Here is a 55,611-nt window from a genome sequence, read left to right on the forward strand (position 1 = left end):
TCCATTCCGACGATCGCGACCGTATCGCCGCGGTGGAAATTGCCCTCGATGCGGCGCACCCCGGCAGGCAACAGACTCTTTCCCGTCCCCAGCGCATTTTCAGCGCCTTCATCGACGAAAAGTTCGCCGGCCGGCTGGAGTTGCCCCGCTATCCACGTTTTACGCGCCGTGACCGGTGTGCCGGAAGGCGCGAACCAGGAAGAGCGGGCGCCCTCCTCGACGGCGCGCAAAGGATGGTCTGTTTTGCCGGATGCGATGATCATGGCGCAGCCGGCGCCGGTCGCGATCTTGCCCGCATCGATCTTTGTGCGCATACCGCCGCGGGAAAGCTCGGAAGCCGCGCCGCCTGCCATCGCTTCGATCTCCGGCGTGATTGCCGGAATGATATCCAGGAATCTTGCCTCCGGGTCGAGATGCGGCGGCGCCGTATAGAGCCCGTCGATATCCGAAAGGAGGATGAGAAGATCCGCGCTGGTCATGGTTGCGACGCGTGCGGCGAGACGGTCGTTGTCACCATAGCGGATTTCCGTCGTGGCGACCGTATCGTTTTCGTTGATGATCGGCACCGCACCGATCTTCAGGAGCTGGTTGATTGTTGCGCGGGCATTCAAGTATCGGCGGCGCTCTTCGGTGTCGCCCAGGGTCAGCAGGATCTGGCCTGCTACGATGCCATCCCGAGAAAGGCTTTCGGACCAGGCGCGAGCAAGCGCGATCTGGCCGACTGCCGCCGCTGCCTGGCTTTCCTCCAGCTTCAGCGCTCCTGCCGGCAGGTCGAGCACCGTCCGGCCCATCGCAATCGCGCCGGAGGAGACCACCAGAACGTCGATGCCTTTGCCTTTCAGCGCCGCGATATCCGCGCAGATTGCGTCGAGCCACTGCGCCCGGAGGCCGGTCTTCCGGTCCACCAGAAGAGCCGAGCCGATCTTGATGACAATGCGGCGGTGGCTTGCGAGAGGCCGGCGTGCTGCGGTCATTGACCACCCTCTTCATCGAAATCCTGGATGGGTACGGATCGGTCGGGAAGTGCCGTTTCGTTGCCCTCGCTTGCTTCGACGATCACGTCCCGCAGTGCACGCAGCACTTCGGTCATACCTTGGCCCGTGACAGCGGAGATCAGGAACGGCGTCTGGCCGCACGCCTTTTCCAACTCCTTCGCCTTCTTCTTCAATTCCTTGTCGTCGAGCACGTCGATTTGCGAAAGAGCCACGGTGACTGGCTTGTCGATCAGGCCGCCGCCATAGGCTTCGAGTTCGTGTTTCACCGTCTTGTAAGATTTACCGACCTTTTCTTCGACGGCGGAGACCAGATGCAGAAGCACCCGTGTGCGTTCGACGTGGCCGAGGAAGCGGTCGCCGATGCCAACACCCTCATGGGCACCTTCGATCAGGCCTGGAATGTCGGCGAGGATGAATTCCCGGCCGTCGATGGTGGCGACGCCGAGGTTGGGATGCAGCGTCGTAAACGGATAGTTGGCGATCTTCGGGCGAGCCCGGCTCACGGAGGCTAGGAATGTCGACTTTCCGGCGTTAGGCAGCCCGACCAGGCCTGCGTCGGCGATCAGTTTCAGCCGCAGCCAGATGGTCTTTTCCACCCCTTCCAGACCGGGATTGGCCCAGTTCGGCGCTTGGTTCGTCGAGGTTTTGAAATGGGTGTTGCCGAAACCGCCATTGCCGCCCTTGGCGAGCCGGAACCGCTGCCCCTCTTTCGTAAGATCGATAATCAGAGTTTCGTTGTCTTCCTCGAAAATCTGAGTTCCCACCGGGACTTTCAGCGTCACGTCCGCGCCATTGGCGCCGGTGCGGTTGCGCCCCATTCCGTGCGTACCGGTCTGCGCCTTGAAATGCTGCTGGAAACGGAAGTCGATCAGCGTGTTGAGGCCGTTCACGGCCTCCACCCACACATCGCCACCGCGTCCGCCGTCCCCGCCATCCGGTCCGCCGAACTCGATGAATTTTTCCCGCCGGAACGAGACTGCACCCCCGCCGCCGTCGCCGGAGCGTATGTAGACTTTTGCCTCGTCGAGAAATTTCATCTTACTGCCGTCTATCTTGTGTTAGTCGGAGCCTCGTTTCACGATGGGCATCCGGTGGGTTTCGATATCGCCGGTTGGGGCGGAGGTCAAAGATTATCATGAAGTTCGTGAGCTATAACATCCAATACGGGATCGGAATGGATGGCAGGTTTGATCTCGGCCGCATCGCAAAGAGCATTGAAGGCGCCGACATCATTGCGCTTCAGGAGGTGACGCGGGGTTTCGTAAAGAACAATCACGCCGATCTCGTCGCCTCCTTTGCCGAGCTTTTCTCCGACTACTTCCACGTCTACGCCGCGCCCTGCGACGTGTTGCTGGACATCTCCGTCGAGAACGGTCGCCGCATCGAACGCCGTTTTCAGTTCGGCAACATGATCCTGTCGCGCTGGCCGATCCTTGCCACGCGTCATCTGCTCCTGCCGCGCAGCCGTACCATCGACAAGCTCAACCTGCAGCGGGGCGCGCTGGAAGCCGTCATCGCTGCGCCCGATGGTCCGGTACGCGTCTATTCCGTACATCTCGATCACGTTTCTCCGGATGAGCGGCTGAGCCAGATCCGTTATCTGAAGGACCGGGTCCTCAATTTCGTCGCCGAAGGCGGGGGCTTGACCGGCGCGGCGGAAGAGGGTTTTCCGGACCCGCCCCTGCCGGAGGATTTCATTCTGATGGGCGACTTCAACATGGAGCCGGAATCGCCCGAATATATCGCCATGGTGGGGCGGCAGGATCGCTATTACAGCCGAAGCCTGCGCGCCAATGAGCCTGTCGACGTACTGGATCGCCTCGGGCTCCTGTCGCCGCAAAGTTTCACCTGGGCAAAGCCGCCTGGTGATGGGCCGGTCAAGATGCATTTGGATCATTGCTTCGTGAATTCTGGACTGGCGCCGCGGCTGAAAAATGCCTGGGTGGATCACAACGCGCTCGGATCAGACCACTTTCCGCTCTGGATTGAGGTCGATTGAGATCCGGCGGTTTTCCGCCGGATCTCCTGGTTTCGGGCTTCACGGTCGGCCAGGGCGGCGGAAATCCTCCGCCACCAGGATGGTCTCGATGTGAGGCACCATGCGGTTGCGCGACAGGCAGAAGATTTCGTCTGCATCGGCGATCCGGAAGCCCAGCTTCTTCTGGACGTGCAGCGATGCGAGGTTGTCCGCAAACGCTCCGGAATGGAGCGTTGCGTCAGGCATCCGCCGGAAAAACCGCTCCAGCACGGCCGCGGCAGCTTCGGTCATGTAGCCGCGGTCCCAGTAAAAGCGGTTCAGCCAGTATCCGAGATGCCATCCGCCGGTTCGCAGTTCGATGGCCACGACGCCGATATGGACATCGTCGCCCGTCGTGACGGCCAGCGTCCAGTCAGGCAGAATGCCCGATGTCTGCGGCACGAGCCAGTCCAGCGCATCCTGCCGATCATATGGCTGGGGTACGCGTGACAACATGCGGCTCACCTTGAAGTCGGAAAGCGATTCCGCGATGGCCGTTGCGTCCGCAATCCGGTGCGGCCGCAACAGCAGCCGCTCCGTCGTGATAACCGGGCAAGGTCCCGGCAATGTCGCCAGCGGAGCGGGCTTTTGAAGAACGGCGGCGTTCATCGCAGTTCTCCCCAGCTTCTCAACGACATCCAGGTTTTGCGGTCGAGCCGGAACCATTCGACGGCGACCATGCCGCCAAGGGCCATGCAATCGATCATGCCGGTCCCCTGAAACTGGAATCCACATTTCTGGATCACCCGCTTGGAGGCAATGTTGGTGACCCGGCAACGGGCATCGATGTAGTCGATGTGGTTGCGGGTGCGAAAGGCCATGTCGATCAGGATATGTGCGGCTTCCGTGGCATAACCTCTGTTCCAATGAGGCTCACCCAGCCAATAGCCGATCTCCAGCGTCCGTTCGTCCTGGTGGGGTTCCAATGCGCAGCAACCGAGGAAGGCGCCGTTATCACCTCGCGTAATGGCGTAGACGCATTTGCCGATCTCGCCGGCTTTCGTGCGTCGCACGAAATCGGCAGCGTCTTTTGCCGTATAGGGATGCGGCATACGCGACACCATGGTCGCGATATTCGCATTGTTGGCGAGATGGGCAAGTGCGTCGATGTCTTCTTCGTGGGGTGCGCGCAGAACCAGTCTCTGCGACAGTAAGACGGGGCAATCGCTTCTCGACCGATCAGGTCTTAACCGTTCCTCTGGCGGCCGGGATTGGCTCGCCCTCAATAGTTCGCCTTGCATGTTCAGTCCTCCTGCTGGGGGTAAAAGAAAAGGGAAGATGGTGGTGTCCCATCTTCCCTTTTTCTTACTGAACCTTGGACGTTCAGCCGGGTCGATGTGACACCGGCTGCTTGAAACGCTTACCGGCTTTATTCTGCTGCTTCGGCTTTCGGCATTACAGACACGTATACTCGGCCATTGGCCTTCGTACGGTAATTCACGTTGCCTGCCGTAAGTGCAAAAATGGTGTGGTCCTTGCCGAGGCCGACGTTCTGACCCGGATGCCACTGCGTGCCGCGCTGGCGTACGATAATGTTGCCCGGAATGACGGCTTCGCCGCCGAACTTCTTCACGCCAAGGCGCTTGGACTGAGAATCGCGACCGTTGCGCGACGAACCGCCAGCTTTTTTATGTGCCATTGGAGTTCTCCTTTACCCTTCGAAACCTGATTAACCGAGGATGTCCGTGATGCGGACGACCGTGTGATGCTGGCGATGGCCCCGAATCCGCTTGGAATTCTGGCGGCGACGCTTCTTGAAGGAAAGGACCTTCTTGCCACGGTTCTGCTCGACCACTTCGGCCTTGACCGTCGCACCCTTGACGAACGGGGCGCCGATCTTGGCATCGGCGCCTTCGCCGATGATCAGGACTTCGTTGAATTCTACAACTGCGCCAGCTTCGGCTTCCAGCTTTTCGATGGTAAGCACGTCATTGGCTGCTACGCGGTACTGCTTACCGCCGGTCTTGATGACTGCGAACATTTTTTATCCTTTCATGTTCGGTCCGGCTCTATCCCGATTAAGGATGGCCGTCTTTTTGTCAGTCGGTTCTAGCAGAGGTTCCAAAGAGAAATCTTTCGATCCGTCTGCCGGTGAGGTCTGGTCGGATGCCGGACGGCTTCCTCACAAACAAAGAGGCATGGAATCTTTTCCACGCCTGATCGGGTGCGGGCATACGCGAGAGACAAAAAACTGTCAAGATAAAAGCTTGGCTTCTCTTGATATTGGCCCCTTGCCAGTCCGAAGTTTCATCGCTATGAGACAGCCCGCGCTGACCAACGCGTCATCATGCTCAAGCGGAGAGGTGGCTGAGTGGTCGAAAGCACCGCACTCGAAATGCGGCATACGGGCAACCGTATCGTGGGTTCGAATCCCACCCTCTCCGCCATTTTCTACTTCGCCCGCCAATGAATAAGCTGCAGCTTGCAGTCGTTCGATGGTCGGGTCGAACTCTCGATACCACTCGCCTCGGCCTATGCAAAAGATATAGACGCGTATCCGATTGAAGGGTCCGGCGCCGCCTTTTGGGCTGCTTGCCGGCGATGCGCGTATGGCTTTCGATGCGATGGCCGCAAGTTTCAAGCCGAGACAGCAGCAGGTCCGCTTTCAAGGAGAGCCAGGTGAACCGTCGCACGCTGCTGCAACTGTTGTCGAGTGCCGCCATCACGCCCTTTCTCGGCAGTTCGAGCAGCGGTCCGGCACTTGCGGCCGCTCCATCACCCGGCCGCTTGGCCCTGAATATAAGCGGCATGTCCTATTGGGCCGCGGAACAGCCCTTTTCCAATCTTGCCCACAATGCGGCGCGCTGGCGGGTCCAGATCAAGGACGCGCCCTTCACCTGGGACACGCCGCTGCCTCCGATGACGGAAGACGGATACCCGACCGTAGTGCCAGAGGGGTCGGTGATGGATAGTTTCCTGATATTCACCGAGCATCGCAAGCACCTGCCTGTCGAGCTTTCGGTCCACTATGACGGGAAGGGCCGAATGACCTATGTCGGTGGCGGCGAACTCGAGGCCCGGTTTCCCGGACGCGACGATGTCAGGAATCTGAGGAAGCCGGACGCCTTTACCGGCCGTATATTGGAAACCGACCCTGCGGATCCGATTCGCAACATTAGGGTCTACGAGCGCGGCCCGATACCGAAAAGCAGGTTCAGAGAGCCGTTTCTGCAGAGGCTCAAGGGCATGTCCGCCCTGCGCTTCATGGACTGGATGGGCACCAACAATTCCAAGGTGCGGAGCTGGAACGACAGGCCGCGACCCGGACAATTCGGTCGCTCTGATCTCGGGGTTCCGCTCGAATACATGATCGAACTCTGTAATGAGGTGAAAATCGATCCCTGGTTCAACATGCCGCATCTTGCCGATGACGATTATGTTCAGCGCTTCGCCGAGCAGGTCCGCAAGGATCTCGATCCTAGTTTGAACGTGCATGTCGAATATTCCAATGAGGTCTGGAATACGATGTTCGATCAGGCGGACTATGCGGGAAAACAAGGGCTGGCGCTCGGCTTTTCGAACGACGGCTACCAAGCACAGCTTCGATATTATGCCCATCGCGCGACGCAGATCATCTCGAGATGGGAAGATGTGTTCGGTGCCGACAGGCATCGGATCATCGGCGTTTATTGCGCCCAGGCGGCGAACGATTGGACGAGCACGACCATAATGTCCTGGAAAGGGGTGGAGAAACACGCGGATGTGCTGGCCATCGCCCCCTATTTCGGCGGCGGACTTGGAGCGCCGGAGCAGGCGGACGAAGTCTCCACCTGGCCGCTCAGCCGGATCTTCTTCGAGTTGGCAAAGGAAATCGAGACGGAAAACAAGAGATCCATCGAAACTCAGGCGGAAATCGCGCGAGAGCATGGCGTGAAACTTTATGCCTATGAAGGGGGCCAGCACCTCGTCGGTTTCGGCGGCGCCGAAAACAACGAAAAGCTGACGGATCTGTTTATCGCCGCCAACAGGGATCCCCGTATGGGGGAGCTCTACATTCGGCATATCCAGAACTGGTGGGCGGCCGGCGGCGATCTGTACGCGGTTTTTGCCTCTATGGGCGAACCCAGCAAATGGGGAAGCTGGGGGCTGCTGGAGATCGAGGGTGCGAGCCATCCGAAATGGGAGGCCGTACAACGGCTCTTGGAGAATTGATTCGAGATCGTTGCCAACGACTGCGACAGATCAGGCTGCGACGGAGGAATAACGCTTGTTGGGAGCTGCAGTGCGACTGATCTCGTTGCTCCAGACGATTACCGCCAGGCAAAGCGCTGCGAGGATCAATGTGCGTGAATGGACGATGAGCGGAATGTCGATATCGCGAAGCAATCTCTGCGGTATGAAGAAGCCGAGCGCCAAAATGGCGTAAAGGCTCAATTTTGCAAAGCTGGCGCTATGGAGGACCATCATCATCCCGTAGCTCCAGAGCAGGATGACCGCGACATAGTCGTAGTCGTGCGCATAGAGAAACGTGAATGAAAGCACGAGCAGTGCGTGCAAGATGACCGTCTGGTCGAGATGGCGCCGGTACCTGAATAGAAGCGCCGTCCCCGCGAGGCACAGCAGGATCAGCCACAGGCGGTCCGGCTCGAGCCCGTGCGCGACGAGAAGGCTTTCCATGCCGACGACGAAGGGCGAGCCCGGTGCATTGATGGAAACGTGCGAATAGCCGCCAAGTGAGGTCAGCCAGCTTTCGAATGGTTTCAACGGGCCAAGGAGCAGTGCGCCGGGGAGGGTCATGAGGCCGGCGAGCGAGCCGCCTACCAGAACCATTCCGATATTCGCCGACATGAGCAGCCAGATGACGTAGAGAACGGAAAGCTGTGGTTTCAGGGTGGCAAAAGCAAGAAAAACGCCCGCCGTCACCCATCGGTCCTTTTGCCGGAAATGCCAGGATAACAACAGTGCAGCCATGACCGGCAATGTCATCTGTCCCTGGTACAAGCTGGTTGCAGTGTAGGGGTTGCCGATGATCAGAGCCAGCGCCAAGGCTTGTGCAATGGTCATGCTTCTGAAGCTCTTTATGTTCAGAAACCATTGGTTGGCGCAGTAGCACATGGCCGCAATGGCGCCCAAGCAGATCGCAATATGAAGGGCAAGGGCGATAGATTGCGGAAGAAGGCCAAACGCGACAATAATCGAGAGTGAGTGTGGCGGGTAGGAATAAGGCTGCGGGCTATTCATGAGCGCGAGCCACGGATCGCCGCCTTGAAGGAACAGGCCTCCCGCACGATAGAAAACCATGAAGTCGTCGCCGATTGGCCCGGCCTTCATCACGCCCTGTATCCCAACCGCGTAAAGCATCGCAAAAGCGAGCGCCAGAATCGCGATCGATATCAAGGGGTTGGAAATCTTGGCGAAGCGTCCTATCGCAATCATCAGATGATGCCCCAGGTTCAGAGGATCAGTGTCGCTTTCGCGCATTGATCATCTGATAACTGGGTAAGCCCCGTGAGGCGAGTAAGGCAATGAGATGAGGCTAAGCCTTATGGCGAAGGGGTAATCGGACTCAGATCCGGCCGCCCCGGACCCGCATCCTCCGGGTTGACGGGTCTTGGGAGTATCCACAAGGTGAGTTTCTTGGGATGCGCTAAACCTATATAGCATAGGCAACGGAACTTCTTTTTCGTCGCGGCATTTCCAGTTTCCGGCCGGCTAACGAGGCGATGGATGCAATCAGTCAGAGTAACCGACGAGATGTGGCAGCATCTGCTCTCGCTTCGCGAGGGCCTGATCGGGCCTCGCGTGCTTTCCCCGGATGCCGACGTCTCCTGTCTGCCCCTTTACGCCCCGATCGCCCGGCGGAGTGGGCAATTCGTCTTGGCACAAGTCGGCCAATCGCTCGATGGCCGAATCGCAACTCCGATGGGGGACGCCCAGGATGTTTCAGGATCCGACGGGATCGCCCATCTGCACCGTTGTCGCGCCCTGGTTGATGCCGTCGTCGTCGGCGTCGGAACGGTGGTGGCGGATGATCCGAGCCTTTCCGTTCGCGTCGCACCCGGAAAGAGTCCTGTGCGTGTCGTGGTGGATTGCAACGGACGCATGCCCCGCCGCGCCAAGATGCTGAACGACGGCGGGATGCCAGTTATCGTCATACAGGCGGACGACGTGGCACGCCGCAATGGCGGGCATGAGCTGATCTCATTGCCACGACAAGCGGATGGCAGCCTGTCGCCCCGCGATATTCTTGCGGCCCTCACCGAGCGAGACCTTACCTCCGTGCTGGTCGAAGGAGGGGCAAACACGATCTCGCGCTTCATCGACGCGCAATTGGTCGATCGGCTGCATGTTTCCGTCTCACCTATCATTATCGGCTCGGGGCCGGCAGGTATCCGGCTCACGCCAATCGATCGGCTTTCTCAGGCGCGCCGTCCTGAAGTTCAAGTGTACAACATCGGCACCGATATCGTTTTCGACTGCAATCTACGTGTCGAAGCCCAGCGGGCGGCGGCATTACCGGATTGCGAGGATATCCTGATGGCCGACACGGCATGAACATTCCCGCCGATCGATCATCGCGGTCCGGAATTCTGCCCAGTCATCGACCTCAGCTGCATCGAGCAGGCCATATTCGTGAACTGCGCGGATTATTCCATCGAGAAAGAGCCGTTGCAGCTCCGCGTCGGCCGCTGTCATGATCCAAGGCGATGCGGCAGTCTTGACCGAATAGCCTCTTTTTCGCAGGCATTCCGACAGTGTTTGCCACGCCGTCGGTCCGAGCGATAGGCCGAATCCCTTGTTACTCAACTGATGGGCATTGAAACTCTCCATGATCGCCTCATCGAGGGCATGTGTTGTCGACCAGTGCATCTCGCCGTCATAATTTAATGCGGCATAGAGGCAGGCGCCGACTTCAGAAATCTTTTCGACAAATGCCAGGATGTATCGTTCGGAACAGAGATCAAAAAGCGCCGACGCCGTCACCAGACCAACATCGGCAAGCGGCAGTGCTTCCAGATCGTTCAGATCTCCGCAGAGGAACTCCGCTTCGCCCAGGTGGCGGCGTCGGGCCTCATCCAGCAGTTGCGGATCGTGATCGAACAGCCTCCAGCGGCAGTTTCCGCCTATCTTGGGTGAAAGGGTGCGAAAAGTCGAACCGGTGCCGCATCCGATGTCGAGAATGCCGTCCCTGTTTGTGTTCCTGACGGCTTCGATCGCTCCGGCCAGCAAGGCCTGATCGCGGGAGCGGACGTCTACCGGCTCCCGCAAGGCAAGCCATGTCTTGCCGAAGCCGGTCACTGCACCGCCTCCAGATAGTCGGATATGACTGTGGCCGTGTCTTTCCAGGACGGCAAACTTGCGCCCGCAATCGCAGCGGCGTCCGCCATGGCAATGCGCGTCTCGGGTTCCTGCAACAGTCGGCGCAATGCGGCAGCAAAAGTCTCCGGATCATCCGGAGGTACAAGGAAGCCGGCGCTTTCCGGCACGACATCCGGAACCGCACCGGCTGCGCAGCCGACAATGGGCAGGCCTTGTGCGAGCGCTTCGGCAAAGACCATGCCATAGCCCTCATACCGGCTGGCGAGCGCAAAAATGTCGGCTTTGGCGAGCTCGCCGCGTACGTCGTCCAACTGGCCGGCAAAGTCGATCCGATCGCCCAGGCCCGACTGGGCGACCTGTCGTTCCAGTGCCACCGTGACGCCTGGATCGAGGGTCTTGCTTCCGACGATGCGGCAGATCCAAGGCAGGCCCTGGATCTTTTCGAGCGCGCAGATCAGCACGTCGTGGCCCTTGCGGCGGGTCAGGGTGCCGATGCTAAGGATCAGCGGCGGGTCGCCCCCACCGACTGCGAGGGGCGCTGGATCGACCCCCGGGGTGGCCACCGCGATCTTTTCGAATGGTACCTGGTAGTTCGCCGCGAGTTCCGCAGCGGTGGCGTGGGAGGTGACGATCACCCCATGCGTATGCGCAAGCGCGGCCGCCTCCCGTGCTTTCAACTCCTGTTGCCTCACCTCGCTGAGCCCCGTTTCCAGAGCCAAGGGGTGATGTACAAGGGCCAGTATCTTAAGCCTGCCAGCCTCTCGTGCCGCCCATTGGTCCATGACCCCGAAGGCAAGCCCATCGACAAGGACAAGGCTTCCGTCCCGACACGTGTCCGAAAGAAGCTGTCCTGCATCGGAGAGTTGGGCGCTGCCAGGATTTGGGAAACCCTCGCCAAGCGAAACCAGCTGAATATTCCAACCGCGTTCGGCAAGCGATGCGATGACGCGCCGGTCGTAGCCGTATCCGCCAGTGCGGGTTTCAATATCCCCAGGGTAAGCAAAGACGATATCTCGGTTCACAATTCCGCCTCATACCAGCCTCGAGCCATGTGGGATTCGTGTAGCATAACCCGCAGCTTGCGAATGCGCCCACCATCTCTCCCCAATCGACCTTTGCCGATCGCCGCGGCGATACGGTCGAAAATGTGCTTCGCGAGAAATTCCGTCGTCGTTATCCGGCCTGAGAATATCTCGAGCGTGTCCAGATTCTGATAGTTCAGCGGCGCGAGGACCTCTTTCAGAACATCAATGGCCAGTCCGATATCGACGGCCAGTCCATTTTCGTCGAGGTCTTCGGTAAAAAAGGCGGCATCGACCACGAAGGTGGCCCCGTGCAGGCCTTGTGCAGGCCCGAAAACCGGGCGGGGAAGGCTATGCGCGATCATGACGTGATCACGGACTTCGACGGCGAACATGAGATTTCCTCAAAAGCGAATGCGGTGGCAGAGTGTGGCGGGAGAGCCGATTATGCGTGCATAATCGTCAGCCAATGTCTGGAAGGCGGTTTCTCCCGAAATCAGGCAATCGAGTTTGCCGTCGGCAAGGAGCTGAAGGGTCTTCGCCATTCGCCGTCCAGCATTCCAGCGAGGGCGGTGGTCCGGCGGCAACGTACCGACCTGGGAGCTGACGATAGAAAGCCGCCGGGCGTGGAAAGCGCCGCCCAGGGGGATTTGCGCGGATTGCCCGCCATACCAGCTAGCCTCGACGATACGGGCTTCACAGCCGGCATGATCGAGGGCGGCGGCAAGCGCTACGTCGGAGGCGGACGCGTTGATCAATACATCGCAATCTTCAGGGACGGAATCCGGCAGGGTGAAGCGGACGCCCAAAATTCTCGCGGCTTCCAAACGGTCCTCGATTATGTCGCAAACCATCGTTTCGGTGCCGATGATCCGCGATGCCAGATAGGCAACCATCAGCCCGACAACGCCGGCGCCGAAGACGGCAACCCGATCACCCGGCTGGATCCTCGCGTCCCAAATGATATTGAGAGCGGTTTCCATATTGGCGGCAAGGACAGCCCGTTCGGGCGGAAGATCCTCCGGCAGGGTGTGGACGGAACCGGATGGTACGCGAAACCGATCCTGATGTGGATGAAGACAGAAGACAGGCCTTCCCACCAAAGAGTCAGGTCCCGCCTCCACGACACCCACGGCGGCGTATCCGTATTTGACGGGAAAAGGGAACCGGCCAGCCTGATGAGGCGCCCGCATGCGCTCATACTCGCTTTCCGGCACGCGTCCTTCGAAGACGAGGGATTCGGTACCGCGGCTGATGCCGCTGAAAAGCGTACGAACCGTGGCTTCGCCTCCCGCTTCCGCAGGAAGGGCTTCGGAACGCAGCATGCAGCGCCCTGGCCCTTCGAACCACAGCGCACGGCTCTCATTCGTCACGGCTGCTTCCTGAGCTGTCTCACGCCTTGTCAAACACCAGCCCCTTTCACTCCTACCAGTTCACACCTAGGGACTTAATCGATGGCGGCAAGGGAGCGTTTCCGCGAGAGGGTAAGCGCCGTATCACGTTTATTTGACAGGGCTTTCAAAATCCAGCCTTGGCGGTTCGTCGTAAATCTCCCCATCTTGCTCATGAGGAGCTTGTCATGAATTTTTCACATAGTCTTTCGGAGAAGGTGGGCGGCGTCACGCTTGTCCTCGACTTTTTGGGTTGGGAAACCTTCTTGAAGAGTCGTTGCGATGGCTGAGTGGACCGGTGCCCATCGTCCGGACGAAATGTTGGCCCGCAATGCCCGCCGCTCGCTGTTTATCGATGCCGCTGCGGCCACTTTGGCCGTCGGGGTGGTTCTTTTGGCAAGCATGTATTTTTTCGGCGACCGTCTGGGGCTTGATACTCCGGCGATCAGCACCGCCTTTGCCATTTATGCGGCAATCTCGGCGGTTTCACTTGGTAACCTCGAGGCGCATGGGCACAGTCGGTTCGGCTTCGCCAATGTCATTACGACGATCCGCGGCGCGGTCACGGCCGTTCTGGGTGGGTTGTTGCTGGCCTCAAGCGGGTTCGGCCATCATCCGGAGACGTTGTACCTTACCGGAGTGGTGGTTTCGATCGTCCTTGGCCTGGACGGGATAGACGGCTATTTCGCACGCAGAGGCCGCACGGTTTCGCCTTTCGGTGCGCGTTTCGACATGGAGATCGATGCTCTGCTCATCTTCTTCCTGTCTCTGGCCGCCTTCCTGTTGGACAAGGCCGGGGCCTGGGTGCTGCTGATCGGCCTGATGCGTTACGGCTATGTTGGCGCCCAGGTGCTCCTTCCTGGGCTTCGTGGGGATTTGCCGCCTTCCACCCGACGTCAAGCAATCTGCGTCGTGCAAGGAATAACGCTCTGCCTGCTCCTCTTTCCGGTGGTGGCGCCGCCAGTGTCCGGCCTGCTTGCTGCAGGGGCACTTGGCGCGCTCACCTACTCCTTCGGTGTCGATGTGGCGTTTCTGCTGAACAGGAACGGGCGCGGCCATGCGGGCTGATTTCGCGGCTTCCCTCGGGTTTGTCCGCTCGTTGCTCATCTACTACGGCCAGCCCTGGCGCCGTTCGGCGCTCCGACGCTTTTATGCAGACTTCATCAGGCCGGGCGACTTGGTGTTCGATATCGGTGCGCATGCCGGCAGCCGTAGCCGAACGTTGCTTTCGCTCCGCGCCAAAGTGGTCGCGCTCGAGCCGCAGCCGATATTTGCCGATTTCGTCCAAAGGACTTTTGCCGGCGAAGACCTTATCCTGCTGCGTAAGGCCGTAGGGAAGGAGGCGGGAAGCGTCGATCTGCATATTTCACGGATGCATCCCACCGTAACCAGCATTTCGTCCGCCTGGATTTCGAAGGTTGGCAAGACCGCAGGCTTTCGCAACGTCACCTGGGATCGGGTCGAGCGCGTCGAAATGACTACACTGGACGCATTGATCGCAGAGTTTGGCCTTCCGCGTTTCTGCAAAATCGACGTGGAGGGTGCAGAAGCCGATATCATAGCCGGCTTGCATCATCCGGTGCCGCTTGTCGCCTTCGAATATATTCCCGCCACCATGGAGATCGCCGAAGAGGCGATCGGCCATCTGCGGAGACTTGGGCCATATCTTTTCAATCGCGTCGAAGGAGAGCGACATCATTTCGTGCGTTGCGAATGGATGTCTGCCGACGACATGTTGATCGAGCTATCCCGGCTGACCAAAGATAATTCGTCCGGCGATATCTATGCACGGCTTGAAGGGGGATGATTCAGGCCCGCTTTTTGCCGAGCGCCGCTGAAATCAAGACAATGAGACCGGGCGTGGCTCCCGCCAGTGCCAGGAGGCCGTAGAGGATGCTGGCGGCAACTCCGTCCGAGGCCGTGTAACCGAAGAGGGGCCAAAGCGACGCTGCGGCCGTTTCACGGGCTCCCCATCCGGCGATCGTGGCCGGTATCAACATCGTCAACAGGCCCAGTGGAATGGCGGTCACGGCTGCAAGCGCCGGCAGCGGTGCGCCGACAGCTGCTGACGCGACCATAAACATGGCAATGTAGCTTCCGACGATCGCAATGCTCAACGCCGTCTGCAACAACCACGCTCGCTCCTGCAGGAAGACCTGGGCAAAGGCTGTATGGAGCTCTTTCGTGTATGGCGCGATCCTTCGTGGCGGATAGCGAAAAACAATGAGGACAGCCACCGCCCCAGCGGCGACGAACAATGCGAAACCTTGAAATGGAGTGCGCAGATTTTCCGGGATCATTCCGCCGTCGAGAAGGGGCCAGATCAAAATTCCGAATGCCGCAATGAGAAAGAATATGCCCTGACCGGCTACCCGCTCCAGGATTACCGCCTGGGCCGGAACCTTCCAACCCTCTTTTATTCCGGCGCGGTTACGGAAGGCTCGCAAGGTATCGCCTGCCACGCCGCCCGGAAGAAGCTGGTTGAGCAGCGTTCCCAGGTAATATTCGCCGATTGCCCGGCCTCGATCCAGGCCTTGCCCAAGCCTCGCCGCCGTAAAGCGCCAACGCAAAGCGGAAAGCACGATCTGAACCTGGACCAGAATGAGCCCTGCTATAACATGAACAAGGCTGGCCGATGACAGATCTGCTGCTATTCGTCGTGGATCGGAACGCCAGATCACGGCAACGAGAAGTGCCATAGCCGCTATAATGCCGATAAACTTCAATAGACGCATAGCGTGCAACAATGACGGAGAGAGGGACGCATGAATGAATACCGGCCTTTTCGCGCGCGAGGTCGCAACGTTCTTCCACAGTATCATACGCGTCCCGCTGTAAACCGGTTTTCCACTCTTCGGATCACGATTTCGTTGTTGTTGGTCGCTCTGATCCTGGCGCTTCCATCCAATCCGCAGTCCCTCGTGGACCTTTCTGACGTAAGATTTCCACTCGAAGTCGCGGGGCTTGCATTCCTGGCGTCAACGATGAGTGGCCGGTTTTTGGCCCTCCTGCGCTGGTCAGCCACTTTGCTCGCTGGCGCAATGCTGCTTCTCAAATTGGCGGACCTTGGCACCGGCATTGCCTTCCAGCGGCCGTTCAACCCGTATCTGGACGTCAAGATCCTAACCGACGGATGGAATCTCCTGAGCGGTGCGGTGGGGGCCAGGGAGGCCGTCGGAATCATCTGCGCCGGTCTGCTTGCTTGGCTTCTGGTTGTTGCCCTGCTCTACTGGTCGCTCGGCGGCTTCCGTAATCTTTCAAGCCAAACGCGGCGGCGATTAGCAATCGGAAGCGGCGTCCTTTTGCTCGTCGGCCTGACGCTGTTTGCTGTACAGGATGATAACCGCCGCAATCTCGGCGTCGACGCGCCGACCTTCCCCTACATCGTCAACCGGATCGACATGATAAGGGAGTCCAATGCCGACCTTGATCGTTTCGAGGCCGAACTGGGTCGTGATGCGGTTTCCTCCGGCCCGCATTTTGCGGCGTTGTCCGGCATGGACGTCGTGCTGGTCTTTATCGAATCCTACGGCCGTAGCGTCATCGAAGATCCGTCATATGCCCTCCGGATCCATGATCGCCTCGCTGCGGTCGAGCACGAGGTCCAAGCGTCGGGATTACAGGCGCGCAGCGGCTGGCTCACCTCGCCTACGGTCGGAGGTTTAAGCTGGCTCGCGCATGGCACCCTTCTTTCGGGGCTGTGGGTTGATAACCAGTCTCGTTATGACCGGATGATCACGAGCGAACGGCGAAGCCTCAACAGTCTTTTTCGCGCATCGGGTTGGCGAACTGCCGCAGTCATGCCGGCGATTACGCTCGACTGGCCGGAATCGGCCTATTTCGGCTATGACCGCGTTCATGCTGCCGCGGGCCTCGGCTACAAGGGAAAACCCTTCAATTGGGTGACGATGCCGGATCAATATACGCTGGCGGTCTTCGAGAAGCTGGAGCGATCACCCGGACATCGACCTCTCATGGCGGAGATTGCGCTGATCTCCAGTCATGCGCCCTGGACGCCAATTCCTTCACTGGTCGACTGGGACAAAGTAGGTGACGGGACCATCTTCAACGACCAGGCGGAGAGTGGCGATCCGGCCTCGGTCGTGTGGGCAGATCCCGAGCGGGTGCGTTCGCAATATGCAGCCTCGATCGACTATGCGCTTGAGACCCTCGGCTCCTATATGGCTCGATATGGAGAGAACACGCTTTTTATCCTGCTCGGAGATCATCAGCCCGCCTCGATCATCACCGGAGAGGGTGCGTCCCGCGACGTGCCTGTTCATCTCGTGACCGGCAACCCGGAGATCTTAAAACGCATCGACCCTTGGAAGTGGCAACCGGGCATGCTTCCCACGAAGGATACACCGGTTTATCGAATGGACGAATTTCGCCAGAAATTCGTCGAAAGTTTCGATTGATCGGGCAAGGTTTCAGGAATGCGCGCCAAGATAACTTTCCATCAACGCGGGATCGACTGCCAATTCGGCTGCGGGACCGGAACGCCGTACTTCACCGAGCTCCACCAGATAGCCTTCATCGGCAATTTCCAGGGCTGCGCGCGCGTTCTGCTCTACCAGCAGGATGGCCACTCCGGTTTTTCGTAGTTCCGAAACAATGTTCAGGATGTCGGCGACGATTCTGGGCGCGAGACCCAGGCTAGGCTCATCGAGCAGCAACAGGCGCGGGCGGCTCATCAGCGCGCGCGCCAGCGCCAGCATCTGACGCTCGCCACCCGATAGCGTACCAGCCAGCTGTTTGCGTCGCTCGGCAAGTCGAGGGAAGCGTGCATAAAGCTCTTCACGGGTTTCTCCCCGTTCAGAGGCGCTGCGCAGGAAGCCGCCGAGTTCAATATTGTCCTCGACGGTCATGGATGAAAAAAGCTCCCGCTTTTCCGGCACAAGGCATAGGCCTGCAGCGACGCGGGCCTCGACAGAGCGCGGCACCGGGACTCCATCATAGAGGATCGCACCGGTTGAGGGGATAACGCCCATGACCGCATTCAGCAGCGTCGTCTTGCCGGCACCATTCGCGCCGATCACGGTGACGATGCTGCCGGGCCGCATGGCAAGCGAAATGCCATGCAGAACCTCGGCATGTCCATACGAGACATGGATATCGGTCAATTCGAGCAGGTTCCGGCTCATGCCACGCCTCCGAGATAGGCGGCAACCACGGCTGGGTGCCTGCGGACGTCCGCCGGCCGGCCCTCGGCAATCAGTGTGCCGAAATCAAGGACGACGAGATGATCGACAAGGCCCATGACGAAGCCCATATCGTGTTCGACCAGGAGCACGCTGACGCCCTCCTGGCGCAATTTGTTCAGAAGCGTGGCAAGCTCCTGCTTTTCTCCGTGCCGCAGGCCAGCCGCGGGCTCGTCGAGCAGCAGTATCGTCGGATCGGCCGCAAGTGCACGAGCGATTTCGAGAATACGGATCTGGCCGAGGGCCAGATCGCCGGCTGGCCGGTCGCGGTATTGGCTAAGGCCGACGCGATCGAGCTGGTAGGCTGCTTCGGCGAGCAAAGTCGCCTCCTCCTCCCGGTCGAGCCGAAGGAAACTCCTGAACACCCCGGCGGAGCCACGCAGATGCGCTCCGAGGGCAACGTTTTCCAGAACCGACATATCCGGCAGGATCTTGGCGTGCTGGAAGGTTCGCGCGATGCCATGTTTGGCGATCTCGCGCGGACTGTTTCCGGTCAAAGGCTGGCCCTGGTAGGAGACGGAACCGCTGGTGAGGGAGGCGATGCCGGTGATCAAGTTGAAGGTCGTGCTTTTACCCGCGCCATTGGGGCCGATCAATCCGACAATCTGCCCGGCCTTTACCTCGAAACTTACGTCGCTGACCGCCACCAGCCCGCCAAAGGCCTTGCGGGCCCTGTCCACCTTGATGAGCGGCGAACCCGGCGGCGCAAGCGTGCGCTTTGCAAGTTTTCGTACCGAGGTGGGAATTGACCGCTGGCTTTTTGCGGGCATCAGGCGCGCTATCATGGGCCAGAGGCCATTGCGGGCAAGCTGCAGGATGGCGACAAGAAGGATGCCGAAAACGACCATTTCCACATTGATGCCGCTGCCGACGAGCTCCGGCATGACGCGCTGCAGGATCTCCTTGACGATCAGCACGAACGCCGAACCGAAGATCGCTCCCCAGATGTAGCCGGAGCCGCCGACCACGGCCATCAGCATGTATTCGATTCCCATGTTGAGGCCGAAAGGCGTGGAGTTCACCGAACGCTGCATGTGGGCATAAAGCCAGCCGGAAAGGGCTGCGACAATAGCGGCGAAAATGAAGACAATGAGCTTTGCGCGCTCGATGTTGACGCCGAACGCCTCGGCGGCCTGACCACCGCCACGCAAGGCACGAATTCCACGACCGATTCGCGAATTGAGGAGGTTCTGCGCGCCGATGGCGGTAAGGATCACAAAGATCCAGATGACGTAGAAAATCGACTGGCCGCTGAGAAGCGGATAGCCAGCTATATTTAGCGGCGGTATGCCGGTGATGCCATCGTAACGACCGAGCATTTCGATGCGCCCAAAGAGATAATAGATGGCGAGACCCCAGGCGATGGTGCCGAGCGGCAGGTAATGTCCCGAAAGGCGCACCGTCATCAGTCCCAGCGGAACGGCAACGGCGGCGCCTATCAATAGCGACACCGGTAGGGTCATCCATGGCGAGAAACCATGGGCGGTGGTCAGCACGGCGGTGGTATAGGCGCCGAACCCACAGAACGCCGCCTGGCCGAAGGAGGTCAGTCCGCCGACGCCGGTCAGCAGCACAAGGCCTATGGCGACTAGTGAAGCTAGCCCGACATTGTTGGCGAGCGTTATCCAGAATGGCGGAACCGGCAGCAGGGGAAGAACCGCGAGGACTGTGATGGCCGCGATGCCAGGCATGAGGTGCTTGTTGGCGATCATGGCTTACTCCTCCTCATGGTGGACGGCATCGATGGAGAGCCAGATCAGCACCGGAACGATCAGGCCGAACACGATGATTTCCTTGTAGTTGCTGGCAAAAAAGGACGCGAACGACTCGACCATGCCGACGCCGATTGCGGCAATGGCCGTGACCGGAAAGCTGCCCATGCCTCCGAGAATGGCGGCCACGAAGCCCTTGAGACCAATCAGGAAGCCGGTGTCGTAGTAGATCGTGGTGATCGGTCCCATCAAGACGCCCGATACGGCGGCGATCATTGCTGCCAGCACAAAAGCGGTGACGCCCGTCAACTGTGTGCGCACGCCGACGAGCCGGGCGCCGAGCCTGTTGACTGCCGTCGCCCGCAGCGCCTTCCCGAGCAATGTCTTTTCAAAGAAGAAATAGAGGGCGACCATGATCAGGATGGTCGTGAAATAGATCAGCACGCTCTGCGCCGTCACCAGCAGAGGCCCCATGGTAAAACTGCCGTCATGCAGCGGCGTAGCGCGCAAGCCTTCAGGGCCGAAGAAGATCAGCCCGAGACCTAGCATGGCGAGGTGAACGCCTACCGACGTGATCAGCAGCACCAGTACCGATGCATCCGCAAGCGGCCGGTAAGCTATACGGTAGACGTAAAGACCCATGGGCGCGATGATCAACACGGTCATCAGCGCGCGGATGACGGAGGGTAACTGCAGCGGCGCCAGATAAAGCACCGCGCCATAGATCAACAGAGGCAAGCCGAGATTGAGCGCAAAATTTCGGGCGAGCGCGTCGACCTTGAGATCGCGCCGCCATGACCAGAGGTCGAGCAGAAAGGCAGCTGCGCCGAAGCAAAGGAGCAGCTTCGGCGTTCCCGGCACATTGCCGGCATCCAGTGTGGCAAGCGTCAGTGCGCCATAGGCAACGAACTCGCCCTGGGGAATGAAGATCACGCGGGTGACCGAAAAGACCAGGACGATGGCAAGTCCCAGCAGCGCGTAAACCGCGCCGTTGGTCAGGCCGTCCTGGATCAGGAATGTCGCAATCGTCGCGTCCAAATGCATCCCTCACGCTTGTGCGATGGAATGGAGTTTTTAAGAAGGATCCGCCGAGGGCGGATAACATATTCGGCAAATACAGTTTGTTGCTGCTGACGGTTTCCAGCCCCTCATGCCGAATTGATCCGGTATCTGCTACGGCGGATCTGCGCCGCGAACGATGCCTTGCGAGAGCCTTCGCCTCGCAGGATCTCGTACGCCAGATACCGGATCAAGGCCGGATGACGAGGAGGACATGTGGCTTTCCCTGCGGTATCAACGAAGGAAAAGCCGTCACATGGGCCGTTCAGCGGTCAAATGGCCTACTTCTTCTCCGGCAGCAGCTGGAACTTTCCGTCCTTGGCGGTCAGCAGCACGGCGCCGCGCTGGTCGAGGCCATAATGATCTTCCGGCGTAAACTGGAACACGCCATGGGTCGCATTATAGGGACCGCTCGATTCTATGGCATCGCGCAGTGCTGCACGAAATTCCGAGGTGCCCGGCTTGGCCTTCTGCAGCGCGACTGGCACGGCCTTCTTGAGGATGACCATGGCATCCCAGACATGCGAGCCGAACTGTGTGCGGCTATTGGGGCCGAACTTGCCTTCATAGGCCTTGAGGTAGGCCAGGCCTTCCGCCTTGGTCGGCGAATCGTCGGGCTGGTCTTCCGCCACCATGACGGGGCCGGAAGAGAAGATCGTGTTTTCTACCGCCTTGCCGGCAATGCGCAGGAATTCGAAGGTCACGGCGCCCGAGACAACGTAGACCGGACCGGTGAATCCACGCTCGCGCACGCCGATCTGCGGCAGTGCCGCGCCGGTGCCGGAAGCGCCGATGAAGACGGCGTCGGGCTTGGCGGCAATCGCTTTCAGAACCTGACCGGAAACCGAAGTATCGGCACGGGCATAACGTTCGTCGGCCACGACTTCCAGACCGTATTCCTTGCCGGTGTTCTTGAGTTCTTCGACCCATTGCTGGCCGTAGGAATCCGCAAAGCCGATGAAGGATACGCGCTTGACGCCATCCTGCTTCATGCGCGTGAACATGCGCTTGGCGAGCACGCTCGAATACTGCGGTAGGACAAAGGTCCATTTCCCCTTGGCGACCGGTGGCGGCACCGGAGAAATGGCGAAATGCGGCACGCCCACTTCGGCGGCAACGCCGGCCGCACCGATCGCAGCCGGCGTCAGCGCCGAACCCATGATCACGTCGACCTTGTCGTCATTGGCAAACCGGCGGGCGTTGGTCGTAGCGATCGAAGGGTCGCCGGCATCGTCCAGCAAGATCACCTTGAGCTTTTCGCCGGCGATCTCCTTGGGCCAGAGCTCCACCGAATTTTTCAGCGGGATGCCGAGCGCTGCGCCGGGGCCAGTGGTGGGGATCGTGACGCCGATCGTTATGTCGGCCAGCGCGGGGGTGACGAATACGGGAAGGGACATGACGGCAATCGCCGCTATCCCAGCAAAAAACCGGTGTTTCATAAAATCCTCCCAGGACAAAGTGGGCGATCTCCTCCCGCCCGTCTGTTTGTTTACATGGAGATTGTTTCTTTGTAAACAATCTCCATGGCCGAACTCCTGGTTTGATTGGCTTTCAGCAGAAACTGCAGGGTCAGGTGACCAAGGCCCGCTGTTTGTATTCCGCGGTATCCCAAATACTGTTGGTCATGATGTCTTCCAAAACATCGACCGCCTTCAGAACATCGGTTTCCCCGATGTAAAGGGGCGTGAAGCCGAAGCGGATTGCATTGGGGGCCCGGAAATCGCCGATGACTCCGCGGGAGATCAGGGCCTGCATGATGGCGTAGCCCTCGGGATGGAGGAAGGATATCTGGCTGCCGCGTTTCTGTCCGTCCCGCGGCGAGGCGAGTTCCAGCGCGGGGCAGCGCCGTTCGACCTCCGTCACAAACAGGTCGCACAATCGGATCGATTGCCTGCGCACATCCTGCATATCGACATCCTCCCAGGCATCGAGCGCCGCATCGAGAGCGGCAAGACCGAGGATCGGCGGCGTGCCGACGCGCATCCGATCGATGCCGCCGCCCGGCCGGTAGCTGAGATCGAAAGCGAAGGGCTGTTCATGCCCGAGCCAGCCGGAAAGGGCTGGCCTTACCTTATCCGCATAGCGCGGCGCCACATAGATGAAAGCCGGAGCGCCCGGGCCACCATTCAGATATTTGTAGGTACAGCCGACAGCGAAGTCCGCTTCGGCTGCAGCCAGATCCACCGGCAGAGCGCCGGCGGAATGGGCGAGATCCCAGAGGGTCACGACGCCGAGAGAATGGGCCTTCCTCGTCAGCGCCTTCATATCGTGCAGCCGCCCGGTGCGATAATCCACCTCGGTCAGCATCAATACGGCGACTGTCTCGTCGATCGCAGTTTCCACCTCTTCGGGTTCGACGATCTTCAGCGTGTGTCCTTTGCCAAGTGAACCTAAAAGCCCGTGGGCCATGTAAAGATCGGAGGGAAAGTTCCCGCTGTCGGAGAGGATCACCTTGCGTTCCGGCACCAGTTCGAGGGCCGAGGCAAGCGCCTGATAGACCTTGATTGACAATGTGTCGCCCATGACGACCGTGCCTGGCGGGGCACCAATCAGCTTGCCGACGCGGTCGCCGATGCGGCGCGGCATCGTCATCCATCCTGCCTGGTTCCAGCCCTTGATGAGAAGCTGGCCCCATTCCTCCCTCATCAGCCTGTCGACGCGCTCCCTGGCCGACAGCGGCAGCGGGCCGAGGGAGTTGCCGTCCAGGTAGGTCGTCCCCTCCGGCAGATAGAAGAACGAGCGGGTTTTCGAAAAATCCGTCACGAGAAGCACCTTGCAGTTAGAGACAACGGCGACGATGAAGGTCAGACTAGAAGCTGGTGCCGGTCATGCAAGATGGATTCGCGCCCGGGTTGGCGGATTTCGGGCGCATTCCGATCTTGTTCAGCGCCCACGGCCGCATTAACCTTCCACCATCCTGCACCGGAAGGTTTGTTGATGATGATGGACACTGCTTCCAAGCCGGGACCCCGCCCGGAAGAGTCGGGTATTCTGGAATTCCTGAGGATTTGCGACGATTTCTATCCAGCGGATGCGGTCAATGCTCCGATCCAGCAGCAGCGCGACTGGTACGACGCACTTTGCGCCCGTTTCGACCAGCCCCTGCCGCAGGGCCTCACCTTTCGGGACGAGATGCTGTTCGTGCCGGTCCGCCACTATCGCCCGGCCAAGATAGGCACCGAGACCGTATTGCTCTATCTGCACGGCGGCGGCTTTGTGGTGGGATCGCTCGATAGCCATCATGCAATCTGCGCCGAGATTGCCGAACATGCCGGCGCCGAACTTGTTGCAGTGGACTACCGGTTGGCACCGGAACATCTCTGGCCGGCCCAGACGGACGACTGCTTCGGCGTGTTGAAACAGCTTCTTGGACAGGGAAACAGGATCGTCCTGATCGGCGACAGCGCCGGCGGCAACCTTGCGGCGAGCCTGGCTTTGCGGGCGCGCGACGAAGGGCTTCCCGGCGTTGTCGGCCAGGTGCTGATCTACCCCAGCCTCGGCGGAGACCTGGTTTCCGGCTCTTACCTGGAGATGGCGCAGGCGCCCGGGCTGACGACTGCGGACGTCGCCTACTACCGGGCGATCCTGAAAGCTCCGTCGGACGAGCCGGTGGCTCATCCGCTGCTGGCACATGATCTGGCTGGTCTGCCGCCCGCTTACATCACCGTCGCGCATTTCGATCCGCTTCGCGACGACGGATATCTTTACGCACAACGACTGAAGCGGGTGGGTGTGGAGGTCAGCTTACGCGAAGAGCCGCAGATGGTGCATGCCTGGCTGCGGGCCCGGCATATGAGCCAGGGCGCTCGCGAAGGTTTTCATGCGGTATGCGAAGCGGTTAAGCGATTGGCTACATGAGATCGCGCGGGATCGACTTCTCGAATATCTTTTCGAACACCTGTTTTTCGGCCTCATAGGCGGTCACGGATGCGCCGATCAGCCAGTCCCTGTCGGTGCAGGAAATCCGCGAAATCGAAATTGTCCGCACCGACCAGCCTGGCCGCTGCATATCGCATGTCCAGATAGCGGTGCCTTTCATGGAAAGCGGGTCATCCGGTGAGATCGACCACAGTTCCTCGCGAAGCTGGCGCGTCGAAAGCCCGGTGCCGGGACGTTCGGTAAGCCCGGTATCCTCATGAACGAGGTAGTCGGTGCGGTTGGCGGAGAGGTCGCGGGTTACGCTGCGCCTCGTAACGGGTGGCGTATGGGCGATATATTTCGGCAGGGGATCGGGATTGCCGGGCTGCTTCATTTCGAACGACTCGTGTTCACCAAGCATAGGCAGCGCGAGGCCGAGTGAGGCGATGTCGATGGTCAGTCCGGAGTTTACCGGAGGCGGGAGGATCGTAGGCCAGTAGGCCGTCGAGAGCGACAGCCGGATGCGGTGCCCTTTTCCAAAGCGGTAACCGCAAGCGTCAAGCGCCAGACGGATCGATACCGGCTCGCCCGGCGTCAGCGGTTTCGGTTCGGCATTGCCATCACGATGGGCGAGGTTGATGACACCGAAGGAGACCCGTGTCGCCGAGCCGTCCGGATGTATGTCGACCACGCGAGCGCAGAGGTTGGCAAGCTCCGCATCGGCACGAAGCGCAACGGTCAGAACCGGTTGGCCCAGATAGGCCTGCGGTTCGGAAAGCGGCATCGTCTCCAAGACGAGAGAGCCGGCATCGTCGACGCGCTGGTCCCCTGCAAGCTCCGCATCGGGCTTGAGGGTGAACCATTCACCGGAGGCCGTACCCGTATCGAGAGGCGACTTGAGATATATTTCATGCGCCGCGCTTGGGGTCGGCATGCCCTCCAACAGCGTACCGAATTGATCGACATAAAAGCAACGCATATCCGGCTTCGACCAGACCTCCTTGGAAATCCAGATCCCTGGATCCGAATCGCGGCGCAGCGCGGGCTTCGGCCCGTCGAGAAGATAGGCGCGCACCTGGGGAATGGTCTCGACGCCATTTTCCTCGCCGCGGAGCCAATGGTTCCAGAAGGCGATCGCTTCGCCAAGGAAATCGGCGCGCGGTTTCGGCCAGGCAAAATGTGGATATTTGTGCACCCAAGGCCCGATCAATGCCTTGGCCTTCTTGCCGAGACCCTCAACGGCCAGGAGCGGCGTGTTGCGATAACCATCTGCCCAGCCCGCGATCACCAGTACCGGGATTTCGATTGCCGAGTAATCTTCAGAGATCGAGCCGTGGCGCCAGAAGTCGTCTCGACGCTGATGTGTCAGCCATTCCTCCAGGAAAAAGGGTTCGTTTTCCAGCCGCTTCATCCACATCTCGCGCCAGCGCTCGCCGGCAAGTTCAGGGTCCGGCGGACGCGATTGATAGGCAAGCATGGTTGCGGCCCAGGAGAGCTGCGCCGATAGATGGCAGCCATTCTTGTAGTGGATGTCGTCATTGTATCGATCTGTCGTGGATGCGATCGAGATTACTGCCTTCAAGGCCGGCGGGCGGAGCGCTGCCACCTGCAGGCTGTTGAAGCCACCCCAGGAAATGCCCATCATCCCGACATTGCCGTTCGACCAGGGCTGTTCGGCGATCCAGGCGATCAGTTCGCAGGCATTCGCCAACTCAAGCTCGGTATATTCGCCGTCGATGACACCGTCCGACTCGCCTGAGCCGCGGATGTCGACGCGCACTCCGGCAATGCCCGCCGCAGCGAAGGCCGGATAGGTGGATTCGTCTCGGGCACTCGTTCCGTCGTGCTTGCGATAGGGCAGGAATTCAAAGACCGCAGGCACCGGGTCTGCTTCGGCGCCGTCGGGCATCCAGATGCGGGCAGCAAGCCGCGTCCCGTCCCCCAGCGTGATCCAATGGTTTTCGATGACGGTGAAAGAGCGCTCGGTCATGTCGCATGCACTTTCAAAAAAGACAGTCAGTTTCCGGCGCTCGCCATGCGTCTTGTGCTCAGAACCCGCTCAAGCCAACCGATCTCCATCTCCGGGACGGATTTCAGCAGCAGGTCGGTATAGTCGTCGAATGGCGGCGAAAGCGCTCGAGATTTGGGCCCGAAGCGCACCAGTCGGCCGCGATGCATGACGGCAACTGAATCGGCGATGGCCCTCACGATCGCAATGTCGTGGGTGATGAAGATATAGGAAAGCTGAGATTCCGTCTGCAGCTTCATCAGCAGTTTCAGGATACCCTCTGCAACCAACGGATCGAGCGCGGAAGTCGGCTCGTCACAGAGAATGAGTTCCGGCTTTGCGGCGAGCGCCCGAGCGATCGCCACACGCTGCTTCTGACCGCCTGAAAGTTCTGCCGGATAACGGTCGATGAAGCCGTTGCTCATCTCGATTTGCTCGAGCAGTTCCTTGACGCGCGCCGTCTTTGCCGCACCGCGCAGACCATAGTAAAAGGTCAGCGGCCGACCGATGATATCGCGCACTGTCTGGCGCGGGTTCATCGCCGTGTCGGCCATCTGATAGATAAGCTGGATGCGGCGAAGTTCATCGCGTGACCGGCTTTTGAGTGCAGGCGTCAGCGGCTTGTCTTCGAAAGTGATCCTTCCGTCGCTTGGCGGCAGGAGGCCGGTGATGACGCGCGCCAGCGTCGACTTTCCGGAGCCGGATTCGCCGACGATCGCCAGCGTCTGACCTTTGCAGAGATGCAGCGACACCCCGTGCAGCACCTTGAAGCCGTTCGAATATTGGGCGCTGACGTTATCAACCCTCAGCAGCGCCTGGCTCTGGTCGGGCGCCTCTTGCCGCGCCGTCTGGCGAACGTTCACCAGCGCACGGGTATAATCCTGTGTCGGTGCTTCGATGATCTGCTGCACCGAACCGTATTCGACCGTCTTCCCATATCGAAGTACCATGATGTCGTCGGAAATCTGGGCCACGACGGCGAGATCATGGGTGATGTAAAGCGCGGCGGTATTTGTCTCCTCGATCGCATGTTTGATTGCCGCCAGGACGTCGATCTGGGTTGTCACGTCGAGCGCGGTCGTCGGTTCGTCGAACACGATCAATTCCGGGTTCGGGCAGAGCGCCATCGCCGTCATGGCGCGCTGAAGCTGCCCGCCTGAAACCTGATGCGGAAAACGGTCTCCAAAAGTCTCCGGGTGCGGCAGGCCGAGGACGCGGAAGAGATAGAGGGCTCGCTTGCGGGCCTCGTCCTTGCTCATCAGTCCGTGCTTGACCGACGCCTCGATCACCTGATCGCCAAGGCGATGTGCCGGGTTGAAGGCTGCCGCGGCCGATTGGGCCACATAACAGACCTGAGCGCCGCGTACCTTGCGAATGCCGGCCTTGCCTAATGCCAGGATGTTCGTTCCGTTCAGCGAAACTTCGCCGCCGGTGATCTCGGCGCCGCCGCGGCCATAGGCGAGGGCGGAAAGGCCGATGGTCGATTTGCCGGCCCCGGATTCGCCGATCAGGCCGAGTACCTTGCCTTTCTGGAGGTCGAAGGACACCCCGTCGACGATGGTGATGCGCTTGGGCGGCTCGCCGGGCGGATAGCTGGTCGCCTCGATCTTGAGATTGCGGACGGACAGAAGTTCAGGCATCGCCGCGGCCTCCCTTGAGGCTGGAAGTTCGTTTGAGCAGCCAGTCGACCACGAGATTGACGCAGATGGCGAGCGCGGCGATTGCCGTCCCGGGCACCAGAGCCGCCGAAATGCCGAAGATGATGCCGTCCTTATTGTCCTTTACCATGCCGCCCCAGTCCGCCGCGGGAGGCTGGATGCCGAGCCCGAGGAAGGAGAGCGTGGAGAGGAAGAGAATGGAGAAGGCGAAGCGCAGACCGAATTCAGCGAGCAGCGGAGAAAGCGTATTGGGCAGGATTTCCCGGAAAATGATCCAGGTGGTGCCCTCGCCACGCAGTCTTGCTGCTTCCACGAACTCCATCACTGCTACGTCGAGCGCCACGGCACGGCCGAGTCGATAGACGCGGGTCGAATCGAGCACCGCCATCACGAGGATCAACACGATCAGATGCTGCGGCAGGACGGCGAGCACGACCAGCGCGAAGATCAATGTCGGGATCGACATCATCAGGTCGTTGAAGCGGGAAAAGACCGTATCGATCAACCCGCCCGAGACGGCGGCGATGAAGCTTAGCAGAATTCCGAGCGAGAAAGAAATGACCGTCGCGGCGAGAGCAACCGAAAGGGTGGTGCGGGCGCCGTAGATCAGTCGCGAGAGGATGTCGCGTCCGAGATTGTCGAGGCCGAAGAAGAATTGGGCGTCCGCCTCCTGCCAGACGCCACCGACCACCTCGGTCTCCCCATAGGGAGCGATCAACGGTGCAAAGGCGGCGCAGAAACAGGCGAGCGCGATGCCGATGATACCGACCCAGGCGGTGATAGGGATTTCTCTCAATCTCATCGCGGATGCCTCAGACGGGGATTGGCGATGATTGCAAGAATATCGGCCAGCATGTTCAGGAAGATGTAGACGGCGGCGAAAATCAACCCGCAAGCCTGGACGACCGGTATGTCGCGCACCGTCACCGCGTCGACCATGTACTGGCCCATCCCTGGATAGACGAAGACCACTTCCACCACGACGACGCCGACGACGAGGTAGGCGAGGTTGAGCGCCACGACGTTGATAATCGGTGCGAGAGCATTGGGGGCGGCATGTTTGACGATGGCCCGGAAAGCGGAAAGACCTTTGAGTTCCGCAGTCTCCATATAGGCGGAGGACATGACCGACAGAATTGCGGCGCGGGTCATCCGCATCATGTGGGCGAGAACGACCAGCACCAGCGTTGCAGTCGGTAGGGCGATCGCCTTGAGCCGCTCGATGAAGCCCATGCCCTCGTAGACGGTGGCGGGAAAGGTCGCGATACCGAAATTGACAGCGAAATAGAGGATCAGCAGGTAGCCGATAAAGAATTCCGGTAGCGAGATCGCCGCAAGGGATATGACATTGATGATCTTGTCCGGCATACGGTTGCGGAAGTGCACGGACAACATGCCGAGCCCGACGGCGAGCGGCACGGAGATTACCGCTGCAAAGCCGGCAAGGAACAATGAATTGCCGAGGCGATTGCCGACTTGTTCGGAGACGGAATTCCTGCTCGCCCAAGAGGTGCCGAAATCACCTTGAACCGCTCCGGCCAGCCATTCGAAATAGCGGGTGACGACGGGGCGATCGAGACCGAGTTCGGCGCGGATGTTTGCAACCGCCTGCGGCGTAGCCGACTGCCCAAGATAGGTCGTGGCGAAATCGCCAGGCAAAGCTTCGACGCCGCCGAAGATCAGCATCGAAACGGCGACGAGAAGCAGGAGAGAGAGCAGTATGCGCTCGATGACAAGAGCAAGAAGGGGAAACCGTTCTTGAAAACGCTGTCTGGGCAGGCTCTCTGTTTCGGTAGGATTGGACATCGGCAGAAGGCCTCGTTCTGAAACGGAAGGAGGATCGCGAGGCGCCCGCGATCCGTCAATCGGCATTCCGTCTTGAAGAACTAGGCGTCCAGCCAGACGCGGGTCGCGACATAGCCGTTCGACATGTCGTTGCCGATGTCGTGAACGTAGCCCTTCACCTTCTTGCTGGCGGCGTTCACGAAGTCGTTGAACATCGGCAGGATGAGGCCACCCTCGTCGCGCACCGTCATTGCCATGGTGCGGTACATGTCCTTGCGCTTCGTTTCGTCCAACTCGGAGCGGGCCTCGAGAAGGAGCTTGTCGAATTCCGGACGCTTGAATTTCGTGTCATTCCAGTCGGCGGTGGAAAGATAGGCCGTGGAATACATCTGGTCCTGGGTCGGACGTCCGCCCCAATAGGAGGTGGAGAAGGGCTGGACGTTCCAGACATTCGTCCAGTAACCGTCGCCGGGTTCGCGCTTCACCTCGACATTGATGCCGGCCTTCTTGGCGCTCTGCTGATAGAGCACCGCGGCGTCGACGGCTCCCGGGAAGGCAACCTCCGACGTACGCAGCAGAACAGAGCCGCTGTGCCCGGACTTCTTGTAGTGAAACGCCGCCTTGTCGGGGTCATAGGCGCGTTGTTCGATTCCCTCCGGGAAAAGGGCATAGGTGCTGTTGATCGGAAAATCGTTGCCGACCTTGCCGTAGCCACCGAGGACGGTCTTGACCATGCCTTCGCGGTCCATGGCGTATTTCAGCGCAAGCCGCAGATCGTTGTTGTCAAACGGCGCCTTGTCGCAATGCATGATGAAGACGTAATGGCCGCGGCCGGATGTGGAAAGAACCTCTACCGTAGGAGCGCGCTTCAAGAGCGCTACGGTCTTCGGGTCGACGCGGTTGATGTAATGAACCTGTCCAGAAGAGAGCGCGGCGATACGGGCCGTGGCGTCGTTCATCGCAATGATTTCGACGGAATCGACAAAGCCGCGATCGGAGCGCCAGTCGTCCTTGTTCTTTTCGAAGGTGGCCCGAACCCCCGGCTCAAAACTCGCTACCTTGTAAGGCCCGGTGCCGATCATGGCGTTCGGATCGTCGGTGCCGCCGTTCGGCTGAATGATCAGGTGATAGTCGGTCAGCAGCAGCGGGAGGTCGGCATTGCCTTCTGTCAGCGTGAGGACGAGATTGCCGCCGTCGGCCTTGATATCCTTGATGGATTTCATCACGCCCAGCGCACCGGATTCCGCCTTCTCGTCCGTATGCCGCTTGAGGGTGGCAATGACGTCGTCGACTGTCAGGGTCTTGCCGTTGTGGAACTTCACACCGGAGCGGATCTTGAAGGTCCAGGTGACGGCGTCGGGGGAGGGTTCCCAGCTTTCGGCCAGTGCAGCAACAGGTTTGCCGGTCAGGGGTTCGGATTCCACCAGCATGTCGCCCCAGCAGCGGCCGACGACGAACATAAACTGGGAAAGCGCCTTGGCGGGATCCTTGGAATCGGTCGCCGCAGCACCTTCCAAGCCAAGTTTGAGATGTCCGCCCTTTTTCGGTGTCTGAGCTTCGGCACTTGTAGCAAAGAGCTGGCTTGCCGCCGTGAGCGTCAGCCCGGCCGCCATGGCGCGGCCCATGAATTCGCGGCGGTTCATGCCCCCTGCCGTCACGCGACCGGCGAGATATTTGGTAAAGTCGCTCATTCCCCTGTTCCTTATCGTTGAGTTGAAAATGCCTTCTTCAGGCTCATCCTGCGGTTTCCTCTTCCGCTCGGATCTGCCCGTCATCGATTCTGGGAAATGCTCCGGTTGCCGCCGGTCTTTCCATCCTAATGATTAAGCGCGATAGCGGCCGATGTCTGCCGTTCGACCGCGTCGGATCCCTTTTGGTCCGCTGGCAAAGTCTTTCCATGGATTAAGGTTCGGATCGTTATGATGCGCTGCATTCCATGCGACATAAAGTGCCACCGATGCGACGGTTTGCGCCGCAATTCCAGAAATGCCGCAACCTGCGTTTGTTTGCACTCCGTTAGGAGTGCTCAGCCGCGCGCTATGGCGTGGAAGAATGTGCCGCTGACGAGGCCGCGGCGCCCGCCCGATGGCCCGATTTCCTTGCCTGTCCCATCGGCGATCATCGCAAGCGGCTTATCGGTTCCCGGCGAAACGACGCTCGCATAGTGGAACTCATGGCCGCGGGCCGTTTCGCCGGCCCGACCGATAGGACTGTCGGCACAGAGTTTTGCTTGCCGGTAGCCGAGGTTCATCTTGCGTCTCGCAAAGCTGGTGCGATGCGATAGAAGTCCGGTCATGGCATGGGTCACGCCGTCGGCATCCTCCAGCGTTTCGCCGAGCACCATATAGCCGCCGCACTCGCCGTGAACGGGCTTCGTCTCGGCAAACCGTGTGAGCCCGGCCTTGAAATGGCCGGCGGCGGCCAGTTTTCCGGCATGCAGTTCCGGATAACCTCCCGGCAACCAGCATATATCGCAGTCCGAGGAAGGCGCCTGGTCGGCAAGTGGCGAGAAGGGAACGAGTTCCGCTCCGGCCTCGCGCCAGCCGTGCAGGAGGTGCGGGTAAAGAAAGGTGAAGGCCGCATCCTGCGCCAGTGCGATGCGATGACCCGGAGGAGGCAAAGCCTTTTCCGGCGCTCCAGGCGGTATGTCGAAAGGCTTGGCCGCAGCGAAGATGGCGTCGAGATCGAGAGACGCTTCCATGGCATCGGCCAGGCGTTCGATATGCGCATCCATTTCCGGATGTTCGTTCGCCTGAACCAGCCCAAGATGCCGCTCGGGCAGGATCAGCGTCGGGTCGCGCAGGATGGTCCCAACGACCGGCAGCCCGATCGCCTCGATTGCCTCGCCGCTCAGTTTCTTGTGGCGCTCGCTGCCGGCGCGGTTCAGGATGCAGGCTGCGATCCGGACTTCGGGATCGTAATGGGCGAATCCATAGGCGATGACGGCAGCGGTCTGCGATTGGCCAGACACATCGAGGACCAGCAGGGTCGGCAGCCCGAAGAGCCGGGCGAGATCGGAAGCCGCACCCGAGCGGTTCGGCTCGCCGACGATGCCGTCGAACAGGCCCATAGCGCTTTCGATCAGAATGAGTTCCGCGTCCTCGGCTTGTTTTCGCGCCAGATGCCGCAAGAGGTCCGGCGCCATCGCCCAGCTGTCGAGGTTAAGGCCGGGCAGATGGGTCGCGGCCTCATGAAAACCGGGATCGATGTAGTCGGGTCCCGTCTTGATGCCGCGCACCTTTACGCCCCGCCGGGCAAAAGCCCGCAACAGGCCGATCGTGACGCTTGTTTTGCCGGAACCGGAGCGCGGCGCACCGATGATAAGTGCACGGGCCGTCATCGCGTGTTCCCCGGCGTCAGGATTTCCCGCATGGACACGATGCCGCCGATGACAATCAGCGCGGGGGCCGAAAAATTCTGTCGCAGAACCTCTTCTTCCACGGTGCCGAGCGTCGCGACCAGCGTTTTCTCTTCGGTCGTGGTGGCCGACATCACCACCGCCGCCGGCGTATCGGGCGAAAGACCACCCTCCATCAGCAGACGCGTGATATCACCGATCATCTTCAATCCCATATAGATGACAATCGGTTCGCCCAATCGGGCGAGCGCGACCCAATCCAGATCATCTTCCGTGCCTGCCGCGTGGCCCGTCGCAAGGGTGATAGATCGGCTGATCCCCCGCATGGTGGCGGGGATCCGCGCCGATGCGAGGGCCGCCAGTGCGGATGTCATGCCGGGAAGCACTCGGAAGGGAATACCTGCCTTGACGAGCGCTTCGGCTTCCTCACCGCCGCGGCCGAAAATAAACGGGTCTCCGCCCTTCAGCCTCAGAACGCGCTTGCCTGCCTGCGCCAGTTCGATCAGGGAGGAGGTTATGTTCTCCTGCGTTGCGGACGGTTTGCCGCCGCGTTTGCCGGCGAAAAGCAATTCCGCCTGCCTGCCAAGCGCAAGCACATCTTGCGAAACGAGCGCATCGTAGACGATGCAGTCTGCCTTGGAGAGCGCGTCCGCCACTTCCAGCGTCAAATAGCGGGGATGGCCCGGGCCTGCGCCAGCCAGCCAGACATGGCCTGGTTCGAAGTCCGGAGCTGCGACAATCTTCTCGATACTTTCATTCATAGGCAGACCTTTGGCCGGTGACGCATGACACCGGTCGATATATAGAAACGGCATGGAAGAGGATGGCAAGAACCTGCGCCGTGGCTGGACCACGGGAACCTGTGCGGCGGCGGCGAGCAAGGCTGCCTGCCTTGCCCTTCTTTCCGGCAGATTTCCGGACATAGTGGAAGTGACGCTGCCTGGCGGTCAACGCCCGAGCTTCACGCTGGCAATGGAAGAGCGGGGAGAGGGGTTCGCCAAAGCTGGCATCATCAAAGATGCGGGCGACGATCCGGACGTCACCCACGGTGCCCTGATCATGAGCACCGTGCGCCGTGGCGCTCCCGGCAGTGGCATCATCTTCAGGGCCGGCCGGGGTGTGGGAACGGTGACGCGTCCCGGCCTGCCGCTGCCGCCGGGTGAGCCGTCCATCAATCCCGTGCCGCGCAAGATGATCACGCAGGCGATTTCCGAGGTGGCGGGTGACGAGGTGGATTTCGAGGTCGAGATTTCCTGTGCGGATGGCGAGAAGATCGCCGAAAAGACGCTGAACGGCCGGCTCGGCATCATGGGCGGCATCTCGATCCTCGGTACAACCGGGATCGTCATTCCCTTTTCCTGTTCGTCCTGGATCCATTCCATCTGGCGCGGCATCGATGTGGCGCGAGCGGCCGGTCTCGATCATGTGGCCGGCGCGACCGGCAATACGTCCGAAAGGGCCGTTCAGGCCCATCACGGCCTGCCGGAGATTGCACTGATCGACATGGGCGATTTTGTCGGCGGAATGCTCAAATATCTGCGTGACCACCCGGTGCCGAAGGTCACCATTGCCGGCGGCGTCGCCAAGATGACAAAGCTCGCCCAAGGCATGCTCGACGTGCATTCGAAACGCGGCCTCGCCGATCTCGAAGCCTTGGCGAAAGTCGCTGCCGATGCTGGAGCAGATGCCGAGGTCGTCGCCCGTCTTGCTTCGGCCAATATCGTTGCGCATGCTTTTTCGATTGCCACGGAAAGCGGTCTTCCTCTGGGAAACCGCATCGCGGCACTTGCCTGGAATACCGCCGCCAAAGTCCTCCACAGTCCCGAAATCGCGCTGGAAATCCTGGTCTTCGATCGGGAGGGCCAGCTGGTCGGCCAGACCCAGTTTACACCGTCCGATCATTCGGAACCCTTGCCCGTCTGATCATTGCCCGACTCGAGCCAGCCAGGCCGAAAGCGACGAACATAGTCTGCATTGTAAAGTCGGCTTTCGGCGAATTCGGTCGCTCCCAATGCCTTGCCGATAAAGATCAAGGCCGTGCGTTCTGCAGGTTCGGCGGCGAGCTTGGCCTCGATGTCGGCAAGCGTCCCCCGAATGATGCGTTCTTCGGGCCAGGAGGCGCGCACAACGACCGCCACCGGGCACTCCGGCCCATAGAGAGGCGTCAGCTCCGTGACGACCCTGTCTAGGGCATGGACGGCGAGATGGATAGCCAGCGTTGCACCGGTGGCGCCAAACGCTGCCAATGTCTCGCCTGCGGGCATTTTCGAGGCACGGCCAGAGACCCGGGTCAGCACAAGGCTCTGCGCGACCTCCGGGATCGTCAGCTCGCGCTTGAGCGCTGCTGCTGCTGCCGCGAAGGATGGCACACCCGGGGTTAGCGTGTAGTCTATGCCGTGTTTTTCCAGACGGCGGATCTGTTCGGCAACTGCGCTCCAGACTGAAAGATCGCCGGAATGCAGCCGTGCCACGTCCTTGCCCGCCTTATGGGCGGCGACATATTCCGCTTCTATCTCATCCAGCGAAAGCGAACCCGTATCGACTACCCGCGCCTCCTTCGGGCAATAGTCCAGCAGTTCCTTCGGCATTATGGAACCGGCATACAGACACACGGGTGATCGCGCCAGGATATCGCGGCCGCGTACGGTAATGAGGTCCGCGGCACCTGGTCCGGCGCCGATGAAATGTACCGTCATGCCTTTTCCTTCGTTGCCGCCAGCGCACAGGTAGCGCCATTGGCGATCAGCCGCGGGACGAGGATCTCCGATCGATCCCCGGCGACGGCCAGGGCGGCCGCTTCGGAGAGGCTGGAGGCAAGCGTCTTTGCTAAGCTATGGCGGGATACCGTTCGGGTGCGTGGTTCGGCCTGCAGCAGTGCGTCGTCGTCCACGATATGCAACGGCAAGCGCAATGTCTCCGCAAGCTCGAGGATGCCGGGCTCCTCCCGCTTGATCTCGCCGGTCGCCAATGCGGCCACAGATTCCCGTGAAATCCGCGCCGCTGCGCAGGCGGCGTCAAGCGCCGACAGGATTTCCTCCGCGGTGCTACCTTTACGGCAACCCAATCCCGCTACGATCATCGCTCTTACCCCTGCTTTATCCATGTCCATTGCGTCACCGGCATCGCCGGTTTCCACCCGTGCATCGCCCCGATCGGAGCCACTCGTGAAACGTCAATCCGAATAAGATTGCCGCCAAGGCGCGCGTGGATGCCGAGAAGCACGGTTTCCATTTCAAGCGTCACTGCATTGGCGACGAGCCGCCCTCCCGGCTTCAGGGACCCGATAGCCGCGTCGAGCACGCCGGATTCACTGCCGCCACCGCCGATAAAGACTGCATCGGGCGCAGGCAGGCCGTTCAGGGCATCCGGCGCTTTCCTTTCAACAACGTGCAAGCCGGGTACGCCGAAGGCGGATGCGTTCCTTTCGGCCCGTGCCGCTCGCTCCGCATTTGCCTCGATCGCGATTGCCCTCATCGAAGGATCGGCCAGCATCCATTCAATGCTGATCGAGCCTGAGCCGGCGCCGATGTCCCATAAAAGTTCGCCGCGTCGTGGCGCCAGTGCCGAAAGCGTCAGGGCCCGGACCTCGCGCTTGGTGATCTGCCCGTCATGCTCAAACAGAGCATCGTCCAGGCCAAAGGCGCGCGGCAGGATACGGGCGTCAGCTTCGGCCGCTACCTCCACTGCTACGACATTGAGAACGTTGATATCCTGCCATGCAAATTCATTTGCGCGGGCCGATCGAACACGCTCCGTCTCCCCACCGAGCGCTTCAAGGACCGTCATCCGGGAGCGACCGAAACCGGCCTTCGTCAGCAGTGCGGCCAGCTCTGCCGGTCCCTTCTCGTCCGATGTCAGCGCAATAATTCGCCGGCCGGGATGCAGAAGCGGCCGGATAAGATCGAGCGGGCGTCCGTGCAGGGATACTGTTTCGATCTCCTGCAGCGGCCAGCCAAGCCGAGAGGCTACGAGAGAAAACGCCGAAGGCGCCGGGTAAGTCACAAACTCCTCTGCCGGAACATGACGCGACAGGGTGGCGCCGACGCCGAAGAGGAAGGGATCGCCAGAGGAAAGAACACAGACTTTTTGGCCCCGAAGCGTCACAACGTCGAGCATGGCGGCATCAAAAGGGGTAGGCCATGGGCGTGCCTCGCCTGATATCGCGGCGGCTGCCAATTCCAGATGCCGCCTTCCGCCGAAAACGACGGACGCGGAAGAAACCGCGGCGCGGGCGTCTTCGCCGAGACCTTTCAAGCCTTCTTCGCCGATGCCGACGATGGACAGCCAGCGGCTTTGGTTTAAAGCTCTTTCTGCTGATTCAGGAGGCATCTTGTTACACTCCATCCTCATTCTCGGCGGCACGGCGGAGGCCAGAAAACTGGCCGAGAGGCTTGCCGGCGATACGCGCTTCATCACGACGTTGTCGCTTGCCGGCCGCACGCGCGCACCGGCCGAGCAGCCCGTTCCCGTTCGAGTGGGCGGTTTCGGCGGGGCCGAGGGCCTGGCCGCCTTCATCCGGGAAAACGGCGTCACCATCCTCATCGACGCCACCCATCCCTACGCCGCGCAAATTTCGCGAAATGCGGCCGAGGCCGCCCGGTTTGCGAATATACCGCTCATCGCGCTGCGGCGGCCTGCCTGGACGCGAGATGCCGGTGACCGCTGGATCGAGGTCGACAGCATCACAGGCGCCGTCGGGGCGTTGGGTGAGACGTCCCGCAAGGTGTTCCTCACTCTCGGCCGACAGGAATTGTCGCCATTCGAAACCGCGCCGCAGCACCACTATCTGATCCGCAGCGTCGATCCGGTGGAGCCGCCGCTCGATGTGCCCCATGCGATTTACCTCACGTCGCGCGGTCCTTTTGCGGAGGCCGACGAGGCGCTGCTGCTTGCAGAGCACGGGATCGAGATGATTGTCGCAAAGAACAGCGGCGGACCGTCGAGCTACGGCAAGATCGCAGCCGCCAGAAAACTCGGTATCGAGGTGATCATGGTCCGCCGCCCGGTCCTGCCGGACGTGCCGTCCGTCGAGACGATCGAGGATATGCTTGCCTGGCTCGATCATGCCCCGGCACCTTTGAAAAAACGGGGCGAGTAGACGAGCGGGCGCCGCCCGTCCCGTTCAATCAACTTCGTTTCTGCGGTCCCGACGATCACGCAGGTGGCCATGTCGGCCATTCCGCTTTCGGCCTGCGACAGGGGAACGATCCGGATTGCTTCGTCCGGGCGACCGGCGGCGCGTCCGAAAATAACCGACACTTCGCCGGGCAAATGGCGGCGAAGAAGCGCAAATGCGTCTCCGAGTTGGTGCGGCCGTGCCTTGCTGACGGGGTTATAGAAGGCCATGACGAAGCCCGCTTCCGCTGCTGCGATCAGGCGCTTTTCGATCACATCCCAGGGCTTCAGGTTATTGGAAAGCGAGATGGCGCAGAAATCGTGACCGAGCGGTGCCCCGGCCTTGGCGGCGACCGCCAGCATGGCGGTTATGCCGGGCACCACCGAAAAATCGATGTCGCGCCATTCGGCTGGTCCTTCGTCGATCGCCTCACAGACTGCGGCCGCCATGGCAAAAACACCCGGGTCGCCGCCGGAAACGACGCAGACCTTGCCGCCTTTCGCCGCCATTTCGAGGGCGGCGCGCGCACGGGCAAGTTCTTCCCGGTTGTCGGATGCGTGCCGTCGTTGATCGGCCCGAAGGTCGAGGCGATCGATATAGGGAAAATATCCGAAAAAATCCTCCGCATCCGCAACGGCCGCAAGCGCCTCCGGTGTCACCTGATCTGGATTTCCGGGGCCGAGGCCCACGACGGTTAATCTTCCGCTCATCGGTCCGCTCCCGGTCGCGTCTTCCAGCCGGGTACGAGGACGATGGAAAAATAGGGGGCAGGGCTCTGGTCGCGATCTTCAAGTTTCTGAGCCGCGCCGTTCGACATGGTGCCGCGCTCGACGTAAAGCGCGCCTGACAGCTTGCCGACCGATGCCAGCGCCCGGCGGATCTTCGGAAGGTTGCGCCCGACCTTCATGATCACCGCGCCGTCCGTGTCCTTCAGTCTCTCAACCAGTTTGTCTTCCGGCAATGTGCCGGGCAGCACACTCAAAATGTCATCGCCCTGGACAAGCGGCAGGCCAGTCATCGACCAGCAGCCGGACATGGCCGTGACGCCGGCGATCACCTCCGCCTGATATCGGCCGCTGAGCCGCACATGCAGGTGCATGTAGGAACCGTAAAATAGCGGATCCCCTTCGCTCAGCACGGCGACGTTCTTGCCAGCGTCGAGATGCGCGGCGATCTCTTCCGCCGAGCGATCGAAGAAATCTGCGATGGGGCCGCGGTAGTCCGCCTCGTCCTTGTTCGTTTCCACTGTGACCGGGTAAACCAGCGGCAGCTCCAATGTACCGGAGCGGATATGGGCCTCAACGATGGCACGACCGTTGCCTGTGCTGCCCTTTTTGCAAAAGAAGGCAATTACATCTGCCTCGTTGATGGCGCGGACCGCTTTCAGCGTCAGGAGTTCCGGATCGCCTGGCCCGGTGCCGACGCCGGTCAGTCTGCCCTTGAGGATCGCCGCGTTCAAAGCCCTGCCCTCGCGAGAGCGTTGACGCAGGCCGCCGTCATTGCCGAGCCGCCCATGCGGCCCCGCACCACAGCAAAAGGAATGCCGAGCGTCGATTCCATCAACGCTTCCTTGGATTCGGCGGCGCCCACGAAACCGACAGGCATGCCGATGATCGCAGCCGGGCGCGGCGCACCGGCATCCAGCATTTCGAGGAGGCGGAAAAGCGCGGTCGGCGCATTGCCGATCGCCACCAATGCGCCATCCATCTCGTCCCATAAATCGAGGGCCGCGGCAGACCGGGTATTGCTGATCGTTTTCGCCAGCTCGATCGTCCGGCTGTCGCGGAGCGTGCAGATCACCTCATTATGCGCGGGCAGACGGGCTCGGGTGATGCCGTGCGCCACCATTTCCGCATCACAGTAAATCGGCTTGCCCGCGTGCAGCGCCCCACGCGCCCGGGTGACGAAGTCCTTTGAAAAGCGGAAATGACCGGCCGCCTCCACCAGCCCGCAGGCGTGGATCATGCGCACCGCAATCTCTGCCTGATCGGGGGAAAACGACGAAAGGTCGGCCTCTTCGCGGATGATCGCAAAGGACTTTTCATAGATGGCGTCGCCTTCGCGGATGTAATCGTAACTGTTCATGGTCGTCCTGATATGGCAGCTGCGGCGAGCCGATCGGCCCCGAGCCGGGCTAGGCAAGCGGCGGAATTTTCCCCGGCACGCTTTTCCGATCTGACGAGATCGGCAAGGCGGCGAAGCGTGGCTTTGGTATCGGCAATTGTGATGTCGGCAACGGGCAAATCGGTTGCTTTGCCTTGGGCGATCAATGAAAGGCCTGCAAAGGTGCCGCAAAGGGCAAGCGCCGCCGGTTCCGGGTGGGCGCAGCCTTTCGGGCAACCCGAGATGTGCAGCTTGAATGATCCATCCAGCAGGTCGGAGCAGCCACGTGCCGTTTCTTCAGCCACATCGCGAGTGGCGATACTAGCCGACCGGCAGGCGGGACTGCCGGGGCAGGCGGCTATGTGAGCGCGCGGATCGGCCGCCGACGTGATGAAGCCGTTTTCGGCAGCGAATACTGCGAGGGCTTCGCATGCCGGGCGCTGGCCGAAAAACAGCAGGGAATGATCCAGAGCCGGCTTCAGGAATCGGACCCCGAGCCGCTCGGCTTCTACACAAAGCGCAATGACATCCTCGGCTTTCGATTGGGCAAAGGCAGGTCCGATCCCCACAGCATGGAGGCTGTCGGCCAGCACAAACAGGTCGAATGGAGAGGTGGTCGGGAGCTCGCCGTTGTCCCGCAGGAGGTTCGCCGCCAAATCTCGCCCTCTGGCTCCGTTCCCCATGGAAGCAAGTTTTCCAAGCAGATCGAGCGCCGCTGAAACAGCCTCGGCTTCGTCGAGCGTGGCCAAGACGCCAGCGGATGCTTCCGAACCACCGAGGAGGAGCTTCCAGCTGATATCATCGCCCATCTTCACCGCCACCAGGCGGATATCGGCCAGAAGATGGGAAAGCCGCAGCTGGCCGTGCCCATCCACAACGACCGACATTTTGGGCGCCAGTCCTGCGATATCGCGTGCACCTAGCCGAATAGCATCCGCAATCGGGCGCGGATCGGCGATCTCGGTGTCGTCCAGGCCGGCAAGAGGCGGAGTCTCCACCGCCAGTCCCTCGCGCAGCGGCAGGTTCAAGGCCCGCACGTCTGCGTCGAGCAAAGGTGCGGATGCCTCACTCAGCCCCCGGATTTGCAAGTTACCGCGGGCGGAAATATCCAGAATGCCGTTGCCATGAATGCGGGCAAGCCGGCAGAGATCGACCAGTTGCAGAGGCGATATCGCATCGGTCAGCGCTACACGGGCCAGCAAACCGTCGCCGGTCATCATCGGCGCGGAAAGCGCAGGGCAGGCACCGCGCCGCATGTGCAAAGTCGTGGGGTGGAGCGAGGGAGCTGTCATGCCACCTCCCTTGCGAGCATTTCGAGCTCCGCGTCCACGGCGTTGCGGCGCGGATGCCAAAGGCCCCGGCGAAGCGCAGAGCGAAACCGCTCGCCCATGTGGCGCAAGCCCTCCGGGTTTTGGCTGATCAGGAAATCACGAACCTTTTTATCCCCGATATAGGCGTCATAAGTTGCTTCTATCAGCGACTGCGGGATGGCATGGGTCGTTTCCGCAAAACCAATCAGCCGGTCCACAGTCTCCACCAATTCGGCCGCGCCCCGGGGGCCGTGCCGCATCTGGCCGGCGATGAACCGCGGGTTGACGGCGCGGGCACGGACCACGCGGGTCACGGCTTCGGAAATCGAACGGGCTTTCGGCTTCTGCGGGTCCGTCGTGTCGAGGGCTATAATGTCCGCCTTGCCGCCGAGCGCGGCGACCGCCGCGGAGAAGCCGCCGATGAAGGCGACATCGGCGGAACCGTCAAGCAGGTCGCGGCCAGGATCGTCGCCGGTGTGAACGAGGAGGTCCGCCGATCCCAATTGTTCGGCAAACTTTCCAGGCATCTGAAATGCATCACCTTCGGCGCCGCCGAAAGCGTGGCTGGTGGCATCGAGATAGATGCGTCCAAGCTCCTCGCGTTCAGCCCAGGCGCCGTCGGCAAGCTTTTCCTCGATGCCGGAACCATAAGTGCCGGGCGCCGAACCGAATATGCGCGGCGGCACCCGGCCAAGTTTCCGGGCCTCTTCGGCGAGCGGATTGTCGCCGGGCGCTTCTTCACGTGCGGCGATTGCCCGCATGGCGGCGTCGAGCAAAGCGATCAGCGCCGGGAACATGTCACGAAAGAGCCCGGAAATCCTGAGCGTCACGTCGATGCGCGGGCGACCGAGTATCGCCGGCGGCAAAACTTCGATGCCGGTTACGCGGCCGGTCGCTGTGTCCTGCACCGGCTTTGCGCCCATCAGGGCGAGCACCTGTGCCACTTCCTCGCCGCCGCTTCTGAGCGATGCGCTGCCCCAGAGATCGAAGACGAGGCTTTTCGGCCAATCGCCATGATCCTGAAGATAGCGTCTCAGGATTTCTTCGGCGGCGCGTTTGCCAAGCTCGAAGGCGGTCGGTGTGGGTAGCGTGCGGGGATCGCTGGCGAAAAGGTTGCGCCCGGTCGGCATCACATCAAGGCGGCCGCGCGCCGGGGCGCCGGATGGGCCGGGGCGGATGTGTGTTCCGTCCAGCGCATCGAGCAAGGCCTGGCGTTCGGCCGCGGCGCTCCGTATCCGCAACAGATCGTCATCGCCAGGTGCGACCTGCCCGAACACGTGCTGTCCATCCTTGATCGCAAAATCCTTGAGATCGCAAAGAAAAGCATCGATCCGGGTAAGGGCAGTGTCGGGATCGTCGTCGCGGGAAACGCCAGCCTCCGAAGCCAATCCCGTCTCGCGGGCGGTCTCGACGATCAGCTTTGCCAGCCGGTCGCGACGCCGCCGGTCCAAACCGTCCGCCTGCGCATATTCGTCGACGAGCAGTTCGAGCTTCTTCTGCTCGTCGGAAAGCCCGGCGCCGGTCAGCACCGGGGGCAGATGACCGACGGTGACCGCGGAAATCCGCCGTTTGGCCACTGCCGCCTCGCCAGGATTGGAAACGATGAAAGGATAGATGATCGGCAGGCTGCCGGTCACAAGTTCGGGAAAACAATCTTTCGACAATGCCACCGTTTTGCCGGGCAGCCATTCAAGTGTGCCATGCGCGCCGACATGGACGACCGCGTGAGCGCCGATCTCGTCCCGCATCCACTGGCCGAAGGCGATCAACGCGTGGCGAGGCGGAAGCTCGGGGTCGTGATAATCGGCGCGGCGATCTTTATTGCGCCCGCGGTCCGGCGCGAGTGCCACGGTGATGTTGCCGAAATGCGCGGCGCGGAAGCGGTAGGCCCCGTCTTCCACATCCTCATCCGTTTCAGGCAAACCCCAGGCGGCTTCGGAGGCGGTTGGCGAGCGGTAGGCGGTAAGCCGATAGGCGCCGGATTTCCCGACCAGCCGGTTCAGCAGGTCCCGTGCCGTCTCCGGAATGCTCGAGACATAGTAGCCGGCTAGGGAGAGCTGGTGCAGCATCGACAGCACGCTTTGCGGCACGTCGAGGCCGACGGCATACCCCGTTCGCCCCGGCGCGCTCGGGTAGTCCGGCAGCAGGATGACGATCTTGCGTTCCGTCCGGGCCGTCATTTTCAGGCGCAGAAAGGCGGAAATGCGATCGGCCACCTGTTCGACCCGATCCGGTTCCGGCTGGTTCACAAGATTTGCGGAATTGTCGCCGGCCTTGAAGGAGATTGCCCCGGCGAGGATGCGGCCGTCCAGTTCAGGCAAGACGACATGCATCGCGAGGTCCGCCGGGTTCAGGCCGCGCCGGCCTTCCGCCCAGCCCTCCCGCCGGGTCGTGGCGATCACGACCTGGAAGACTGGAACGCCGGCACGGTCAAACAGCGTCTCGCCCTGCTCGTCGGCGCTGCTGGCGAAGGCTGTGGTTGCGATGATCGCGGCCGGCTCTTGTTCCGCTATTGCCTGTTCCACAAAAGCCACCGCATCTGCATCCTTCAAACCGCTGACGAAGATCGGAACCGGCGCGAAACCGCGTGCAGCCAGCGCTTCGAACAGTGCATCGATCGGTGCCGCATCGTTGGCGAGCAGCATGGAGCGGTAGAACAGGATCGGCAGGCGCGGCGAGCCCGTCGCGGCGCTCGTCAACAATTCAGTCGCCTCGACGATGCCTTGCCCCGGTTTGTAAAATCCAGCCTTCGGCACGGGTGCCGCTTGCGTCAGCGCCTCGGTGTCGCCGGTTGCAAGCGCAGCCAACCGTCGCGCCAGAAGCCGCATGTTCTCCCGCCCACCCTCGCGAAAACAGGCGAGGATGCCGGCAAGCGTCTCTTCTGAAACCGTCGAGGCAGCGGCCAATCGGTCGTCGCGGATGCTGCATTCGCCCGGCAGCAACGCCAGCGCGATCTTATCGCGTCGCGCAAGCCGGGAAAGCTCTTCCACCCCATAGGCCCAACGGTCATAGCCGCCGAGGATGCGCACGAGAATGAGACGGGCATGCGCCGCCGTCCTCTCTATCCATAGATCGACGGACATCGGGTGCCGAAGATCGGAAAGATTGGCCAGCCGCAAGCTCGGCTGATCTGGGTGCCAAGCCGCAGCAATACCGTTCAGGTCGCTCCCGGAAAAGGACAGCACCACCACATCGGCCGGCGACTGGTTAAGGTCGACCGGTTCGATCAGGTCGTCGAGCGACGACGATGTGGTGGCGAGGATATGCATCCTTTTCTTCAGCCTCTATGCGGCCAGCATTCTTTCGATCGCTTCGCGGTCGATTCCCTTTTCACCGATCACCACGAGGCGGCTCTGTCGCGTTTCGCCGGGTGCCCAAGCGCGATCGAAATAGTGGTTCACGCGCGATCCTACCGCCTGGACCTGCAGGCGCATCGGCTTATCCGCGACTTCCACGAAGCCTTTTATGCGCAGAACGTTTTCCGCTTCCGCCGTCGCGGAGATGCGCGCCGCAAGTCCGTCGGCATCGGAAATGGCCGGCAGATCGACGACGAAACTGTCGAAATCATCGTGGTCGTGATCAAGCTCGTCGTCGTGATGGGTCTTGCGGTTTTCAATGTCGTCCTCCACGGCAAGGCCGAGGCCGATCAGCACGGCCGGGTCGATCGCGCCATTAGCCGCGGTTACGATCTTTACGGCCCGCGGCAGATGCGCAGAGACGCGGTCCCTTGCTGCGGCAAGCCCGACCGAGTCCAAAAGGTCCGTCTTGGTCAGCACGATCATGTCGGCGCAGGCCACCTGGTCTTCGAAGACCTCCTCGACCGGATCGTCGTGGTCGATCGAGCCATCCGCCTGGCGCTGAGCCTCGAGCGCTTCGTGATCGTCGGCCACCCGGCCTTCGGCGAGTGCGAGGCCGTCCACCACTGCAATCACCCCATCCACGGTCACCCGAGCTTTGACGTCCGGCCACTGGAAGGCCTGGACGAGGGGCTTCGGCAGAGCGAGGCCGGAGGTTTCGATGAGGATATGATCGACGCGCGGCTCGCGGGAAAGAATCTGGTCGATCGCCGGCACGAAGTCGTCTGCCACCGTGCAGCAGATGCAGCCGTTGGCAAGCTCGATGATATTGTCTTCCGGGCAGGTCTCAATACCGCAGCCCTTCAGCACCTCTCCGTCGATGCCGACATCGCCGAATTCGTTGACGATGATCGCCAGCCGCTTGCCATCCAGCTTTTCGATCAGGTTACGGATCAACGTGGTCTTGCCGGCGCCGAGGAATCCGGTAACGACGGTGCACGGAATGCGGTCGAAATTGACGCTCATGAAGGCATGTCCTCGTGATGATGAAAGGGTGGGATGCGGGCCGTCATGCCCTTGCCGCGCAGGCAGGCGGGACGGCCACGAAGGGGAAGGAAGCCACGCTCGTCTTCTGCGAGCATCATTGCGCCGGCGACGATATCGTCGACGTTCTCCAACGTCAGATGACCGAAGACATAGGACCAGCCGGACCGATGGTTGAAGGCGGCACTCGGGCTTTTTTCGCAATTGGCAAGGCAGGTCACCGGCTTGACTGCCAGCGGCTTGCCGGCGCTAGCTTCCTTCAGCGCAGCGATCATTTTCAGGCCCGGCCGGATATCCGGATCTGCTTCGTCACGGCAGTTCGTGCAGACGAAGATTGTCACGCCGATGTCGTCGGGATCGTCTTTTCGCTCGTCACTCATCATTCAGCCGCGTTACCGCCGGGTTCAAACAATCGGGGTGCGGAGCAGAAAAGCAAAGCTCGTCTGCCATGAATGACACGGCTTCCTCCGGAGCACCCCGCCCGGCGAAGCTTACAAATCCAACGGCAGGTCTCCTGGCTCGCGGGTCGCCGCCATTTGCCTGCCTTCCCGGATTATCCAGTGGCTCGGTGGCAATGGCTCGCCGCCTACAGTTGCGGGGGCAGCCGCGGCATTGAGCATAAAGCTCGCACCGCATTCTCTCTTAGCCCCTCCCGTTGCCAGAAAAGGACCGTTCCTTTCAACTACGCCCGGTCGCGACACCATGTCAATGCGTCGCAAAGGCGATTGCGAGGCTGGCGAATTCGTCTATAGTGGCCAAGCCTATGGTGCCCGAAAGGGTTTGAGGGAATGCGGTGTGACGGATTGTCGTCAAACCCGCGGCTGCCCCCGCAACTGTAAGCGGAAAGTCTTCGTCCATGAAGCCACTGGAAAATCCGGGAAGGCGGGCGTTAGGCGTTCGATCCGCGAGCCAGGAGACCTGCCGAGGCTGAAGACGAAATGGAACGGCCCTCGGGTGGAGGGCGAAAGGACGATACGATGGTTACGAATTCCGCTTCGATGGCAACGAGCGTTTCTGCTTCGAAGATTATTCCGCTTAGCATGACGGCCCTGCTTGGCTTGTTCATCGTCGGTTTCGTCGGCTTCTCCCACATGGAAGTCGTTCACAATGCCGCCCACGATTCGCGCCATTCCTTCGCTTTCCCCTGTCACTGAGGGAAAACTTTCCATGTCATTGTTTCGTAACATCGTCTTCACGGCGGTGATCGCCGGGCTATTGTCCGGATTGCTGCTCACGATCATGCAGAGCCTTTCCACCGTGCCGCTGATCCTGCAGGCCGAGGTATTTGAAAATGCCGGCGGTGGGGCAGGCCATAGCCACGATGTTCCGGCAGCGGGAGCAGCTAGTCCTGCCGACCACCACCATGACGAAGCGGCCTGGGCTCCAGCCGATGGCCTCGAACGCTTCATTTATACCGCCGCTGCCAATGCATTGTCGGCAATTGGTTTCGGGCTCGTTCTGGTCGCGGCTTCAGAGGCTCTTGGCGGCTTCAGGGGTTGGCGCGGCGGCCTGATGTTCGGCATTGCCGGCTTCCTCGCCGTCAGTCTCGCACCCGGTCTCGGCCTGCCGCCGGAATTGCCGGGCATGCCCGCTGCGGAACTTGGGCCTCGACAAATCTGGTGGATATCCACCGCCGTCTGCACTGCGGCTGCGCTTGGTCTCCTGGCTTACACGCGCTCGGCGATTTTTGCTGCCCTGGCGATCGGTCTGCTGATTGCTCCCCACCTGATCGGCGCGCCGCTGCCGCCGTCTCACGAGACGGTCGTGCCGGTCGAATTACACGCTCGCTTCGTCAACGCGGTTTATGCCACGAATCTGGTGTTCTGGGCCCTGCTTGGGGCAGCTTGCGGCATGCTTCGCGAGCGTTTTCACGCAGGCGAGGAGGCTTCTGCCGCATCTGCGGCAAAGCTCGCTTCACGGTGAAACAGGTCGACGAAAGCATAGCCGAGCGCCATCGCGCCAAGATGGCGAACCGCAAGGCGGTTCAGGACAAGGAAGTCGCGGAGAAGACCCTGGAAAAGGGCCTTCTCATCGTTCACACCGGCCCGGGTAAAGGCAAGTCCACCGCCGCTTTCGGGCTGGCGCTGCGCATGCTCGGCAACAACCGCCGAGTCGGCGTGGTGCAGTTCATCAAGGGCGCTTGGTCGACGGGCGAGCAGCCGGCGCTGGCGGTCTTCGGTGATCGCGTTGTCTGGCACACGATGGGCGAAGGCTTTACCTGGGAGACGCAGGACCTGAAACGCGATATCGCCGCCGCCGAAAAGGCTTGGGAAAAGGCGCTCGAGCTCATGGCTGACGAGACGATCGGCTTGATTATCCTGGACGAACTCAATATCGCGCTGCGCTATGATTACCTCGATCTCGACAAGGTCATTACGGAGCTGCAGTCGCGACGGCCGGACCTGCATGTCGTCGTCACCGGCCGAAATGCCAAACCAGCATTGATCGAGGTAGCCGACATGGTGACCGAGATGACGCTGGTGAAGCATCATTTCAAGGCGGGCGTAAAGGCTCAGGCCGGCATCGAGTTCTAGGCGCATGGTTGCTCGATCACTGATGTTTCAGGGAACGGGTTCGGACGTCGGCAAGTCGTTGGTCGTGGCGGGCCTTGCCCGCGCCTTCACGCTCCGAGGTCTGAAGGTTCTGCCGTTCAAACCGCAGAACATGTCGAACAATGCGGCGGTAACGGCCGACGGTGGTGAAATCGGCCGGGCGCAGGCATTGCAGGCCCGTGCCGCCAAGGCGCCGCTCAGCGTCCACATGAATCCTGTCTTGCTGAAGCCGCAGAGCGAAGTTGGCGCGCAAGTGGTGGTGCAAGGCAGGGTCGAGGGCAATGCCAAGGCGGCCGAATACCAGGATCTGAAGCCGAAGCTGATGCCGCGCGTGCTGGAAAGTTTCGAGCGTCTCCGAAATCAGGCGGATCTCGTGCTGGTCGAGGGCGCCGGCAGCGCCTCGGAAATCAATCTGCGCCAGAACGATATTGCCAATATGGGCTTTGCCCGGGCAGCCGACGTGCCGGTGGTGCTGATCGGCGATATCGACCGCGGCGGCGTGATCGCCAGCTTGGCCGGTACGAAGCTTGTGCTCGAACCTGAAGATGCGGCGATGATCCGCGGCTTTATCGTCAATCGCTTTCGGGGCGATCCAACGCTGTTTGCCGACGGCATGCGGATGATTGCGGAACTGACACACTGGAGGTCGATTGGCCTTCTGCCGCACTTTGCCGATGCAGTCCGCCTGCCGGCGGAGGACGCGCTCGGTCTCGCCGGCTCCTATACCCGGAAGGCGGGGGCGAAGATCCGCATCGCCGTGCCGATCCTGCCTCACATATCGAACTTCGACGATCTCGATCCGCTGGACGCCGAACCGGATGTGGAAATCGTCCGCGTCCGGCCCGGCGAGGTCATTCCGGTGGATTGCGATCTCGTGCTGCTGGTCGGCTCCAAGGCAACGATATCCGATCTGGAGGCGCTAAAGGCGGCTGGTTTCGATATCGATATCGCCGCGCATGTGAGACGCGGCGGACGTGTGCTGGGTCTCTGCGGTGGTTATCAGATGTTAGGCAGCCGGATTTCTGATCCCGAGGGTATAGAAGGTCCACCGGGGGCGGTTGATGGACTTGGTTTGCTCGATATCGAAACAGTGCTGACCGGCGACAAGCGGCTGGAAGCAGTTTCCGGCAGCAGTTTCGACGGAGTATCATTAGTCGGCTATGAAATGCACGTGGGCCGGACGACCGGGCCGGATTGTGCGCAGCCGTTTTCGGTCGTCGGCGGCAAGGCCGACGGGGCGCTGTCTCGCGACGGACGAATCTGCGGCACCTATCTGCATGGCCTGTTTGCCGATGACCGGCAGCGCTCTGCCTGGCTTGAGCGGCTGGGTGGCGGGGCGTCCGGGCTGAACTACGAAGCAGGTGTGGACGAAGTGCTCGACCGCCTTGCTGCCCATATGGAAAAGCATCTCGATCTTGACGGATTGCTCAGACTTGCCAGATGATCCACGCCAGGACGCCGAAAAGGCTGATCAGCAAACCGTCCGCGACCCGGGCCAGTTTCAACGCGCGAACGATGTCCTCATGGGTAAGTTCCGTACGTCCGCCGGCGCCCATGAAACACGCCTCGATCATCTGGCCGCCATAACTCCGCGGCCCTGCGAGCGCTATCCCAAGCGCGCCGGCCATCGCCGCCTCAGGCCAGCCGGCATTCGGGGACCGGTGATGCCGGGCGTCCCGAAAGATAGCCTTCATCGCGTCTTTCGGCGAAGCATTGGGGATGAAGAATGCGGCAACGACGAAAAGCAGCGCACTCAGGCGCGAAGCGGGCAGGTTGATCACGTCGTCGAAGCGCGCCGCGGCCCAGCCGAACGCCTCGTGCCGCGGCGATCGGTGACCGATCATGCTGTCGGCGGTATTGGCGGCCTTGTAGGCCGCGCCACCGGCCAATCCACCGAGGCCCAGCCAGAATGCCGGCGCCACGACGCCGTCGGAAAAATTCTCCGCCAGGCTTTCGATTGCCGCGCGGCAGACGGCGGCTTCGTCGAGTTTCTCCGGATCTCGCCCGACGATCATGGAAACAGCCTTTCGTCCGGCGTTCAGTCCGCCGTACCTGATAGCGTCAGCGACGGCCGCGACATGCTGTTCGAGACTCTTCTGGGCGGGCAGGCTTGCGGCAACAACGGCAAGCAGGATCGACCCGAAGGGCAGGAAGAGAAGCCCATATTCGAGCGCCAATGCCACGACGATCACCGTGCCGAGCAGTACCAACAGGGTAAGAATGCCATTGCGCCTGCGCCTGGCAAAGTCATCTTCTTCCCGGTTCCAATTGGTGTCGAGCCGGGATATCAGCCCGCCTATCCAGGTAACCGGATGGCCGATGCGGCGAAACAGCCAGTCCGGATAACCAAAGATCCGCTCGATGATCAGGGCAAAAAATGCGAGAAAGAACATGCCGGTGATAAGGCCTGAGGTTGGCGATCCGATACAGCACGGCGGCAATCTTGCTCAGGCGCGAGCGTCGTTTCCCGATGCGCCCGAACCGTGGATCGATCTTTCCACCGGTATCAATCCGCATTCCTATCCGCATTCTCCCATTCCGGGCAATGCCTTGGCGCGACTGCCGGAGCCGTATTTGGCTGAACGGCTGAAGATACTGGCAGCGCGGGCATACGGAGCACCTTCTGCGATGCATGTTGCCGCTGGGCCGGGAACCCAGATCCTTCTGCCTGTCATTGCCGGCCTTGCTGCGGACTGGGGCGGAGGCAAGGCGGTGGTCCTCTCTCCTACCTATGCGGAACATGCTCGCGCCGCGCGGCTTGCAGGCCTTGAGGTGACCGAGACGGAGGATATGGAACGGCTGGCGGATGGCCGTCTGGCGATCATCGTCAATCCGAACAATCCCACCGGCCGGATTGTCCAGCGCGGCGATCTTTTGACTCTTGCGGCCGTGATGCGTGCCAAGCGCGGCCTTCTTGTCGTCGACGAGGCCTTCATGGATGTCTCTGAAGCGGAGAGCGTGGCGGGCGCAGTCGATGCAGGAGGCTTGGTCGTCCTGCGTTCCTTCGGCAAATTCTATGGCATGGCGGGGCTTCGGTTAGGCTTTGCCATCTCGCATCCCGAGACCGTCGTGAAAGTCGAGAGCCGCCTCGGCCCCTGGGCGGTCTCCGGTCCGGCGCTGCACATTGCCGGCGAAGCGCTTGCCGATGCCGACTGGCAGAAGGCGATGCGGGAAAAGCTGAAGGCGGATGCGGCGCGGCTCGATGCCGTGCTCGCAGAAGCGGGCATTTCCGTCGCGGGGGGTACCTCGCTCTTCCGCTTCATCCGCGACACGCGGGCGCAGGCGATCTTCCAGCATCTCGGCGAGCGCGGGATCATCATCCGACGGTTTGCGGAGCGCCCGGGGGATCTCAGAATCGGCCTGCCCGCTGCGGAAGATTGGCCACGCGTGGAGCAAGCGCTGCGAACTATCTAACCAGGGAGCCGAAGCTGTCGCGCCAGGCGGGCTGCGCATCCGGCACCGGTAACGCGGTTGCTTCGTAGACTCCGCGCGCCACTGCGCGCGCCGTTACCAGCGTCCCAAGATGGCATATCTCCAGAAAGTCTCCTGGGTCATTCAGGGACCTGGCGCCGGTCGCTGCAGAAAAGATCGTATCGCCATCGCCCGGCAGATGGGTCGGCAGGACGGCCCGGGCAAGCCCGTCATGCGCCATGATCGAGAGGCGGTGAGCCTCCGCCTTGCTCAGCCCCGCGTCGGTCACCACAACACCGATTGTCGTCGCAATCCTGTTACGACCCTTCATGCGCAGCCGATTGTCGAAGTTCTGCGGCAAGCCGAGCCCGCCGTATTCGCCATTCTCCTCGAAGGGAGCGGCCCAGAAATGCGGACCGTCGCCTACCGTCGCGGAACCCATAGCGTTGACCGCCATCAGTGCCGCAACGGTATGGCCGGCTGAAGTTCTGGCACTCGATGATCCGATTCCGCCCTTGAAGGTAGCGGTGGTGGCGCCGGTTCCTGCGCCCACCGTGCCAAGGGCGAAGGAACCCTTTGCCGCCGCCTCGAAAGCCTCGTACCCCATCTCTCGATAGGGCGAGTGAAGTCCCCAGTCCTTGTTGCCGCCGTTCAGGAGGTCCATCAGAATCGCCTGCGGCACGATCGGCACCCGGACCGGGCCGACGTCGAAACCACGACCTATCTTGCGGAGGCCCGCCTGGACGCCCCCTGCGGCATCGAGCCCGAAGGCCGAACCGCCGGAGAGCACAAAGGCATCGATCGCCTGCACCGTCATGGATGGATCGAGCAGCGCAGTATCCCGCCCGCCCGGCGCGCCGCCGAGCACCGAGCCGGAAGCGACTGCCGGTTCGTCGAAAACGATTACCGTCACGCCCGAACCCAGCACATGATCCGTAGCGTGGCCCACAGCCACGCCCTCGATGTCGGTGAGCAGGTTCAGCGGCTGAGACATCCGATCAGATGACGTCGAACTTGACGCCCTGCGCCAATGGCAATGTGCGGCCGTAGTTCAGCGTATTGGTGGCGCGGCGCATATAGGCCTTCCAGGCATCCGAACCGGATTCGCGACCGCCGCCGGTTTCCTTCTCTCCGCCGAATGCCCCGCCGATCTCGGCGCCCGAGGGACCGATATTGACATTGGCGATGCCGCAATCGGAGCCGTGCACGGATACGAAAGTTTCGGCCTCGCGCATGTCGTTGGTGAAGATCGAGGAGGAAAGGCCCTGCGGCACGTCATTGTGCAGCGAGAGCGCCTCATCGAAGCTCGAATACTTCATCACGTAAAGGATCGGAGCAAAAGTCTCTTCCTTCACCGGACCTGCCTGAGCAGGCATTTCCACGATTGCCGGGCGCACATAGTAGGCATCGGTCGAGCTTTCGGCATGGACGCGTTCGCCTCCGACCACTTTCCCGCCAGCGGCCTTAGCGGCCTCGAGCGCCTTCTGCATCTTGTCGAAAGCAGCCCGGTCGATCAGGGGGCCGACGAGGTTGCCGTTTTCCAGCGGATTTCCGATGGTGACCGACTGATAGGCTTTGACCAGGCGTGGTACCAGCGTGTCGTAGACGCTGTCATGGACGAACAGGCGGCGAAGCGTGGTGCAGCGTTGTCCGGCCGTTCCCATGGCAGCGAAAGCAACGCCCCGCAGCGTCAGGTCGAGATCCGCGGTGGGCGTCACGATGGCCGCGTTGTTGCCGCCGAGTTCCAGAATGGAACGGGCGAAGCGCTGCGCCAGGCGCGGCCCGACGGCGCGGCCCATGGCCGTCGATCCGGTCGCCGAAACCAGCGGCACCTTCTCGTGATCGACCAGGATCTCGCCGATCGCGCGCCCGCCGATCAGCAGCGTGGAGAGGTTCTTCGGTGCCGTATTGCCTTCTGCAACATAGCGGGCCAGCGCCTTTTCGAAGATCGCCTGGGTTGCAAGCGCGGTCAGCGGGGTTTTTTCCGAAGGTTTCCAGACGGTCGAATTGCCACAGACGATGGCGAGGGCCGCATTCCAGGACCAGACCGCGACCGGGAAATTGAACGCTGAGATGATGCCGATAGCCCCGAGTGGATGCCAGGTTTCCATCATGCGGTGATCGGCGCGTTCGGTGGCAATCGTGAGACCGTAGAGCTGGCGGGAGAGCCCGACCGCGAAGTCGCAGATATCGATCATTTCCTGCACTTCGCCAAGGCCCTCCGAGGTGATCTTGCCGACTTCCACCGACACCAGTCGGCCGAGCGCCGATTTGGCCGCACGCAGCTCCTCGCCGAGCAGCCGGATCAGCTCGCCTCGCTTTGGAGCAGGCACGGCCCGCCATTCCAGGAAGGCGGCATGGGCGGCTTCGATCGCCTTTCCGGCCTCCTCAGCCGAAATCTCCGGCAGCTTGCCGATCTCGGCGCCAGTGATCGGCGAGCGGACGACAAGCGTGCCGCCGGTATAGCTTTCGGCTTTTACGCCAAGATCGCTCAGAATGCTTTTCACCTCGGCGGCGAGATCAAGAGTGGCAAGGGTCATATCGGTCTCCGGAATTCAATGTCAGTCAATCTACAAATCGGCGATGGTTTGACAATCAGAACCGTTCGCCGGCGAAGTGGGCAATCTGTGCGCCTGCTTCATAGTAGGCTTCCTTGAGAGAGCGGAAGCCTGGCTCCGTCGTATCGGTCAGCGGCAGCGGCAGTTCGGCTTCTGAAATCTCGCCTAGTACATGCGCGGCGAGCACTTTTCCGAATGTCGTTCCGGGGGAAATGCCGCGGCCGTTATAGCCGGAAAAGCCGACGGCGTTGCGGCCGAACTTGTGGAAGCGCGGCAGCGCATTGTCGGTCATGCCGATCAGGCCGTACCATTCGGCCTGGAATTCCACCTCGCCGAGTTGTGGGAAGATACGTTTCAACGAACGTCGCGCCCAGGCCTTGTGGATGGCGGTACCGGTGCCGCGCAAAGCCCCGACCGAACCGAAGATCAGGCGCCCCGCCTGATCCATGCGGAAGGAAGAGAGTATTTCCTTGGTGTCCCAGCAGCCTTCGCGACCGGGGACGATCGAGTGGCGGAGGTTGTCGCCGAGGGGTTTGGTGGCGAGGTTGAAATAGGGCAGATGGACCTGTTCGCGGCGAACCTGTTCCCAAGGGCCGGTACTGTAGGCATCCGTGGCGACGATAATCCAGTCAGCCGTAACTTGTCCGTGAGCAGTCCTGATGAACTTCTTGCCATTCACTTCGCCGGTTTCGATCGCCGCGCTGCCTGTATGAAGTTTCGCGCCTGCCCTGACGGCGGCATGGGCCAATCCGCGGGCATAGGCAAGCGGCTGCAGCGTACCGGCGCGCATATCGAGCAGCGAACCTGAATAGGCCTTGCTGCCCGTGCGCCGTTCGGTTTCCATGGCGTCCAGCAAAGTGACCGGGGCGCCGCGTTTCTGCCATTGGCGGGCGCGCT

52 protein-coding genes, 1 tRNA gene and 2 riboswitches (2 of these 55 only partly in view) are annotated in these 55,611 nt (G+C 61.1%); of the genes, 15 read left to right on the forward strand and 38 right to left on the reverse strand.

Annotated features, from left to right (window positions below; all coding sequences use genetic code 11):
- Positions 1-974, reverse strand: partial view of a glutamate 5-kinase gene (proB, locus tag EDE05_RS15605; protein ID WP_132411090.1) — the 5' portion only. The gene continues 202 nt to the left of window position 1, outside the view; the window shows 974 of its 1,176 coding nt (coding positions 1-974); the start codon lies at positions 972-974; its stop codon lies beyond the left edge, outside the window.
- Positions 971-2,032 (reverse strand): GTPase ObgE, encoded by a 1,062-nt coding sequence (gene obgE / locus EDE05_RS15610; RefSeq protein ID WP_134101925.1) that lies wholly within the window; start codon positions 2,030-2,032, stop codon positions 971-973. Before obgE ends, proB begins: the two co-directional genes overlap by 4 nt.
- A 98-nt stretch (positions 2,033-2,130) precedes the next feature.
- Between obgE and EDE05_RS15615 the strand changes: the two genes are divergently transcribed.
- A complete protein-coding gene (locus EDE05_RS15615) occupies positions 2,131-2,994 on the forward strand; it encodes an endonuclease/exonuclease/phosphatase family protein (RefSeq protein WP_132411094.1) in 864 nt (287 codons plus the stop codon).
- A gap of 39 nt (positions 2,995-3,033) precedes the next feature.
- Here EDE05_RS15615 and EDE05_RS15620 read toward each other — a convergent pair whose 3' ends face one another.
- The 4 genes from EDE05_RS15620 to rplU all read right to left on the reverse strand — a co-directional run bounded on the left by EDE05_RS15620 (position 3,034) and on the right by rplU (position 4,993).
- Positions 3,034-3,621: a GNAT family N-acetyltransferase gene (locus tag EDE05_RS15620; RefSeq protein WP_132411096.1), complete on the reverse strand. Its 588-nt coding sequence runs from the start codon at positions 3,619-3,621 to the stop codon at positions 3,034-3,036.
- The gene (locus tag EDE05_RS15625) at positions 3,618-4,253 is read right to left on the reverse strand and encodes a GNAT family protein (RefSeq protein ID WP_105372154.1); all 636 of its coding nucleotides are present in this window, start codon (positions 4,251-4,253) and stop codon (positions 3,618-3,620) included. The genes EDE05_RS15620 and EDE05_RS15625 overlap by 4 nt, the downstream gene beginning before the upstream one ends.
- Before the next feature lie 128 nt (positions 4,254-4,381).
- Positions 4,382-4,651 carry a 50S ribosomal protein L27 gene (rpmA, locus tag EDE05_RS15630; protein ID WP_105372153.1) on the reverse strand — a complete coding sequence of 90 codons (270 nt, stop codon included), beginning with the start codon at positions 4,649-4,651 and terminating at the stop codon, positions 4,382-4,384.
- 30 nt (positions 4,652-4,681) lie between these two features.
- On the reverse strand, positions 4,682-4,993 hold the full coding sequence (gene rplU, locus EDE05_RS15635) for a 50S ribosomal protein L21 (protein WP_105372152.1): 312 nt from the start codon (positions 4,991-4,993) through the stop codon (positions 4,682-4,684).
- A gap of 316 nt (positions 4,994-5,309) precedes the next feature.
- On the opposite strand from rplU, the gene EDE05_RS15640 reads away from it, so the two are divergent.
- A tRNA-Ser gene (locus EDE05_RS15640) sits at positions 5,310-5,399 on the forward strand.
- A 232-nt stretch (positions 5,400-5,631) separates the two neighbouring features.
- Positions 5,632-7,164, forward strand: a complete 1,533-nt coding sequence (locus EDE05_RS15645) for a hypothetical protein (RefSeq protein ID WP_245505138.1) — start codon at positions 5,632-5,634, stop codon at positions 7,162-7,164.
- A gap of 30 nt (positions 7,165-7,194) precedes the next feature.
- Here EDE05_RS15645 and EDE05_RS15650 read toward each other — a convergent pair whose 3' ends face one another.
- Positions 7,195-8,433, reverse strand: a complete 1,239-nt coding sequence (locus EDE05_RS15650) for a glycosyltransferase family 87 protein (RefSeq protein WP_132411098.1) — start codon at positions 8,431-8,433, stop codon at positions 7,195-7,197.
- A 246-nt stretch (positions 8,434-8,679) separates the two neighbouring features.
- Here EDE05_RS15650 and EDE05_RS15655 point away from each other — a divergent pair, with 246 nt between their 5' ends.
- Complete coding sequence (locus EDE05_RS15655) at positions 8,680-9,507, forward strand: RibD family protein (RefSeq protein WP_132411100.1); 828 nt, start codon at positions 8,680-8,682, stop codon at positions 9,505-9,507.
- Here the strand turns inward: EDE05_RS15655 and EDE05_RS15660 are convergent.
- From EDE05_RS15660 to EDE05_RS15675, 4 genes are read right to left on the reverse strand one after another with little or no spacing between them, the layout of a single operon-like run.
- Entirely contained in the window at positions 9,466-10,251 is a 786-nt protein-coding gene (locus EDE05_RS15660) for a class I SAM-dependent methyltransferase (protein WP_165924174.1), read from the reverse strand. The genes EDE05_RS15655 and EDE05_RS15660 overlap by 42 nt on opposite strands.
- The gene (locus EDE05_RS15665) at positions 10,248-11,294 is read right to left on the reverse strand and encodes a glycosyltransferase family 4 protein (RefSeq protein ID WP_132411104.1); all 1,047 of its coding nucleotides are present in this window, start codon (positions 11,292-11,294) and stop codon (positions 10,248-10,250) included. The genes EDE05_RS15660 and EDE05_RS15665 overlap by 4 nt, the downstream gene beginning before the upstream one ends.
- Positions 11,291-11,689: a 6-carboxytetrahydropterin synthase gene (locus tag EDE05_RS15670; protein ID WP_132411106.1), complete on the reverse strand. Its 399-nt coding sequence runs from the start codon at positions 11,687-11,689 to the stop codon at positions 11,291-11,293. Before EDE05_RS15670 ends, EDE05_RS15665 begins: the two co-directional genes overlap by 4 nt.
- Before the next feature lie 9 nt (positions 11,690-11,698).
- A complete protein-coding gene (locus EDE05_RS15675) occupies positions 11,699-12,667 on the reverse strand; it encodes a zinc-binding alcohol dehydrogenase (RefSeq protein WP_245505139.1) in 969 nt (322 codons plus the stop codon).
- Between the two features lie 300 nt (positions 12,668-12,967).
- Between EDE05_RS15675 and EDE05_RS15680 the strand changes: the two genes are divergently transcribed.
- Both EDE05_RS15680 and EDE05_RS15685 read left to right on the forward strand, forming a co-directional pair.
- On the forward strand, positions 12,968-13,753 hold the full coding sequence (locus EDE05_RS15680) for a CDP-alcohol phosphatidyltransferase family protein (RefSeq protein WP_132411110.1): 786 nt from the start codon (positions 12,968-12,970) through the stop codon (positions 13,751-13,753).
- On the forward strand, positions 13,743-14,492 hold the full coding sequence (locus tag EDE05_RS15685; RefSeq protein ID WP_132411112.1) for an FkbM family methyltransferase: 750 nt from the start codon (positions 13,743-13,745) through the stop codon (positions 14,490-14,492). Before EDE05_RS15680 ends, EDE05_RS15685 begins: the two co-directional genes overlap by 11 nt.
- Position 14,493: 1 nt before the next feature.
- Here the strand turns inward: EDE05_RS15685 and EDE05_RS15690 are convergent, their stop codons facing one another.
- A complete protein-coding gene (locus tag EDE05_RS15690) occupies positions 14,494-15,384 on the reverse strand; it encodes a lysylphosphatidylglycerol synthase transmembrane domain-containing protein (RefSeq protein ID WP_132411114.1) in 891 nt (296 codons plus the stop codon).
- A 285-nt stretch (positions 15,385-15,669) separates the two neighbouring features.
- Here EDE05_RS15690 and EDE05_RS15695 point away from each other — a divergent pair, with 285 nt between their 5' ends.
- On the forward strand, positions 15,670-17,103 hold the full coding sequence (locus EDE05_RS15695; RefSeq protein ID WP_207914844.1) for a sulfatase-like hydrolase/transferase: 1,434 nt from the start codon (positions 15,670-15,672) through the stop codon (positions 17,101-17,103).
- A 12-nt stretch (positions 17,104-17,115) separates the two neighbouring features.
- Here EDE05_RS15695 and EDE05_RS15700 read toward each other — a convergent pair whose 3' ends face one another.
- The 5 genes from EDE05_RS15700 to kynU all read right to left on the reverse strand — a co-directional run bounded on the left by EDE05_RS15700 (position 17,116) and on the right by kynU (position 23,420).
- Complete coding sequence (locus EDE05_RS15700; RefSeq protein WP_105372123.1) at positions 17,116-17,829, reverse strand: ABC transporter ATP-binding protein; 714 nt, start codon at positions 17,827-17,829, stop codon at positions 17,116-17,118.
- Positions 17,826-19,598 (reverse strand): branched-chain amino acid ABC transporter ATP-binding protein/permease, encoded by a 1,773-nt coding sequence (locus EDE05_RS15705; protein WP_132411115.1) that lies wholly within the window; start codon positions 19,596-19,598, stop codon positions 17,826-17,828. The genes EDE05_RS15700 and EDE05_RS15705 overlap by 4 nt, the downstream gene beginning before the upstream one ends.
- A gap of 3 nt (positions 19,599-19,601) precedes the next feature.
- Positions 19,602-20,636, reverse strand: coding sequence for a branched-chain amino acid ABC transporter permease (locus EDE05_RS15710; RefSeq protein ID WP_132411117.1), 1,035 nt, complete (start codon positions 20,634-20,636; stop codon positions 19,602-19,604).
- Positions 20,637-20,938: 302 nt separating this feature from the next.
- Entirely contained in the window at positions 20,939-22,054 is a 1,116-nt protein-coding gene (locus EDE05_RS15715; RefSeq protein ID WP_105372263.1) for an ABC transporter substrate-binding protein, read from the reverse strand.
- 172 nt (positions 22,055-22,226) lie between these two features.
- Positions 22,227-23,420 (reverse strand): kynureninase, encoded by a 1,194-nt coding sequence (gene kynU / locus EDE05_RS15720; protein ID WP_132411119.1) that lies wholly within the window; start codon positions 23,418-23,420, stop codon positions 22,227-22,229.
- Positions 23,421-23,594: 174 nt separating this feature from the next.
- On the opposite strand from kynU, the gene EDE05_RS15725 reads away from it, so the two are divergent.
- Positions 23,595-24,515 carry an alpha/beta hydrolase gene (locus EDE05_RS15725; protein ID WP_245505140.1) on the forward strand — a complete coding sequence of 307 codons (921 nt, stop codon included), beginning with the start codon at positions 23,595-23,597 and terminating at the stop codon, positions 24,513-24,515.
- Here the strand turns inward: EDE05_RS15725 and EDE05_RS15730 are convergent.
- The 7 genes from EDE05_RS15730 to cobA all read right to left on the reverse strand — a co-directional run bounded on the left by EDE05_RS15730 (position 24,508) and on the right by cobA (position 34,085).
- Positions 24,508-26,505: a CocE/NonD family hydrolase gene (locus EDE05_RS15730; RefSeq protein WP_132411121.1), complete on the reverse strand. Its 1,998-nt coding sequence runs from the start codon at positions 26,503-26,505 to the stop codon at positions 24,508-24,510. The genes EDE05_RS15725 and EDE05_RS15730 overlap by 8 nt on opposite strands.
- A gap of 26 nt (positions 26,506-26,531) precedes the next feature.
- Positions 26,532-28,163, reverse strand: coding sequence for an ABC transporter ATP-binding protein (locus tag EDE05_RS15735; RefSeq protein WP_132411123.1), 1,632 nt, complete (start codon positions 28,161-28,163; stop codon positions 26,532-26,534).
- Positions 28,156-28,983, reverse strand: coding sequence for an ABC transporter permease (locus EDE05_RS15740; protein WP_132411125.1), 828 nt, complete (start codon positions 28,981-28,983; stop codon positions 28,156-28,158). Before EDE05_RS15740 ends, EDE05_RS15735 begins: the two co-directional genes overlap by 8 nt.
- Entirely contained in the window at positions 28,980-29,987 is a 1,008-nt protein-coding gene (locus EDE05_RS15745; protein ID WP_132411127.1) for an ABC transporter permease, read from the reverse strand. The genes EDE05_RS15740 and EDE05_RS15745 overlap by 4 nt, the downstream gene beginning before the upstream one ends.
- Before the next feature lie 80 nt (positions 29,988-30,067).
- On the reverse strand, positions 30,068-31,657 hold the full coding sequence (locus EDE05_RS15750; protein WP_132411129.1) for an ABC transporter substrate-binding protein: 1,590 nt from the start codon (positions 31,655-31,657) through the stop codon (positions 30,068-30,070).
- Between the two features lie 335 nt (positions 31,658-31,992).
- Complete coding sequence (locus tag EDE05_RS15755; protein WP_132411131.1) at positions 31,993-33,306, reverse strand: cobyrinate a,c-diamide synthase; 1,314 nt, start codon at positions 33,304-33,306, stop codon at positions 31,993-31,995.
- Complete coding sequence (gene cobA, locus EDE05_RS15760) at positions 33,303-34,085, reverse strand: uroporphyrinogen-III C-methyltransferase (protein ID WP_105372260.1); 783 nt, start codon at positions 34,083-34,085, stop codon at positions 33,303-33,305. The genes EDE05_RS15755 and cobA overlap by 4 nt, the downstream gene beginning before the upstream one ends.
- A gap of 52 nt (positions 34,086-34,137) precedes the next feature.
- Here cobA and EDE05_RS15765 point away from each other — a divergent pair, with 52 nt between their 5' ends.
- The gene (locus EDE05_RS15765) at positions 34,138-35,247 is read left to right on the forward strand and encodes a cobalt-precorrin-5B (C(1))-methyltransferase (protein ID WP_132411133.1); all 1,110 of its coding nucleotides are present in this window, start codon (positions 34,138-34,140) and stop codon (positions 35,245-35,247) included.
- Here EDE05_RS15765 and cobM read toward each other — a convergent pair.
- The 3 genes from cobM to cbiE are packed head-to-tail and all read right to left on the reverse strand — an operon-like array spanning position 35,223 to position 37,653.
- The gene (cobM, locus tag EDE05_RS15770; RefSeq protein WP_134101928.1) at positions 35,223-36,020 is read right to left on the reverse strand and encodes a precorrin-4 C(11)-methyltransferase; all 798 of its coding nucleotides are present in this window, start codon (positions 36,018-36,020) and stop codon (positions 35,223-35,225) included. The two genes, EDE05_RS15765 and cobM, sit on opposite strands and share 25 nt — an antisense overlap.
- Positions 36,017-36,433, reverse strand: a complete 417-nt coding sequence (locus EDE05_RS15775; RefSeq protein ID WP_132411137.1) for a cobalamin biosynthesis protein — start codon at positions 36,431-36,433, stop codon at positions 36,017-36,019. The genes cobM and EDE05_RS15775 overlap by 4 nt, the downstream gene beginning before the upstream one ends.
- Complete coding sequence (cbiE, locus tag EDE05_RS15780) at positions 36,409-37,653, reverse strand: precorrin-6y C5,15-methyltransferase (decarboxylating) subunit CbiE (protein WP_134101931.1); 1,245 nt, start codon at positions 37,651-37,653, stop codon at positions 36,409-36,411. The genes EDE05_RS15775 and cbiE overlap by 25 nt, the downstream gene beginning before the upstream one ends.
- Before the next feature lies 1 nt (position 37,654).
- Between cbiE and EDE05_RS15785 the strand changes: the two genes are divergently transcribed.
- Entirely contained in the window at positions 37,655-38,422 is a 768-nt protein-coding gene (locus EDE05_RS15785; protein WP_132411141.1) for a cobalt-precorrin-6A reductase, read from the forward strand.
- Here the strand turns inward: EDE05_RS15785 and EDE05_RS15790 are convergent.
- The 7 genes from EDE05_RS15790 to EDE05_RS15820 are packed head-to-tail and all read right to left on the reverse strand — an operon-like array spanning position 38,386 to position 46,573.
- Positions 38,386-39,150 carry a precorrin-3B C(17)-methyltransferase gene (locus tag EDE05_RS15790; protein WP_132411143.1) on the reverse strand — a complete coding sequence of 255 codons (765 nt, stop codon included), beginning with the start codon at positions 39,148-39,150 and terminating at the stop codon, positions 38,386-38,388. The two genes, EDE05_RS15785 and EDE05_RS15790, sit on opposite strands and share 37 nt — an antisense overlap.
- Positions 39,147-39,899, reverse strand: coding sequence for a precorrin-2 C(20)-methyltransferase (locus EDE05_RS15795; protein WP_105372109.1), 753 nt, complete (start codon positions 39,897-39,899; stop codon positions 39,147-39,149). The genes EDE05_RS15790 and EDE05_RS15795 overlap by 4 nt, the downstream gene beginning before the upstream one ends.
- Positions 39,896-40,525, reverse strand: a complete 630-nt coding sequence (locus EDE05_RS15800; protein ID WP_132411145.1) for a precorrin-8X methylmutase — start codon at positions 40,523-40,525, stop codon at positions 39,896-39,898. The genes EDE05_RS15795 and EDE05_RS15800 overlap by 4 nt, the downstream gene beginning before the upstream one ends.
- A complete protein-coding gene (gene cobG, locus EDE05_RS15805) occupies positions 40,522-41,835 on the reverse strand; it encodes a precorrin-3B synthase (RefSeq protein ID WP_134101934.1) in 1,314 nt (437 codons plus the stop codon). The genes EDE05_RS15800 and cobG overlap by 4 nt, the downstream gene beginning before the upstream one ends.
- Positions 41,832-45,122 (reverse strand): cobaltochelatase subunit CobN, encoded by a 3,291-nt coding sequence (gene cobN / locus EDE05_RS15810; protein WP_132411149.1) that lies wholly within the window; start codon positions 45,120-45,122, stop codon positions 41,832-41,834. The genes cobG and cobN overlap by 4 nt, the downstream gene beginning before the upstream one ends.
- Before the next feature lie 15 nt (positions 45,123-45,137).
- On the reverse strand, positions 45,138-46,175 hold the full coding sequence (gene cobW, locus EDE05_RS15815) for a cobalamin biosynthesis protein CobW (RefSeq protein WP_132411151.1): 1,038 nt from the start codon (positions 46,173-46,175) through the stop codon (positions 45,138-45,140).
- Positions 46,172-46,573, reverse strand: a complete 402-nt coding sequence (locus EDE05_RS15820) for a DUF1636 domain-containing protein (RefSeq protein WP_165924176.1) — start codon at positions 46,571-46,573, stop codon at positions 46,172-46,174. The genes cobW and EDE05_RS15820 overlap by 4 nt, the downstream gene beginning before the upstream one ends.
- A 106-nt stretch (positions 46,574-46,679) precedes the next feature.
- Positions 46,680-46,882: riboswitch (cobalamin riboswitch) on the reverse strand.
- A 58-nt stretch (positions 46,883-46,940) separates the two neighbouring features.
- Positions 46,941-47,134: riboswitch (cobalamin riboswitch) on the forward strand.
- Positions 47,135-47,170: 36 nt separating this feature from the next.
- On the opposite strand from EDE05_RS15820, the gene EDE05_RS15825 reads away from it, so the two are divergent.
- Genes EDE05_RS15825 through EDE05_RS15840 form a run of 4 tightly spaced genes read left to right on the forward strand, consistent with a single transcriptional unit; the run spans position 47,171 to position 50,189 of the window.
- On the forward strand, positions 47,171-47,347 hold the full coding sequence (locus EDE05_RS15825; protein ID WP_105372259.1) for a CbtB-domain containing protein: 177 nt from the start codon (positions 47,171-47,173) through the stop codon (positions 47,345-47,347).
- A 13-nt stretch (positions 47,348-47,360) separates the two neighbouring features.
- A complete protein-coding gene (locus EDE05_RS15830; RefSeq protein ID WP_132411155.1) occupies positions 47,361-48,116 on the forward strand; it encodes a CbtA family protein in 756 nt (251 codons plus the stop codon).
- A complete protein-coding gene (gene cobO / locus EDE05_RS15835) occupies positions 48,113-48,727 on the forward strand; it encodes a cob(I)yrinic acid a,c-diamide adenosyltransferase (protein ID WP_132411157.1) in 615 nt (204 codons plus the stop codon). The genes EDE05_RS15830 and cobO overlap by 4 nt, the downstream gene beginning before the upstream one ends.
- A gap of 4 nt (positions 48,728-48,731) precedes the next feature.
- Positions 48,732-50,189, forward strand: a complete 1,458-nt coding sequence (locus tag EDE05_RS15840; RefSeq protein ID WP_132411159.1) for a cobyric acid synthase — start codon at positions 48,732-48,734, stop codon at positions 50,187-50,189.
- Here EDE05_RS15840 and cbiB read toward each other — a convergent pair.
- Positions 50,173-51,138 carry an adenosylcobinamide-phosphate synthase CbiB gene (cbiB, locus tag EDE05_RS15845; RefSeq protein ID WP_132411161.1) on the reverse strand — a complete coding sequence of 322 codons (966 nt, stop codon included), beginning with the start codon at positions 51,136-51,138 and terminating at the stop codon, positions 50,173-50,175. The genes EDE05_RS15840 and cbiB overlap by 17 nt on opposite strands.
- Here cbiB and cobD point away from each other — a divergent pair.
- Positions 51,137-52,159 carry a threonine-phosphate decarboxylase CobD gene (gene cobD / locus EDE05_RS15850; protein ID WP_132411163.1) on the forward strand — a complete coding sequence of 341 codons (1,023 nt, stop codon included), beginning with the start codon at positions 51,137-51,139 and terminating at the stop codon, positions 52,157-52,159. The genes cbiB and cobD overlap by 2 nt on opposite strands.
- Here cobD and EDE05_RS15855 read toward each other — a convergent pair.
- The 3 genes in view from EDE05_RS15855 to EDE05_RS15865 are tightly spaced (at most 55 nt apart) and all read right to left on the reverse strand, a layout consistent with a single transcriptional unit that may run on beyond the window.
- On the reverse strand, positions 52,152-53,150 hold the full coding sequence (locus EDE05_RS15855; RefSeq protein WP_132411165.1) for a P1 family peptidase: 999 nt from the start codon (positions 53,148-53,150) through the stop codon (positions 52,152-52,154). The genes cobD and EDE05_RS15855 overlap by 8 nt on opposite strands.
- 4 nt (positions 53,151-53,154) lie before the next feature.
- On the reverse strand, positions 53,155-54,696 hold the full coding sequence (locus EDE05_RS15860) for an aldehyde dehydrogenase family protein (RefSeq protein WP_132411167.1): 1,542 nt from the start codon (positions 54,694-54,696) through the stop codon (positions 53,155-53,157).
- A 55-nt stretch (positions 54,697-54,751) separates the two neighbouring features.
- Positions 54,752-55,611, reverse strand: the 3' portion of a protein-coding gene (locus tag EDE05_RS15865) for an FAD-binding oxidoreductase (protein ID WP_132411169.1). Its footprint extends 424 nt past the window's final position; only the last 860 of its 1,284 coding nucleotides appear in the window; its start codon lies beyond the right edge, outside the window; its stop codon occupies positions 54,752-54,754.

Origin of the sequence: Neorhizobium sp. R1-B (assembly GCF_004368875.1) — a bacterium.
GTDB classification, from domain to species: Bacteria; Pseudomonadota; Alphaproteobacteria; order Rhizobiales; family Rhizobiaceae; genus Neorhizobium; species Neorhizobium huautlense.

What these genes read in the sequence shown, in the direction of transcription:
- obgE (WP_134101925.1), bottom strand. Translation starts at nt 2,032, where the DNA reads ATGAAATTTCTCGACGAGGCAAAAGTCTACATACGCTCCGGCGACGGC.
- EDE05_RS15615 (WP_132411094.1), top strand. Translation starts at nt 2,131, where the DNA reads ATGAAGTTCGTGAGCTATAACATCCAATACGGGATCGGAATGGATGGC.
- EDE05_RS15620 (WP_132411096.1), bottom strand. Translation starts at nt 3,621, where the DNA reads ATGAACGCCGCCGTTCTTCAAAAGCCCGCTCCGCTGGCGACATTGCCG.
- EDE05_RS15625 (WP_105372154.1), bottom strand. Translation starts at nt 4,253, where the DNA reads ATGCAAGGCGAACTATTGAGGGCGAGCCAATCCCGGCCGCCAGAGGAA.
- rpmA (WP_105372153.1), bottom strand. Translation starts at nt 4,651, where the DNA reads ATGGCACATAAAAAAGCTGGCGGTTCGTCGCGCAACGGTCGCGATTCT.
- rplU (WP_105372152.1), bottom strand. Translation starts at nt 4,993, where the DNA reads ATGTTCGCAGTCATCAAGACCGGCGGTAAGCAGTACCGCGTAGCAGCC.
- EDE05_RS15650 (WP_132411098.1), bottom strand. Translation starts at nt 8,433, where the DNA reads ATGCGCGAAAGCGACACTGATCCTCTGAACCTGGGGCATCATCTGATG.
- EDE05_RS15655 (WP_132411100.1), top strand. Translation starts at nt 8,680, where the DNA reads ATGCAATCAGTCAGAGTAACCGACGAGATGTGGCAGCATCTGCTCTCG.
- EDE05_RS15670 (WP_132411106.1), bottom strand. Translation starts at nt 11,689, where the DNA reads ATGTTCGCCGTCGAAGTCCGTGATCACGTCATGATCGCGCATAGCCTT.
- EDE05_RS15680 (WP_132411110.1), top strand. Translation starts at nt 12,968, where the DNA reads ATGGCTGAGTGGACCGGTGCCCATCGTCCGGACGAAATGTTGGCCCGC.
- EDE05_RS15685 (WP_132411112.1), top strand. Translation starts at nt 13,743, where the DNA reads ATGCGGGCTGATTTCGCGGCTTCCCTCGGGTTTGTCCGCTCGTTGCTC.
- EDE05_RS15690 (WP_132411114.1), bottom strand. Translation starts at nt 15,384, where the DNA reads ATGGCACTTCTCGTTGCCGTGATCTGGCGTTCCGATCCACGACGAATA.
- EDE05_RS15695 (WP_207914844.1), top strand. Translation starts at nt 15,670, where the DNA reads ATGAGTGGCCGGTTTTTGGCCCTCCTGCGCTGGTCAGCCACTTTGCTC.
- EDE05_RS15700 (WP_105372123.1), bottom strand. Translation starts at nt 17,829, where the DNA reads ATGAGCCGGAACCTGCTCGAATTGACCGATATCCATGTCTCGTATGGA.
- EDE05_RS15705 (WP_132411115.1), bottom strand. Translation starts at nt 19,598, where the DNA reads ATGATCGCCAACAAGCACCTCATGCCTGGCATCGCGGCCATCACAGTC.
- EDE05_RS15715 (WP_105372263.1), bottom strand. Translation starts at nt 22,054, where the DNA reads ATGTCCCTTCCCGTATTCGTCACCCCCGCGCTGGCCGACATAACGATC.
- EDE05_RS15725 (WP_245505140.1), top strand. Translation starts at nt 23,595, where the DNA reads ATGATGATGGACACTGCTTCCAAGCCGGGACCCCGCCCGGAAGAGTCG.
- EDE05_RS15730 (WP_132411121.1), bottom strand. Translation starts at nt 26,505, where the DNA reads ATGACCGAGCGCTCTTTCACCGTCATCGAAAACCATTGGATCACGCTG.
- EDE05_RS15735 (WP_132411123.1), bottom strand. Translation starts at nt 28,163, where the DNA reads ATGCCTGAACTTCTGTCCGTCCGCAATCTCAAGATCGAGGCGACCAGC.
- EDE05_RS15740 (WP_132411125.1), bottom strand. Translation starts at nt 28,983, where the DNA reads ATGAGATTGAGAGAAATCCCTATCACCGCCTGGGTCGGTATCATCGGC.
- EDE05_RS15745 (WP_132411127.1), bottom strand. Translation starts at nt 29,987, where the DNA reads ATGTCCAATCCTACCGAAACAGAGAGCCTGCCCAGACAGCGTTTTCAA.
- EDE05_RS15750 (WP_132411129.1), bottom strand. Translation starts at nt 31,657, where the DNA reads ATGAGCGACTTTACCAAATATCTCGCCGGTCGCGTGACGGCAGGGGGC.
- EDE05_RS15755 (WP_132411131.1), bottom strand. Translation starts at nt 33,306, where the DNA reads ATGACGGCCCGTGCACTTATCATCGGTGCGCCGCGCTCCGGTTCCGGC.
- cobA (WP_105372260.1), bottom strand. Translation starts at nt 34,085, where the DNA reads ATGAATGAAAGTATCGAGAAGATTGTCGCAGCTCCGGACTTCGAACCA.
- EDE05_RS15765 (WP_132411133.1), top strand. Translation starts at nt 34,138, where the DNA reads ATGGAAGAGGATGGCAAGAACCTGCGCCGTGGCTGGACCACGGGAACC.
- cobM (WP_134101928.1), bottom strand. Translation starts at nt 36,020, where the DNA reads ATGACGGTACATTTCATCGGCGCCGGACCAGGTGCCGCGGACCTCATT.
- EDE05_RS15775 (WP_132411137.1), bottom strand. Translation starts at nt 36,433, where the DNA reads ATGGACATGGATAAAGCAGGGGTAAGAGCGATGATCGTAGCGGGATTG.
- cbiE (WP_134101931.1), bottom strand. Translation starts at nt 37,653, where the DNA reads ATGCCTCCTGAATCAGCAGAAAGAGCTTTAAACCAAAGCCGCTGGCTG.
- EDE05_RS15790 (WP_132411143.1), bottom strand. Translation starts at nt 39,150, where the DNA reads ATGAGCGGAAGATTAACCGTCGTGGGCCTCGGCCCCGGAAATCCAGAT.
- EDE05_RS15800 (WP_132411145.1), bottom strand. Translation starts at nt 40,525, where the DNA reads ATGAACAGTTACGATTACATCCGCGAAGGCGACGCCATCTATGAAAAG.
- cobG (WP_134101934.1), bottom strand. Translation starts at nt 41,835, where the DNA reads ATGACAGCTCCCTCGCTCCACCCCACGACTTTGCACATGCGGCGCGGT.
- cobN (WP_132411149.1), bottom strand. Translation starts at nt 45,122, where the DNA reads ATGCATATCCTCGCCACCACATCGTCGTCGCTCGACGACCTGATCGAA.
- cobW (WP_132411151.1), bottom strand. Translation starts at nt 46,175, where the DNA reads ATGAGCGTCAATTTCGACCGCATTCCGTGCACCGTCGTTACCGGATTC.
- EDE05_RS15820 (WP_165924176.1), bottom strand. Translation starts at nt 46,573, where the DNA reads ATGAGTGACGAGCGAAAAGACGATCCCGACGACATCGGCGTGACAATC.
- EDE05_RS15825 (WP_105372259.1), top strand. Translation starts at nt 47,171, where the DNA reads ATGGTTACGAATTCCGCTTCGATGGCAACGAGCGTTTCTGCTTCGAAG.
- EDE05_RS15830 (WP_132411155.1), top strand. Translation starts at nt 47,361, where the DNA reads ATGTCATTGTTTCGTAACATCGTCTTCACGGCGGTGATCGCCGGGCTA.
- EDE05_RS15840 (WP_132411159.1), top strand. Translation starts at nt 48,732, where the DNA reads ATGGTTGCTCGATCACTGATGTTTCAGGGAACGGGTTCGGACGTCGGC.
- cobD (WP_132411163.1), top strand. Translation starts at nt 51,137, where the DNA reads ATGCCGGTGATAAGGCCTGAGGTTGGCGATCCGATACAGCACGGCGGC.
- cbiB (WP_132411161.1), bottom strand. Translation starts at nt 51,138, where the DNA reads ATGTTCTTTCTCGCATTTTTTGCCCTGATCATCGAGCGGATCTTTGGT.
- EDE05_RS15855 (WP_132411165.1), bottom strand. Translation starts at nt 53,150, where the DNA reads ATGTCTCAGCCGCTGAACCTGCTCACCGACATCGAGGGCGTGGCTGTG.
- EDE05_RS15860 (WP_132411167.1), bottom strand. Translation starts at nt 54,696, where the DNA reads ATGACCCTTGCCACTCTTGATCTCGCCGCCGAGGTGAAAAGCATTCTG.